Source organism: Latilactobacillus graminis DSM 20719 (assembly GCF_001436415.1).
GTDB classification, from domain to species: Bacteria; Bacillota; Bacilli; order Lactobacillales; family Lactobacillaceae; genus Latilactobacillus; species Latilactobacillus graminis.
In genome coordinates this window covers 1-56,801 of sequence record NZ_AYZB01000021.1, presented here as the reverse complement: position 1 = coordinate 56,801, position 56,801 = coordinate 1, and the positions used below count along the sequence as shown (strand labels likewise).

Annotated in this window: 69 protein-coding genes and 1 pseudogene (1 of these 70 running past the window's edge); 61 read left to right on the top strand and 9 right to left on the bottom strand. The window is 40.8% G+C overall.

The features are described from left to right. Positions 1-15 carry the start of a phosphate ABC transporter substrate-binding protein PstS family protein gene (locus FC90_RS04875; protein WP_057908170.1) on the bottom strand. The gene continues 861 nt to the left of window position 1, outside the view, so the window shows 15 of its 876 coding nt (coding positions 1-15); its start codon is at positions 13-15; the stop codon falls past the left edge of the window. A gap of 509 nt (positions 16-524) precedes the next feature. On the opposite strand from FC90_RS04875, the gene rpoB reads away from it, so the two are divergent. Beyond that, positions 525-4,130 (top strand): DNA-directed RNA polymerase subunit beta, encoded by a 3,606-nt coding sequence (gene rpoB / locus FC90_RS04870; protein WP_319016955.1) that lies wholly within the window; start codon positions 525-527, stop codon positions 4,128-4,130. A gap of 32 nt (positions 4,131-4,162) precedes the next feature. After that, complete coding sequence (gene rpoC, locus FC90_RS04865; RefSeq protein ID WP_057908168.1) at positions 4,163-7,807, top strand: DNA-directed RNA polymerase subunit beta'; 3,645 nt, start codon at positions 4,163-4,165, stop codon at positions 7,805-7,807. A 391-nt stretch (positions 7,808-8,198) separates the two neighbouring features. Here rpoC and FC90_RS04860 read toward each other — a convergent pair whose 3' ends face one another. Beyond that, the gene (locus tag FC90_RS04860) at positions 8,199-8,885 is read right to left on the bottom strand and encodes a prepilin peptidase (protein ID WP_057908167.1); all 687 of its coding nucleotides are present in this window, start codon (positions 8,883-8,885) and stop codon (positions 8,199-8,201) included. A gap of 282 nt (positions 8,886-9,167) precedes the next feature. Here FC90_RS04860 and rpsL point away from each other — a divergent pair, with 282 nt between their 5' ends. The 3 genes from rpsL (at position 9,168) to fusA (ending at position 12,320) form a co-directional block, all read left to right on the top strand. Next, positions 9,168-9,581 carry a 30S ribosomal protein S12 gene (rpsL, locus tag FC90_RS04855; RefSeq protein WP_004270179.1) on the top strand — a complete coding sequence of 138 codons (414 nt, stop codon included), beginning with the start codon at positions 9,168-9,170 and terminating at the stop codon, positions 9,579-9,581. Positions 9,582-9,670: 89 nt separating this feature from the next. Further along, the gene (gene rpsG, locus FC90_RS04850) at positions 9,671-10,141 is read left to right on the top strand and encodes a 30S ribosomal protein S7 (RefSeq protein WP_057908166.1); all 471 of its coding nucleotides are present in this window, start codon (positions 9,671-9,673) and stop codon (positions 10,139-10,141) included. 91 nt (positions 10,142-10,232) lie between these two features. After that, positions 10,233-12,320, top strand: coding sequence for an elongation factor G (gene fusA, locus FC90_RS04845; protein ID WP_057908165.1), 2,088 nt, complete (start codon positions 10,233-10,235; stop codon positions 12,318-12,320). Positions 12,321-12,963: 643 nt separating this feature from the next. Here fusA and rsgA read toward each other — a convergent pair. Together rsgA and FC90_RS04835 are read right to left on the bottom strand one after the other, a co-directional pair. Next, the gene (gene rsgA / locus FC90_RS04840; protein ID WP_057908164.1) at positions 12,964-13,968 is read right to left on the bottom strand and encodes a ribosome small subunit-dependent GTPase A; all 1,005 of its coding nucleotides are present in this window, start codon (positions 13,966-13,968) and stop codon (positions 12,964-12,966) included. 193 nt (positions 13,969-14,161) lie between these two features. Beyond that, positions 14,162-14,713, bottom strand: coding sequence for a cysteine hydrolase family protein (locus FC90_RS04835; RefSeq protein ID WP_057908163.1), 552 nt, complete (start codon positions 14,711-14,713; stop codon positions 14,162-14,164). A 331-nt stretch (positions 14,714-15,044) separates the two neighbouring features. On the opposite strand from FC90_RS04835, the gene rpsJ reads away from it, so the two are divergent. The 32 genes from rpsJ (at position 15,045) to FC90_RS04680 (ending at position 31,862) form a co-directional block, all read left to right on the top strand. Beyond that, positions 15,045-15,353: a 30S ribosomal protein S10 gene (gene rpsJ / locus FC90_RS04830; protein ID WP_004270220.1), complete on the top strand. Its 309-nt coding sequence runs from the start codon at positions 15,045-15,047 to the stop codon at positions 15,351-15,353. A gap of 43 nt (positions 15,354-15,396) precedes the next feature. Continuing rightward, the gene (gene rplC / locus FC90_RS04825; RefSeq protein ID WP_057908162.1) at positions 15,397-16,032 is read left to right on the top strand and encodes a 50S ribosomal protein L3; all 636 of its coding nucleotides are present in this window, start codon (positions 15,397-15,399) and stop codon (positions 16,030-16,032) included. Between the two features lie 23 nt (positions 16,033-16,055). After that, positions 16,056-16,679, top strand: a complete 624-nt coding sequence (gene rplD, locus FC90_RS04820) for a 50S ribosomal protein L4 (RefSeq protein ID WP_057908161.1) — start codon at positions 16,056-16,058, stop codon at positions 16,677-16,679. Next, positions 16,679-16,963 (top strand): 50S ribosomal protein L23, encoded by a 285-nt coding sequence (gene rplW / locus FC90_RS04815; RefSeq protein WP_004270217.1) that lies wholly within the window; start codon positions 16,679-16,681, stop codon positions 16,961-16,963. Before rplD ends, rplW begins: the two co-directional genes overlap by 1 nt. Before the next feature lie 44 nt (positions 16,964-17,007). Continuing rightward, positions 17,008-17,841, top strand: a complete 834-nt coding sequence (rplB, locus tag FC90_RS04810; RefSeq protein ID WP_057908160.1) for a 50S ribosomal protein L2 — start codon at positions 17,008-17,010, stop codon at positions 17,839-17,841. A 79-nt stretch (positions 17,842-17,920) separates the two neighbouring features. After that, positions 17,921-18,202 (top strand): 30S ribosomal protein S19, encoded by a 282-nt coding sequence (rpsS, locus tag FC90_RS04805; protein WP_057908159.1) that lies wholly within the window; start codon positions 17,921-17,923, stop codon positions 18,200-18,202. Positions 18,203-18,220: 18 nt separating this feature from the next. Further along, on the top strand, positions 18,221-18,574 hold the full coding sequence (rplV, locus tag FC90_RS04800; RefSeq protein ID WP_057908158.1) for a 50S ribosomal protein L22: 354 nt from the start codon (positions 18,221-18,223) through the stop codon (positions 18,572-18,574). A gap of 13 nt (positions 18,575-18,587) precedes the next feature. Continuing rightward, complete coding sequence (gene rpsC / locus FC90_RS04795; RefSeq protein ID WP_057908157.1) at positions 18,588-19,247, top strand: 30S ribosomal protein S3; 660 nt, start codon at positions 18,588-18,590, stop codon at positions 19,245-19,247. A gap of 2 nt (positions 19,248-19,249) precedes the next feature. Continuing rightward, positions 19,250-19,684, top strand: a complete 435-nt coding sequence (rplP, locus tag FC90_RS04790; protein WP_057908156.1) for a 50S ribosomal protein L16 — start codon at positions 19,250-19,252, stop codon at positions 19,682-19,684. Next, positions 19,674-19,868 (top strand): 50S ribosomal protein L29, encoded by a 195-nt coding sequence (gene rpmC / locus FC90_RS04785; RefSeq protein WP_004270191.1) that lies wholly within the window; start codon positions 19,674-19,676, stop codon positions 19,866-19,868. The genes rplP and rpmC overlap by 11 nt, the downstream gene beginning before the upstream one ends. 23 nt (positions 19,869-19,891) lie before the next feature. Further along, positions 19,892-20,161, top strand: a complete 270-nt coding sequence (rpsQ, locus tag FC90_RS04780) for a 30S ribosomal protein S17 (protein ID WP_011375442.1) — start codon at positions 19,892-19,894, stop codon at positions 20,159-20,161. A 41-nt stretch (positions 20,162-20,202) separates the two neighbouring features. Further along, positions 20,203-20,571 carry a 50S ribosomal protein L14 gene (gene rplN / locus FC90_RS04775; RefSeq protein ID WP_057908155.1) on the top strand — a complete coding sequence of 123 codons (369 nt, stop codon included), beginning with the start codon at positions 20,203-20,205 and terminating at the stop codon, positions 20,569-20,571. A 30-nt stretch (positions 20,572-20,601) separates the two neighbouring features. After that, positions 20,602-20,913, top strand: coding sequence for a 50S ribosomal protein L24 (gene rplX, locus FC90_RS04770; protein WP_057908154.1), 312 nt, complete (start codon positions 20,602-20,604; stop codon positions 20,911-20,913). A gap of 27 nt (positions 20,914-20,940) precedes the next feature. Then, a complete protein-coding gene (rplE, locus tag FC90_RS04765) occupies positions 20,941-21,483 on the top strand; it encodes a 50S ribosomal protein L5 (protein WP_004270214.1) in 543 nt (180 codons plus the stop codon). Between the two features lie 17 nt (positions 21,484-21,500). Beyond that, positions 21,501-21,686 (top strand): type Z 30S ribosomal protein S14, encoded by a 186-nt coding sequence (locus FC90_RS09095; protein WP_076786297.1) that lies wholly within the window; start codon positions 21,501-21,503, stop codon positions 21,684-21,686. 32 nt (positions 21,687-21,718) lie between these two features. Further along, positions 21,719-22,117 (top strand): 30S ribosomal protein S8, encoded by a 399-nt coding sequence (gene rpsH / locus FC90_RS04760; RefSeq protein WP_057908153.1) that lies wholly within the window; start codon positions 21,719-21,721, stop codon positions 22,115-22,117. Positions 22,118-22,147: 30 nt separating this feature from the next. Continuing rightward, positions 22,148-22,678 carry a 50S ribosomal protein L6 gene (gene rplF / locus FC90_RS04755; protein ID WP_057908152.1) on the top strand — a complete coding sequence of 177 codons (531 nt, stop codon included), beginning with the start codon at positions 22,148-22,150 and terminating at the stop codon, positions 22,676-22,678. 40 nt (positions 22,679-22,718) lie between these two features. Further along, complete coding sequence (gene rplR, locus FC90_RS04750; RefSeq protein ID WP_083482012.1) at positions 22,719-23,078, top strand: 50S ribosomal protein L18; 360 nt, start codon at positions 22,719-22,721, stop codon at positions 23,076-23,078. 18 nt (positions 23,079-23,096) lie between these two features. Further along, positions 23,097-23,597, top strand: a complete 501-nt coding sequence (rpsE, locus tag FC90_RS04745; protein WP_004270199.1) for a 30S ribosomal protein S5 — start codon at positions 23,097-23,099, stop codon at positions 23,595-23,597. 14 nt (positions 23,598-23,611) lie between these two features. Beyond that, positions 23,612-23,797, top strand: coding sequence for a 50S ribosomal protein L30 (gene rpmD / locus FC90_RS04740; protein ID WP_004270183.1), 186 nt, complete (start codon positions 23,612-23,614; stop codon positions 23,795-23,797). Positions 23,798-23,831: 34 nt separating this feature from the next. Further along, a complete protein-coding gene (gene rplO, locus FC90_RS04735) occupies positions 23,832-24,266 on the top strand; it encodes a 50S ribosomal protein L15 (RefSeq protein WP_057908150.1) in 435 nt (144 codons plus the stop codon). Beyond that, positions 24,267-25,562, top strand: coding sequence for a preprotein translocase subunit SecY (gene secY, locus FC90_RS04730; protein WP_057908149.1), 1,296 nt, complete (start codon positions 24,267-24,269; stop codon positions 25,560-25,562). 52 nt (positions 25,563-25,614) lie between these two features. After that, the gene (locus FC90_RS04725; protein ID WP_057908148.1) at positions 25,615-26,271 is read left to right on the top strand and encodes an adenylate kinase; all 657 of its coding nucleotides are present in this window, start codon (positions 25,615-25,617) and stop codon (positions 26,269-26,271) included. Positions 26,272-26,462: 191 nt separating this feature from the next. Continuing rightward, on the top strand, positions 26,463-26,681 hold the full coding sequence (gene infA, locus FC90_RS04720; protein ID WP_057908147.1) for a translation initiation factor IF-1: 219 nt from the start codon (positions 26,463-26,465) through the stop codon (positions 26,679-26,681). Between the two features lie 32 nt (positions 26,682-26,713). Continuing rightward, entirely contained in the window at positions 26,714-26,830 is a 117-nt protein-coding gene (rpmJ, locus tag FC90_RS04715) for a 50S ribosomal protein L36 (RefSeq protein WP_025083339.1), read from the top strand. A gap of 25 nt (positions 26,831-26,855) precedes the next feature. Then, a complete protein-coding gene (gene rpsM, locus FC90_RS04710) occupies positions 26,856-27,221 on the top strand; it encodes a 30S ribosomal protein S13 (RefSeq protein ID WP_057908146.1) in 366 nt (121 codons plus the stop codon). Positions 27,222-27,244: 23 nt separating this feature from the next. Then, positions 27,245-27,637 carry a 30S ribosomal protein S11 gene (gene rpsK / locus FC90_RS04705; protein WP_057908145.1) on the top strand — a complete coding sequence of 131 codons (393 nt, stop codon included), beginning with the start codon at positions 27,245-27,247 and terminating at the stop codon, positions 27,635-27,637. An 83-nt stretch (positions 27,638-27,720) separates the two neighbouring features. Then, positions 27,721-28,659, top strand: a complete 939-nt coding sequence (locus FC90_RS04700; protein WP_057908144.1) for a DNA-directed RNA polymerase subunit alpha — start codon at positions 27,721-27,723, stop codon at positions 28,657-28,659. Positions 28,660-28,685: 26 nt separating this feature from the next. Further along, the gene (gene rplQ / locus FC90_RS04695; RefSeq protein WP_004270204.1) at positions 28,686-29,066 is read left to right on the top strand and encodes a 50S ribosomal protein L17; all 381 of its coding nucleotides are present in this window, start codon (positions 28,686-28,688) and stop codon (positions 29,064-29,066) included. Between the two features lie 315 nt (positions 29,067-29,381). Then, complete coding sequence (locus tag FC90_RS04690) at positions 29,382-30,227, top strand: energy-coupling factor ABC transporter ATP-binding protein (protein ID WP_057908143.1); 846 nt, start codon at positions 29,382-29,384, stop codon at positions 30,225-30,227. Then, positions 30,203-31,078, top strand: a complete 876-nt coding sequence (locus tag FC90_RS04685; protein ID WP_057908142.1) for an energy-coupling factor ABC transporter ATP-binding protein — start codon at positions 30,203-30,205, stop codon at positions 31,076-31,078. The genes FC90_RS04690 and FC90_RS04685 overlap by 25 nt, the downstream gene beginning before the upstream one ends. Next, positions 31,071-31,862 (top strand): energy-coupling factor transporter transmembrane component T family protein, encoded by a 792-nt coding sequence (locus FC90_RS04680; RefSeq protein ID WP_057908141.1) that lies wholly within the window; start codon positions 31,071-31,073, stop codon positions 31,860-31,862. Before FC90_RS04685 ends, FC90_RS04680 begins: the two co-directional genes overlap by 8 nt. A 54-nt stretch (positions 31,863-31,916) precedes the next feature. Here the strand turns inward: FC90_RS04680 and FC90_RS04675 are convergent, their stop codons facing one another. Next, complete coding sequence (locus FC90_RS04675; RefSeq protein WP_057908140.1) at positions 31,917-32,471, bottom strand: recombinase family protein; 555 nt, start codon at positions 32,469-32,471, stop codon at positions 31,917-31,919. Between the two features lie 163 nt (positions 32,472-32,634). Here FC90_RS04675 and truA point away from each other — a divergent pair, with 163 nt between their 5' ends. The 4 genes from truA (at position 32,635) to FC90_RS04655 (ending at position 35,415) form a co-directional block, all read left to right on the top strand. After that, entirely contained in the window at positions 32,635-33,399 is a 765-nt protein-coding gene (gene truA / locus FC90_RS04670) for a tRNA pseudouridine(38-40) synthase TruA (protein WP_057908139.1), read from the top strand. A gap of 118 nt (positions 33,400-33,517) precedes the next feature. Next, complete coding sequence (rplM, locus tag FC90_RS04665) at positions 33,518-33,961, top strand: 50S ribosomal protein L13 (protein ID WP_057908138.1); 444 nt, start codon at positions 33,518-33,520, stop codon at positions 33,959-33,961. A gap of 13 nt (positions 33,962-33,974) precedes the next feature. After that, entirely contained in the window at positions 33,975-34,367 is a 393-nt protein-coding gene (gene rpsI, locus FC90_RS04660; protein ID WP_057908137.1) for a 30S ribosomal protein S9, read from the top strand. A 148-nt stretch (positions 34,368-34,515) separates the two neighbouring features. Next, entirely contained in the window at positions 34,516-35,415 is a 900-nt protein-coding gene (locus FC90_RS04655) for a diacylglycerol/lipid kinase family protein (protein ID WP_057908136.1), read from the top strand. Between the two features lie 81 nt (positions 35,416-35,496). On the opposite strand, the gene FC90_RS04650 is transcribed toward FC90_RS04655, so the two are convergent. Both FC90_RS04650 and FC90_RS04645 read right to left on the bottom strand, forming a co-directional pair. After that, positions 35,497-36,813 (bottom strand): PTS sugar transporter subunit IIC, encoded by a 1,317-nt coding sequence (locus tag FC90_RS04650; protein ID WP_057908135.1) that lies wholly within the window; start codon positions 36,811-36,813, stop codon positions 35,497-35,499. A gap of 135 nt (positions 36,814-36,948) precedes the next feature. After that, positions 36,949-38,322, bottom strand: coding sequence for a glycoside hydrolase family 1 protein (locus tag FC90_RS04645; protein WP_057908134.1), 1,374 nt, complete (start codon positions 38,320-38,322; stop codon positions 36,949-36,951). 138 nt (positions 38,323-38,460) lie between these two features. Between FC90_RS04645 and FC90_RS04640 the strand changes: the two genes are divergently transcribed. The 18 genes and pseudogenes from FC90_RS04640 (at position 38,461) to FC90_RS04575 (ending at position 52,051) form a co-directional block, all read left to right on the top strand. Beyond that, entirely contained in the window at positions 38,461-39,180 is a 720-nt protein-coding gene (locus FC90_RS04640) for a GntR family transcriptional regulator (RefSeq protein WP_057908133.1), read from the top strand. A 243-nt stretch (positions 39,181-39,423) separates the two neighbouring features. After that, positions 39,424-39,558: an ArsR/SmtB family transcription factor gene (locus tag FC90_RS09635; RefSeq protein ID WP_235804316.1), complete on the top strand. Its 135-nt coding sequence runs from the start codon at positions 39,424-39,426 to the stop codon at positions 39,556-39,558. 95 nt (positions 39,559-39,653) lie between these two features. After that, positions 39,654-40,175, top strand: a pseudogene (locus FC90_RS09085) (Rossmann-fold NAD(P)-binding domain-containing protein). Positions 40,176-40,272: 97 nt separating this feature from the next. Further along, positions 40,273-40,908 carry a YcjF family protein gene (locus FC90_RS04630; RefSeq protein ID WP_057908131.1) on the top strand — a complete coding sequence of 212 codons (636 nt, stop codon included), beginning with the start codon at positions 40,273-40,275 and terminating at the stop codon, positions 40,906-40,908. Between the two features lie 537 nt (positions 40,909-41,445). Next, positions 41,446-41,607 carry a hypothetical protein gene (locus tag FC90_RS09195; RefSeq protein ID WP_004270617.1) on the top strand — a complete coding sequence of 54 codons (162 nt, stop codon included), beginning with the start codon at positions 41,446-41,448 and terminating at the stop codon, positions 41,605-41,607. A gap of 298 nt (positions 41,608-41,905) precedes the next feature. Further along, a complete protein-coding gene (gene nfsA / locus FC90_RS04625) occupies positions 41,906-42,643 on the top strand; it encodes an oxygen-insensitive NADPH nitroreductase (RefSeq protein ID WP_057908130.1) in 738 nt (245 codons plus the stop codon). Between the two features lie 120 nt (positions 42,644-42,763). Beyond that, a complete protein-coding gene (locus FC90_RS04620; protein WP_057908129.1) occupies positions 42,764-42,964 on the top strand; it encodes a helix-turn-helix transcriptional regulator in 201 nt (66 codons plus the stop codon). Beyond that, complete coding sequence (locus FC90_RS04615; protein WP_057908128.1) at positions 42,957-43,469, top strand: hypothetical protein; 513 nt, start codon at positions 42,957-42,959, stop codon at positions 43,467-43,469. Before FC90_RS04620 ends, FC90_RS04615 begins: the two co-directional genes overlap by 8 nt. Before the next feature lie 105 nt (positions 43,470-43,574). Further along, positions 43,575-43,883, top strand: coding sequence for an ATP-binding cassette domain-containing protein (locus FC90_RS04610; protein ID WP_404804635.1), 309 nt, complete (start codon positions 43,575-43,577; stop codon positions 43,881-43,883). 9 nt (positions 43,884-43,892) lie between these two features. Next, on the top strand, positions 43,893-44,015 hold the full coding sequence (locus FC90_RS09565) for a hypothetical protein (RefSeq protein ID WP_264289313.1): 123 nt from the start codon (positions 43,893-43,895) through the stop codon (positions 44,013-44,015). Then, positions 44,009-44,185 carry an FtsX-like permease family protein gene (locus tag FC90_RS09595; protein ID WP_338043108.1) on the top strand — a complete coding sequence of 59 codons (177 nt, stop codon included), beginning with the start codon at positions 44,009-44,011 and terminating at the stop codon, positions 44,183-44,185. The genes FC90_RS09565 and FC90_RS09595 overlap by 7 nt, the downstream gene beginning before the upstream one ends. Before the next feature lie 247 nt (positions 44,186-44,432). Further along, positions 44,433-45,161 carry a MerR family transcriptional regulator gene (locus tag FC90_RS04605; protein WP_057908126.1) on the top strand — a complete coding sequence of 243 codons (729 nt, stop codon included), beginning with the start codon at positions 44,433-44,435 and terminating at the stop codon, positions 45,159-45,161. 217 nt (positions 45,162-45,378) lie between these two features. Continuing rightward, the gene (locus FC90_RS04600; protein WP_057908125.1) at positions 45,379-47,076 is read left to right on the top strand and encodes a DUF6792 domain-containing protein; all 1,698 of its coding nucleotides are present in this window, start codon (positions 45,379-45,381) and stop codon (positions 47,074-47,076) included. A 19-nt stretch (positions 47,077-47,095) separates the two neighbouring features. Next, positions 47,096-48,100: a nucleoid-associated protein gene (locus tag FC90_RS04595; RefSeq protein WP_057908124.1), complete on the top strand. Its 1,005-nt coding sequence runs from the start codon at positions 47,096-47,098 to the stop codon at positions 48,098-48,100. A 455-nt stretch (positions 48,101-48,555) separates the two neighbouring features. Further along, the gene (locus FC90_RS04590) at positions 48,556-49,719 is read left to right on the top strand and encodes a cation:proton antiporter (protein WP_057908173.1); all 1,164 of its coding nucleotides are present in this window, start codon (positions 48,556-48,558) and stop codon (positions 49,717-49,719) included. A gap of 128 nt (positions 49,720-49,847) precedes the next feature. Beyond that, entirely contained in the window at positions 49,848-50,384 is a 537-nt protein-coding gene (locus FC90_RS04585) for a phenolic acid decarboxylase (RefSeq protein ID WP_057908123.1), read from the top strand. A 119-nt stretch (positions 50,385-50,503) separates the two neighbouring features. Continuing rightward, on the top strand, positions 50,504-50,713 hold the full coding sequence (locus FC90_RS04580) for a hypothetical protein (RefSeq protein WP_057908122.1): 210 nt from the start codon (positions 50,504-50,506) through the stop codon (positions 50,711-50,713). 159 nt (positions 50,714-50,872) lie between these two features. Then, complete coding sequence (locus FC90_RS04575) at positions 50,873-52,051, top strand: GNAT family N-acetyltransferase (protein ID WP_057908121.1); 1,179 nt, start codon at positions 50,873-50,875, stop codon at positions 52,049-52,051. 59 nt (positions 52,052-52,110) lie between these two features. Here the strand turns inward: FC90_RS04575 and FC90_RS09590 are convergent, their stop codons facing one another. Then, positions 52,111-52,686, bottom strand: coding sequence for a hydrolase (locus FC90_RS09590; protein WP_151886716.1), 576 nt, complete (start codon positions 52,684-52,686; stop codon positions 52,111-52,113). Between the two features lie 308 nt (positions 52,687-52,994). Continuing rightward, the gene (locus tag FC90_RS04565; protein ID WP_057908119.1) at positions 52,995-54,104 is read right to left on the bottom strand and encodes an SLC13 family permease; all 1,110 of its coding nucleotides are present in this window, start codon (positions 54,102-54,104) and stop codon (positions 52,995-52,997) included. 275 nt (positions 54,105-54,379) lie between these two features. Between FC90_RS04565 and FC90_RS04560 the strand changes: the two genes are divergently transcribed. After that, positions 54,380-54,730 carry a hypothetical protein gene (locus FC90_RS04560; protein ID WP_057908118.1) on the top strand — a complete coding sequence of 117 codons (351 nt, stop codon included), beginning with the start codon at positions 54,380-54,382 and terminating at the stop codon, positions 54,728-54,730. A gap of 306 nt (positions 54,731-55,036) precedes the next feature. Further along, complete coding sequence (locus FC90_RS04555; RefSeq protein ID WP_057908117.1) at positions 55,037-56,581, top strand: ABC-F family ATP-binding cassette domain-containing protein; 1,545 nt, start codon at positions 55,037-55,039, stop codon at positions 56,579-56,581. The last annotated feature ends 220 nt before the right edge of the window (positions 56,582-56,801 follow it).

Genomic DNA, 56,801 nt, shown 5'->3' with positions numbered 1-56,801 from the left:
ACTGATTGGCTTCATAGAAATTCCTCCTAAAAACTGATTTAAAGGTACGTGTTTAGTATAGAGACGGTGTGTAAAGATTGACTGCTGATTCATGTAAAAAACGTAAATGATCAGTCACGAGTTTGTAAAAGATTGAATAAAGATAGTGTGAAAAGACTATGCGATTAATATGTAAATTACTGTGCTGAAGGGGTTGAATTATTTTAGAATAGAATAGAATAGAATAGAATGGGATTGAAGTGATTTCAATTATGAATCAGTTGTTTAAGACAAATAATTGACTTCTCTTAGTAAAAGAAGTATAGTATACATTAACTGCAAAAATCCGTAGAAAATTTATCGTATTGATCTATTGTCCAGTACGATATTCATGAAAAGCAAAAATAGTTAGCTTGATTTAATCAGCTTAAAATAACTGTTTTTGTTTTTTTTCTGCTCAAAATTACCTAAAAATGACGATGTAATATTTATTTAATATTTGTCACAATTTTGTAATATTAGGGCTGCGGTAAACTTATAGAGGGGTGAACAATTTGGCAGGACACTTAGTGAATTACGGTAAACATCGTACTCGTAGAAGCTACTCACGGATTAAAGAAGTGCTGGAACTACCAAACTTGATCGAGATTCAATCTAATTCCTATCAATGGTTTTTAGACGAAGGACTTCGAGAAATGTTTGATGATATTATGCCAATCGACGATTTTGCTGGTAACTTATCATTAGAATTTGTTGATTATCAACTTCTTGAACCTAAATATACGGTTGAAGAGGCGCGACAACACGATGCCAACTACTCAGCACCATTACACGTCACTTTGAAACTAACTAACCATGAAACTGGGGAAATTAAATCGCAAGATGTTTTCTTTGGGGATTTCCCATTGATGACTGATCAAGGGACTTTTATTATTAATGGTGCTGAACGAGTAATTGTTTCACAATTAGTTCGGTCACCGGGCGTTTATTTCAATAGCGCTATTGATAAGAATAGTCGCACAACTTATGGGACAACAGTGATTCCTAATCGGGGTGCCTGGTTAGAGTTTGAAACAGATGCCAAGGATATTGCATACGTCCGGATTGATCGGACCCGTAAGATCCCAATGTCCGTTTTAATCCGGGCTTTGGGCTATGGTTCTGATCAAGAGATTATTGATATCTTAGGTGACAATGATTCATTAATGTTGACACTAGAAAAAGATATTCATAAGAATACTGATGAATCAAGAACTGAAGAAGCGTTGAAGGATGTCTATGAAAGATTGCGCCCAGGCGAACCTAAGACAGCTGACAGCTCACGTTCTTTACTTTATGCTCGCTTTTTCGATGCCAAACGGTATGACTTAGCTGCCGTTGGCCGTTACAAGATTAATAAAAAGTTAAGTTTGAAGACGCGCTTATTAGGACAAACATTGGCTGAAACATTGGCTGATCCAGATACTGGTGAAGTGATCGCTGCTAAAGATACGGTTGTTGATCGTCAAGTAATGGATGCTTTGGCACCTTATTTAGACCAAGAAGACTTCAAGACGGTTACTTATCAACCATCCGATGAAGGTGTCTTACCAGAGCCAATGACCCTTCAAGTCATTAAAGTTTATTCACAAAAAACACCTGATAAAGAAATCAATTTGATTGGTAATGGCCATATTGATGCCAAAATTAAGCATGTGATTCCTGCTGATATCATCGCTTCGATGAACTATTTCTTTAACTTACAAGAGGGCCTTGGTTCAACGGATGACATTGATCATTTAGGAAATCGTCGAATTCGTTCAGTCGGTGAACTGTTACAAAACCAATTCCGAATTGGTTTATCACGGATGGAACGGGTAGTTCGTGAACGGATGTCAATCCAAGACACAAGCACTGTGACACCACAACAGTTGATTAACATTCGCCCAGTTGTGGCCTCAATTAAGGAATTCTTCGGTTCATCACAATTGTCTCAATTTATGGATCAAACCAATCCCCTTGGCGAATTGACGCATAAACGGCGTCTATCTGCTTTAGGACCTGGTGGTTTGACTCGTGATCGTGCCGGTTATGAAGTTCGAGATGTTCACTATACCCATTATGGACGGATGTGCCCAATTGAAACTCCGGAAGGTCCTAATATCGGTTTGATTAATAGTTTGGCGAGTTACGCTGTTGTTAACCGGTATGGCTTCATCGAAACACCATATCGCCGTGTTAGTTGGGATACTCATGATGTTACGGATAAGATCGACTATTTAACAGCTGACGAAGAAGATAATTATGTCATTGCGCAAGCCAACTCACCGTTAAACGATGACGGATCATTCGTTGACGATACAGTCTTGGCACGTTATAAGGACGAGAATATCGAGACGTCAATTGATAAGTTAGACTACATGGATGTTTCGCCTAAGCAAGTCGTTGCTGTCGCTACGGCCTGCATTCCTTTCTTGGAAAATGATGACTCAAACCGGGCTTTGATGGGTGCAAATATGCAACGTCAAGCGGTACCATTGGTTGATCCACATGCACCACTTGTTGGGACTGGGATGGAATATAAAGCAGCCCACGATTCGGGGATTGCTTTATTAGCTCAGCATGCGGGTACAGTTGAATATGTTGATGCAAAAGTCATTCGCGTTCGTCGTGAAGACAGCACGTTAGATAAGTACGAATTAATGAAATTCCGACGTTCAAATGCTGGTAAAAACTACAACCAACGACCAATCGTGGCTAAAGGTGATCACGTTGATGTTGACGAAATCATTGCTGATGGACCAGCTATGGAAAAAGGTGAATTAGCCTTAGGCCAAAATCCATTGATTGCTTTCATGACTTGGAATATGTATAACTATGAAGATGCGATTGTGCTTTCAGAACGTTTGGTAAAAGAAGATCTATATACTTCAATTCATATTGAAGAATACGAATCGGAAGCTCGTGACACTAAGCTTGGGCCTGAAGAAATCACGCGTGAAATTCCAAATGTCGGTGAAGATTCATTAAAAGATCTTGATGAATTTGGGATCGTGCGAATTGGTGCTGAAGTTAAAGATGGTGATATTTTAGTTGGTAAAGTAACGCCAAAAGGTGTCACTGAATTGTCAGCTGAAGAACGGCTATTACATGCTATTTTCGGTGAGAAAGCGCGTGAAGTTCGCGATACATCATTGAAAGTACCACATGGTGGTGGCGGGATTATCCAAAACGTTAAGATCTTTACACGCGAAGCTGGCGATGAATTATCACCAGGTGTTAATATGATGGTCCGTGTTTATATTACTCAGAAGCGTAAGATTCAAGTTGGCGATAAGATGGCTGGACGACATGGTAATAAAGGGACAGTTTCAATCGTAGTTCCTGAAGAAGACATGCCGTATATGCCAGATGGTACCCCAGTTGATATTTTATTAAGTCCGATGGGGGTTCCTTCGCGGATGAACATCGGTCAAGTACTTGAATTACATCTCGGAATGGCAGCAAGAAACTTAGGCATTCATGTTGCGTCACCGGTTTTTGATGGTGCCCGCGATAAAGATTTATGGGATGCTGTTCGTGAAGCCAATATGCCTTCAGATGGTAAGAGTATTCTATATGATGGTCGGACGGGTGAACCGTTTGATACACGGGTTTCAGTTGGCGTCATGTACTATATGAAATTAGCGCACATGGTCGATGATAAACTTCATGCCCGTTCAATCGGACCATATTCACTAGTTACACAACAACCATTAGGTGGTAAAGCACAATTTGGTGGTCAACGATTTGGTGAAATGGAAGTTTGGGCTCTTGAAGCCTATGGTGCTGCTTATACCTTACAAGAAATTTTAACCTATAAGTCAGATGACGTTGTGGGACGTGTCAAAACATATGAAGCAATCGTCAAGGGTGAACCAATTCCCAAACCAGGTGTACCGGAATCATTCCGCGTATTGGTTAAAGAATTACAATCATTGGGATTAGACATGAAGGTGCTCGATATTAACCACGAAGAAATTGAGCTACGTGATATGGACGACGATGATGATGTTGAAAACGTCGATGCACTGTCGAAATATGCTAAAGAGCAAGAAGTTAAAAAAGCACAAGAAGCAGCTGAAAAAGCCCAAGCAGCAAATATTGAGGCGGGAGATTCTTCTGCTGAATAAAACGTGCGATAAATTATGAGGAGGTCGGCCCTTTGATAGATGTCAATAAATTTGAAAGTATGCAAATTGGTTTAGCATCTTCAGATAAAATTCGTAGTTGGTCGTATGGTGAAGTTAAAAAGCCGGAGACAATCAACTACCGTACTTTAAAACCTGAACGTGATGGCCTTTTTGATGAACGAATCTTCGGACCCACAAAAGATTGGGAATGTGCTTGCGGTAAGTATAAACGAATTCGTTATAAGGGAATTGTCTGTGATCGTTGTGGCGTGGAAGTTACACGGTCAAAAGTGCGTCGTGAACGCATGGGACATATCGAACTTGCAGCGCCAGTAACCCATATCTGGTATTTTAAGGGAATTCCTAGCCGCATGGGACTTGTCTTAGACATGAGCCCACGTGCTTTGGAAGAAATTATTTACTTCGCATCATACGTTGTGATTGATCCAGGGGATACCGCCCTTGAGAAAAAACAATTGATGACCGAACGTGAATACCGTGAAAAATTAGATGAATATGGTAATCGTTTCAACGCTAAGATGGGCGCTGAAGCGATCAAAGAATTGTTACGTGATGTCGATCTTGAAGGCGAAGTTGCTGAATTAAAAGAAAATTTGAAGTCGGCACAAGGCCAAAAGAGAACCCGCGCAATTCGGCGTTTAGATATTTTAGATGCCTTCCGTAAATCGGGGAATAACCCTGAATGGATGGTTATGGATGCGATTCCCGTGATTCCACCAGATTTACGGCCAATGGTTCAATTAGAAGGTGGCCGATTTGCCACTTCTGATCTAAATGATTTGTACCGTCGGGTAATCAACCGCAACAACCGTTTGAAACGATTATTGGATTTGATGGCACCAAGTATTATCGTTCAAAATGAAAAGCGAATGTTACAAGAAGCCGTCGATGCTTTGATTGATAATGGTCGTCGTGGTCGTCCAGTTACTGGGCCTGGTAACCGCCCATTGAAGTCTCTTTCGCATATGTTGAAAGGAAAGCAAGGCCGCTTCCGGCAAAACTTACTTGGTAAGCGTGTTGATTATTCTGGCCGTTCCGTTATCGATGTTGGCCCAACATTGAAGTTCTATCAATGTGGCTTACCTCGTGAAATGGCCCTTGAATTGTTCAAACCATTCGTGATGCATGAATTAGTGAAACGCGAGATGGCTTCAAACATCAAAAATGCTAAACGTAAAATTGATCGGCAAGATGATGATGTTTGGGATGTTTTAGAAGATGTCATCAAGGAACGCCCAGTTCTATTGAACCGTGCACCTACTTTGCATCGACTTGGAATTCAAGCATTTGAACCAATCTTGGTTGATGGTAAATCAATTCGTCTCCATCCGCTAGCTTGTGAAGCTTATAATGCCGATTTTGATGGGGATCAAATGGCAATTCATGTACCTTTATCTGATGAAGCACAAGCAGAAGCAAGAATGTTAATGCTTGCTGCACATCATATTTTGGCACCGAAAGATGGTAAGCCAATTGTTACTCCTTCTCAAGATGTTGTTTTAGGAAACTATTACTTAACACTTGAACAAAAAGGGAGTCTTGGCGAAGGCATGATCTTCAAAGATACAAACGAAGTCTTAATGGCTTATCAAACCGGTCATGTGCATTTACACAGTCGGATTGGATTATCAATTGCAGATATGGACAATCGCCCATTCCCTGACGAACAACGTCACAAGATTATGGTAACGAGTGTTGGTAAGGTGATGTTCAACGAAATCATGCCAACTGGCTTCCCATATTTGAATGAACCGACAACCGATAACTTGATGAACGGTGTGCCAGACAAATACTTTATCGACAACGGTGAAGATATTCATGACTACCTCTCAAGTGCCCCAGTGATCTTACCATTTAAGAAAGGCTTCTTAAGTGATATCATCGCGCAAGTCTTCAAGGTATATAAGGTTCAACGGACATCTGACTTATTGGATGATATGAAGACCTTAGGTTACGTTCAAGCGACCCATGCTGGTTTAACAGTTGGGGTTGCAGACGTGCCACAATTACCTGAAAAACAAGAGATTGTTGATGAAGCCCATAAGAAGGTTACGACGGTTTCTAAACAATTCCGACGTGGTCTGATTACAGATGAAGAACGCCATGCACGAGTTATCGAAATCTGGAACGATGCTAAAGATGATATTCAACAACGACTCACAGATGCGTTTGATCCAACCAACCCAATTTCAATGATGTCTGATTCTGGTGCTCGTGGGAACATTTCTAACTTTACCCAACTTGCCGGGATGCGTGGATTGATGGCTGCTCCAAATGGTGGGATGATGGAAGTTCCAGTTACATCAAACTTCCGTGAAGGCCTTTCTGTTATGGAAATGTTCATGTCAACTCATGGTGCCCGTAAAGGGATGACTGATACGGCACTTAAGACAGCCGATTCTGGGTACTTAACGCGGCGTTTGGTGGATGTTGCTCAAGACGTTATTATTCGTGAAGAAGATTGTGGGACAGATCGTGGTCTTTTAATCCATTCAATTCGCGAAGGTAATGAATTAATTGAACCGTTATATGATCGTCTTGTTGGGCGGTGTGCAATGAAGACCGTTGTTAATCCAACGACAGGTGAAGTGATGGTTCAACGGAATCAATTAATGGATGAACAGCTTGCTCAAGCAGTTGTTGATGCTGGTGTCGAGGAAGTTACTATTCGCTCCGTCTTCACATGTAACACAAAACATGGTGTCTGCAAGAAATGTTACGGTCGTAACATGGCTACTGGTGAAGAAGTTGAAGTTGGAGAAGCAGTCGGAACTGTCGCGGCACAATCAATCGGTGAACCTGGTACGCAATTAACCATGCGTAACTTCCATACCGGTGGGGTTGCCGGCGGTGAAGATATCACACAAGGTTTACCTCGGATCCAAGAAATTTTTGAAGCGCGTAATCCTAAAGGTCTTGCAACCATCACTGAAGTAACTGGTGAAGTTGTTGCGGTGGAAGAAAACCCTGCCGAACATACGCGTGAGATCACTGTTCAAGGTGAAACAGATACACGTTCATATAGTGTGCCTTACACAGCCAACGTCATCGTCAACGAAGGTGATATGGTTCGTCGCGGTTCTAAGTTAACGGGTGGTTCTGTCGATCCTAAACAATTAATTAAAGTACGTGACGTTTTATCAACAGAAAATTATCTCTTGCATGAAGTTCAAAAGGTTTACCGCATGCAAGGGGTTGAAATTGGCGATAAACACGTTGAAGTTATGGTTCGTCAAATGTTGCGTAAAGTTCGAGTTATGGATCCAGGTGATACAGAAATCTTACCTGGTACATTAATGGATATTAGCGAATTTACGGATCGTAACCACGAAACATTAATTAGCGGTGGGGTGCCAGCTACATGTCGTCCTGTCTTGCTTGGGATTACTAAAGCATCATTGGAAACAAATAGTTTCTTATCAGCCGCATCATTCCAAGAAACAACGCGGGTCTTAACGGATGCATCAATTCGTGGTAAGAGTGATCCATTACTTGGTTTGAAAGAAAATGTAATCATCGGTAAGATTGTCCCAGCTGGTACTGGTATGGCGAAATATCGTCATATGGAACCTAAGACAGTCGGTGCTGTATCGGAGAATGTTTACTCAATCAGTGATATTGAAGCGCAGATGAAAGAAGCAGAAACAAAAGAATAGACGTGGTCATTAAAGTTACTGAAAAAGGAGCCCCTGCGGGGGCTCCTTTTTCATGCTTAAATTTTAGGGAGATAATAATTGTGATTAACGACCTTAGTAGGATTGATAACTCGGTATTGCAAGATCAGTGATACGACGGTGATTCAAAACATACAACGATTGATTACCTCATTTTGAAGCTAATCAGGATTTATAATGCGTCGGCGCAAAATTAAGATTACTGTATTATGCGGTATTTCAATCAAGGCAATTGACCACACGCAATAACGGTCGCTTCAGCGATTGAATATCAACACAGCTTGAAGTAAATTTTTTGTGGAATCAGTGTTAATAACTGAAAAAGTTTAAAAGTTAACTAAATGGAAGCCTGTAATATGGCTTTCTTTTTGTATTATGGACAAATACCGTGGCCTAATAGCATGACGACACCAGCTAAAATATATGGAATAAATGGAATCTGATAATTACAAGGTTTTGATAAGGTTCGGCGAATGCCATATAACAATAAGCAGCTTAAACAGGCAACTAACAAAACTTGTAGGATCGCCTCGAATCCCAACCAAAGGGTCAAAATGCTTATTAGTTCTGCATCACCTAAACCAAAGCCGGCCGACCAATTAGCGAAGGCGCAGAAAATAATCCCTGTTAAACAGGCGCTTAACCAGTAATTTTGTGACCAGTAATGATAAAAAAGAGGCGCCATTGCAATCAGCATTGGTATTGGATAGAGAATACGGTGGAACAGATCGACAAGACTCATTTCAAAAAGTAACACAAGTAAATAGATTGTTGCTAGTGACCAAGAATGGCTCCAACAAAAGCAGGCTAATAAGCCGCCGCTGAATTCGCTACCCCAAAAATAAAAATTAATCCATTTACCACATGTGCGGCACTTACCTTGTAAGATTAGGTAACTAATCAGCGGTAGTAAATCAAACCAGGCGAGTTGTTGATGACAATTGTCGCATTGCGAACGCGGTGCAACAATGGAACGTCCTTGTGGCAAGCGCCATGCGCAAACTGACAAAAATGATGCACAGCAAGCGCCAGCATAAAAGATGGTTAAATAAAGTAACATGCGCCAGTCCTCCTTACTATATTAAATTGCGGGAAAAAGGGCGCTTTTTTTCTGAAAAACTAACTTTTAACACATTGACTTTCTATCAGACGCATGCTATTCTAGTAGTTGTGCTTTTTACGGAAGTTTTCTGATATTCAGACATGCTGACTGACGTCTAAAAATGCATTACAATTCATGCAATTTAGGTTGCCATTTTTTTATCGTAAAAAAAGAACCACCTGGATGTGTGGACTTAAAATTTAAAAATAACTTTCAGATCAAGGAAGGAGGAACCTTCAAATGCCAACAATTAACCAATTGGTACGTAAGGGTCGTAAATCAAGAACTTCAAAGTCTGATGCACCTGCATTAAACTTTGGCTACAACAGTATGAAGAAAAAAGCTACAGATAATCCAGCACCACAAAAACGTGGGGTTGCTACGCGTGTCGGGACAATGACACCTAAAAAGCCTAACTCTGCTTTACGGAAGTATGCGCGTGTGCGTTTATCTAACTTAATCGAAGTCACAGCTTATATTCCTGGGATTGGTCATAACCTACAAGAACATAGTGTTGTACTTATCCGTGGGGGCCGTGTTAAGGATTTACCTGGGGTACGTTATCACGTTATCCGTGGCGCTTTAGATACAGCCGGTGTTGACGGTCGTATGCAAAGTCGTTCTAAATACGGTACTAAGAGACCTAAAAAATAACACACAAAAAAATTTGAAAAAGTCGATTGAAGTTTAAATGACACTGTGTGTTACTTCAAGGACTTAAATATCTTGAGGAGGTTATCAGGATGCCAAGAAAAGGCTATGTTGCAAAACGTGACGTTTTACCTGATCCAATGTACAATTCTAAATTGGTTTCACGCTTAATCAACCGCTTAATGGTTGACGGTAAACGTGGTACTGCGTCATCAATCTTATATGATGCATTTGATATTATTAAAGAAGAAACTGGTAATGAACCATTAGAAGTGTTCGAAGAAGCTATGAACAACATCATGCCAGTGCTTGAAGTTAAAGCGCGCCGAATCGGTGGCTCTAACTACCAAGTGCCAATTGAAGTTCGTCCAGAACGCCGGACAACTTTGGGGTTGCGTTGGTTAGTTAACTACGCTCGCTTACGTGGGGAACATACTATGGATCAACGTCTTGCGCGTGAAATCATGGATGCTGCCAATAACACGGGAGCTGCAGTTAAAAAACGTGAAGATACACACAAAATGGCTGATGCCAACCGCGCATTTGCACATTATCGCTGGTAAGATTAACAAGGTTGGCTGTTATATGTATTCAAATCATATAATGGCCTCTTGTTGTATATAGCTTAATATTCGAGAGGAGTAATATTCACTTATGGCAAATAAACGTGAATTTCCGTTAGACAAAACGCGTAATATCGGTATCATGGCCCATATTGATGCTGGTAAGACAACTACCACAGAACGTATCTTATACTATACTGGTAAAATTCATAAAATCGGTGAAACCCATGAAGGGGCTTCGCAAATGGATTGGATGGAACAAGAACAAGAACGTGGGATTACAATTACATCAGCTGCTACAACCGCTGAATGGAAAGGTAATCGAGTTAATATCATTGATACACCTGGACACGTTGATTTCACAATTGAAGTTGAACGTTCACTGCGTGTTTTAGATGGTGCCATCACTGTTCTAGATGCACAATCAGGGGTTGAACCTCAAACTGAAAATGTTTGGCGTCAGGCAACTACTTATGGTGTGCCACGGATTGTCTTTGTTAACAAGATGGATAAACTTGGTGCGGATTTTGATTATTCAATGACCACATTGGAAGATCGGCTACAAGCTAATGCACATGCTGTTCAAATGCCAATTGGCGCTGAAGATGAATTCGAAGGCGTTATTGATTTGATTGAAATGCAAGCCGATATTTATGATGAAGATGAATTAGGTGCTAAGTGGGATACAGTTGATGTACCTGCTGATTATCTTGAACAAGCTACAAAACGGCGCGCTGATTTAGTTGAAGCGGTTGCTGATGTTGATGATGATATCATGAACAAGTATTTAGAAGGCGAAGAAATTACTAAGGAAGAATTGAAAGCTGCTATTCGTCAAGCAACAATTGATTTGAAATTCTTCCCAGTTTTCGCTGGTTCAGCTTTCAAAAATAAAGGTGTTCAAATGTTAATGGATGGCGTTGTGGATTACCTACCATCTCCGTTAGACGTACGTCCATATAACGCTAAAAACCCAGCTGATGATTCAGAAGTTGAATTGATGGCCGGCGATGATAAACCATTTGCTGGTTTAGCATTTAAAATTGCTACTGACCCATTCGTTGGTCGTTTAACATTCTTCCGTGTTTATACGGGTACATTGCAATCTGGTTCATATATCTTGAATGCTACAAAAGATAAGCGTGAACGTGTTGGTCGTTTATTACAGATGCATTCAAATCACCGTAATGAAATTCCCGAAGTATTCTCAGGGGATATCGCTGCTGCAATCGGTTTGAAGAACACGACAACTGGTGATTCCTTAACTGATGTTGATCATCCACTAATCTTGGAATCAATGGAATTCCCTGATCCAGTTATTCAAGTTTCGATTGAACCAGATTCGAAAGAAGACCGTGATAAGTTAGATCTTGCTTTACAAAAACTTGCTGAAGAAGATCCTACATTCAAGGCTGAAACTAATCCTGAAACCGGTGAAACACTTATTTCTGGGATGGGTGAATTACATTTGGATATCATGGTAGACCGGATGAAACGTGAATTTAAAGTGGTTGCTAAAGTTGGTGAACCGCAAGTTGCTTATCGTGAAACATTCACGAAACAAGCATCTGCACAAGGTAAATTCGTTCGTCAATCCGGTGGTAAAGGACAATATGGTGATGTTTGGGTTGAATTTACACCTAATGAAGAAGGTAAAGGCTTCGAATTCGAAGACGCTATCGTCGGTGGTGTTGTTCCCCGTGAATACATTCCATCAGTTGAACAAGGCTTAAAGGAATCAATGGCAAACGGTGTCTTAGCTGGTTACCCATTGATCGACGTTAAAGCTAAGTTATATGATGGTAGTTATCATGATGTCGATTCAAATGAATCAGCATTTAAGATTGCTGCATCAATGGCATTGAAGAATGCTGCTAAACAAGCTGGCGCTGAAATTCTGGAACCAATCATGAAAGTTGAAGTAATTGCCCCTGAAGAATATCTTGGTGATATCATGGGTCAAGTTACTGCACGTCGTGGTCGCGTTGAAGGGATGGAAGCACGTGGTAATGCACAACTTGTTAATGCAATGGTGCCATTATCAGAAATGTTCGGTTATGCAACAACATTACGTTCAGCTACACAAGGCCGTGGGACGTTTACAATGACATTTGATCATTATTCAGCTGTTCCTAAGAGCATCCAAGAAGAAATCATCAAGAAGAACGGTGGCCAATAAGCCGCTAATCTTAACGGATTGTTTCAATTGGGAAAGGACTCGTCATTTTGATGAGTCCTTTTTTGGTGCGCAAAACACGATTTTAAAGTTTCGTAAATGAAAGTTCATATTTAATTCATAACTGGTTGGTATTCTGTATACATCAGATGAATTCCTCTCAAGAAATAATCTGAAAAAGTAAAAATGCTTTTCAAGGTGGTTAGCTTTTGAGCATAACATAGCGAGGATAATGAGCGACGAAGGTGATCGTTGTCCTCGCGTAGTTAGGCGGAAAAAGTTACCTTGAAAAGCAAGATTAAATGGATTTTCATTAGACAATTCCTCCCTAAAGAATCCGTCTAACTAAAGCATCGCCAATGAGTTATAGTTTAATGGTAAAACGAGCCAGCCCATTTGAAATTCCTCCCAAGAACAGCGAATGGTTCTCTGGTCATTGGCAAAGACTTATTTTTGAAGGCATAAGTCTCTGCTAGTTACTAATACTGGTTCATGCGGGTTCAATCCCCGCTAACTCGATTTGCCACCGCCCTGGCAAAAACTCAAACTCTTTTTCATATCTGCTGCTCCAAAAAAAGGGAGTTACGACAAAAAAATCACTTTTGTCGTAACTCCCTTTTTGTGTTTCTAGGCACAGCTTACTGAGTTAGTTTTGTTTTGTAGGACGTGTTTTCAAACTGCCCATCAGACGTTTAACCTTTGCTTGTTCGACTTCGCGGGCGGATAGTTGACTATAGTCCGCCTCGATAGCCAGTTTATTGAAATCAGCTAGCCGTTCAGGCATTAATGAACCTGCATCGATTGCGGCTCGTACGGCGCAACCGGGTTCGCTTTGATGCTGGCAATCCTTGAATCGACAGTCCTGTGCGAGCGTCTCAATATCAGTAAAGACTGTCTTGAGTGCCTTAGACATGCTACTTGTCATGCCGAGTTCGCGCATGCCAGGAGTATCGACGATGAAGGCCCCGCTAGCAGTTTGATAGGCTTGTCGATTGGTGGTTGTGTGGCGCCCCTTATCATCGTCAGCGCGAATGCCGCTCGTTAAAATGGAAGGCTCTTTAATGAGCTGGTTGATCAAGGTTGATTTACCAACGCCGGATGAGCCGACAAATGTCACCCATTGATCAGCTATTAAATATGATTTAAAAGCCGCTACAACATTCGAGGTCGTCTGGTCAGTTGTGATGACGGGAACGCTGTCGAATGTCACGCGTGCAATGGCGTCAAGAAAGGTTGTTAGCTCAGAGTGGCTGACTAAATCGGTTTTACTCAAAACAATCACCGGTGTTGCGCCGCTATCCCAAGCCATCGTCAAATAGCGTTGTAAGCGCGCTTCGCTGAACTCTTGATTGGCGGATGTTACGATGAAAATCGTTGCAACATTGGCCGCTAAAGTTTGAATCCGTTGTTGCTTATTACTGTTGTGTCGTTGAATAAGCGTGTGCCGGGGATGATGTCCTTGGATTTGGAAATAATCCGTATCATAGATCACGCCGGTCACTTGATCGCCGACAACGGGCAGGTCGTTAGTACTTTCTGCCAAGTGGCGGTACCGACCGCTGATTGTTGCGGTTAATTCTTGATGATTGAGTAGGACTTTGTAATGGTCTTGGCTTTGAAAAATTAAAAAAGCTGTTTGTTGTGTTTGCATGATGATGCGCCTCCAGTGTGTTATTTCATGATGATCTAAATGAAATAATGGCGGCACTGGCTATCTAAGCAGCGAATACCGCCATTGATAGCACAATTGCTGTGTTTGTTTTTAACATAAAAAGAATCTCCTCTATATGGAATGGGTATATTGTCCCGTTAATTACGATAGCAGATGATCGTTAAAAGTCAAATTAGATAATTGTAGCTCCGAGGCTGTTTTTAAAATGCGCGAGTGCCCATTCTTGCCCGTTCGGTGTAAAAGTTGCGACGGCAGCAGCTGGAATCGTTAGTGGATAATTTAAATTATACGCCGAGACTGCAGTGTGGAGCACACAAATGTCGGTACAAACGCCAGTCAGTGTTAACGCGCTAATCTCGCGCTCGCGTAAGAAATTATCTAGATTTGTGTTAGCGAAGGCTGAATAGCGATTCTTTGCAAATGCGTAGACGTGAGGATTGGTTTGGTGTTCGGTGTACCAGCTAGCTAGTGGTCCGTAAAACTCACGGCCCCAAGTATTAGCTAGATTATGTGGTGGGAATAGGGTGCCCTCTGGATGAAATGAATCATCTTTGCCGTGTAAGTCAGTCGGTAAGATGACGTAATCACCGGCTACTAGGAACTGGTTAGCTAATTCGATAATTACAGGAGCGATTTGCTGGGCGGGTTTGCCGGCTGTCAGAGCACCGTTTGGGTCAACGAAGTCATTTGTGTAGTCAATAATTAAAAGTGCACGATGGGACATGGTAGTGGCCTCCTATAAGAGATTTAAGTTGCTCTTAGTGTATCAAAAGAAGCGCTAAATGCCACGTATAATGTTCGGTATGACGATTATACAAACGCCGGAGAAAACTTTGATAAAACAGCAAAAAAAGGTTGCGTTATGTGGCTGTTTCTTGTAAGATAGATAAAGTGCTATTTCTATAGTAGGAGTGTGCACTATGATAATCAAAAGATTATCGAGTAGCTAAGATGTGAGAGGTTGCGACACACCCGGCCGCTTTGCCATGGGCGGGCGTGCCGGAAAATTTTCACGGAGCTAGTCTACTTTTAAAATAGACGAAGGAGGGAAAAACATGGCAAAACAAAAGATTCGTATTCGTTTAAAAGCATTCGAACACCGTATTTTGGATCAATCAGCTGATAAGATTGTGGAGACAGCAAAGAGAACAGGTGCTACTATCTCTGGCCCAATCCCATTACCAACTGAAAGAACCCTTTATACAGTACTTCGTTCACCACATAAACATAAAGATTCGCGTGAACAATTCGAAATGCGGACACACAAACGTTTAATCGATATTGTTAACCCTACACCTAAGACAGTTGATTCATTGATGAAACTTGACTTACCAAGTGGTGTCGATATCGAAATCAAGCTTTAATTCGTACCAACCAATTTAAAAATACTAGAAAAGAGGTGTTACCATGACCACAAAAGGAATCTTAGGTAGAAAAGTAGGTATGACACAGGTTTTCACTGAAAATGGTGAATTAATTCCCGTAACAGTTATCAAAGCAACACCAAACGTTGTTTTACAAGTTAAAACAAATGAAACAGACGGCTATGAAGCCATCCAAGTTGGCTTTGAAGACAAACGTGAAGTCTTGTCAAACAAACCTGCTAAAGGTCATGTAGCAAAAGCAAACACTACTCCTAAGCGCTTCATTAGAGAATTCAGAGATGTCGCATTAGGAGATTACGAAGTAGGAACAGAAATCAAAGTTGATACTTTCGCAGCCGGCGACGTCGTTGACGTTACTGGTGTAACGAAAGGTCATGGTTTCCAAGGTAACATTAAAAAAGACGGACAATCACGTGGGCCTATGGGTCACGGTTCTCGTTATCACCGTCGTCCTGGTTCAATGGGTGCGATTATCAACCGTGTCTTCAAGGGTAAATTATTACCTGGGCGCATGGGTAACAACCAACGTACTGTTCAAAACCTTGTGGTTGTAAGCACAGACGTTGAAAAGAACGTTATCCTTGTTAAAGGTAACGTGCCAGGTGCTAAAAACTCAATGATTACAATTAAAACAGCGGTTAAAGCTCGTAACAAATAATCTGAGAAGGGAGGATTTTACCAATGGCAAACGTAACATTATTTAAACAAGATGGTAGCCAAAATGGGAACGTTGAATTAAACGACTCAATCTGGGCTATCGAACCGAACGAAAACGTTGTGTTTGATGCAATCATCATGCAACGGGCTTCATTAAGACAAGGAACACATGCTGTTAAGAACAGATCAGCTGTTCGCGGTGGTGGACGTAAACCTTGGCGTCAAAAGGGTACTGGTCGTGCTCGTCAAGGCTCAATCCGTTCACCTCAATGGCGTGGTGGTGGTACCGTATTTGGCCCTACACCTCGTTCATACAGCTACAAATTACCTCGTAAAGTACGTCGTCTTGCAATCAAGTCAGTACTTTCACAAAAGGTTATCGACAATGATTTAGTTGTTGTAGATGCATTCAACTTTGACGCACCTAAAACTAAAGAATTTGCTGAAGTACTTAACAAGTTAGACGTTAATACTAAAGCACTGGTAGTACTTGAAGATGGAAATGATTTTGCTGCATTATCAGCGCGCAACTTACCTAACGTAACTGTTGTTCCTGCTGATGGTATCAACGTATTAGACGTTGTTGGCAACCAAAAATTAATCCTTACTCAAGCTGCTCTTTCTAAAATTGAGGAGGTGCTTGCATAATGGAAGCACGCGATGTTATTTTACGCCCCGTAGTTACTGAAAATTCAATGGCTGCAATGGACGACAAGAAATACACATTTGATGTTGATGTTCGTGCCAATAAAACACAAGTGCGTTATGCAATCGAAGAAATCTTTGGTGTCAACGTTAAAAACGTCAACATCATGAATGTTCGTGGTAAGTTAAAACGTCAAGGTCGCTATGCCGGTTATACTAAGAAACGCCGTAAAGCAATCGTTACTTTAACTGCTGATTCAAAAGAAATTAAGATTTTTGAAGATTAAGCAATATTTAAATAGAATAAGAATAATTATAGGAGGGTATACACGTGGGAATTATTAAGTACAAACCAACCACAAATGGTCGTCGTAATATGACCGGCTCAGATTTTGCTGAGATCACAAAGACAACCCCTGAAAAGACGTTGTTGGAATCCCAAAGCCATACTGCTGGTCGTAATGCACATGGTCATATCACCGTTCGTCATCGTGGCGGCGGTCATAAGCAAAAATACCGTGTTATCGACTTCAAACGTATCAAAGATGGTATCAAAGCGACTGTTAAGTCAATTGAATACGATCCAAACAGAACTTCAAACATTGCGTTAATCCAATATCCAGACGGTATCAAATCATATATCATTGCGCCTAAGGGCCTTGAAGTTGGCATGGTCGTTGAATCTGGTGTGGACGCTGATATTAAAGTTGGGAATGCTTTACCATTAGCTAACATTCCTGATGGTACACTGATTCACAACATCGAATTAAAACCTGGTAAAGGTGGCCAATTGGTTCGTTCAGCTGGCACATCAGCTCAATTATTAGGTAAAGAAGGTAAGTACGCAATTGTCCGGTTAACTTCTGGTGAAACACGTATGATCCTAGTTACATGTCGTGCAACGATTGGTACCGTTGGTAACGGTCAACACGAATTAATCAAGATTGGTAAAGCTGGCCGTAAACGTTGGATGGGTATTCGTCCTACAGTTCGTGGGTCTGTAATGAACCCTAACGATCATCCACATGGTGGTGGTGAAGGTAAAGCACCAATCGGACGTCCTTCTCCTATGTCTCCATGGGGTAAGAAGACGCTTGGTAAGAAGACTCGTAGTAGTAAGGCTCGTTCAGAGAAACTTATTATTCGTCATCGTAAATCAAGATAATCAATTCCAATTGAACAGGTCTAAAGCCGATGCGGCTTAAACAGTCACATTGAACTTTTTATTCGAAGGAGGTTTCATAATGAGTCGTAGTTTGAAAAAAGGGCCATTCGCAGATGCACATTTGCTCAACAAGATTGAAGCACAAGCTGACAGCGAAAAGAAACAAGTCATCAAGACTTGGTCCCGTCGCTCGACAATTTTCCCTAGCTTTATTGGCTACACAATCGCTGTTTATGATGGACGGAAACACGTCCCAGTTTACATTTCAGACGATATGGTAGGCCACAAATTAGGTGAATTTGTACCAACCAGAACTTTCCATGGTCATGGAAATGACGATAAGAAAACAAAAGCACGCTAGAAAGGAGGATGAATCTCAATGGCAGATCAAATTACTAGTGCAACAGCTAGTGCTAAATCAGTTCGCATGGCAGCCCGTAAAGTACGGATGGTAGTCGACTTGATCAGAGGCAAAAGTGTTGCAGAAGCAATTGCAATCTTAGAATTTACACCGAGAGCTGCTTCACCAGTCGTAATTAAAGTTTTGAAATCAGCTATCGCTAATGCAGAACACAATTATGACTTAGATGCAGAAAACTTGGTCGTTACAGAAGCTTATGTTAACGAAGGACCAACATTGAAACGTTTTCGTCCTCGCGCTAAAGGCTCAGCATCACCAATCAACAAACGTACAAGTCACATCACTGTAGTTGTATCAGAAAAAGAAGCATAAGGAGGGATATCGCGTGGGTCAAAAGATTAATCCAACCGGTTTTCGTGTTGGCGTCATCCGTGAATGGGACGCTAAATGGTATGCAGAAAAAGATTTCGCAACATTCTTACACGAAGATCTTAAGATTCGTAAATATATCAACACAAAATTAGCTGACGCATCTGTCTCTACTATTGAAATCGAACGTGCTGCAAATCGCGTTAACGTTTCAATCCATACTGCTAAACCTGGTATGGTCATCGGTAAAGGCGGTTCTGAAGTAGAAAATCTACGTAAAGAATTAAATAACTTAACAGGTAAGAAAGTACACATCAACATTGTGGAAATTAAGAAACCTGATTTAGACGCTCACTTAGTAGGTGAAGGCATTGCTCGTCAATTGGAAGCACGTGTTGCTTTCCGTCGCGCTCAACGCCAAGCTATGCAACGAACAATGCGCGCTGGGGCTAAAGGAATTAAAACCCAAGTTGCCGGTCGTTTGAATGGTGCTGACATGTCACGTGTCGAAACTCATGCACAAGGAACTGTTCCTTTGCATACGTTACGTGCTGACATCGATTATTCATGGGATGAAGCCATGACTACTTACGGTAAATTAGGAGTTAAGACTTGGATTTATCGGGGCGAAATTTTACCTGATAAAGCCAACAATAATACGAAAGGAGGGAAATAAACATGTTAGTACCTAAACGTGTAAAACATCGTCGTGAATTCCGTGGGAAGATGCGCGGTGCTGCAAAAGGCGGTAAAGAAGTCACTTTTGGTGAATTTGGGCTACAAGCTTTAGAGTCAAGTTGGATTACCAACCGCCAAATCGAAGCTGCTCGTGTTGCCATGACTCGTTACATGAAACGTGGTGGGAAAGTATGGATTAAAATTTTCCCTCACAAATCATACACCGCAAAAGGTGTCGGCGTTCGAATGGGTTCAGGTAAGGGTGCTCCTGCTGGATGGGTTGCTGTTGTAAAACGTGAAAAGATCATGTTTGAAGTCGGTGGCGTATCTGAAGAAGTTGCTCGTGAAGCATTGCGCTTGGCATCACATAAATTGCCAATTAAAACTAAGATCGTAAAACGCGAGGAAGTAGGTGGCGAGTCAAATGAAGGCTAAAGATATTATTGAATTAACCACTGCTGAAATGCTTGAAAAAGAACACCAATACAAAGAAGAGTTATTTAATCTTCGTTTCCAACAAGCTACCGGTCAATTAGAAAATACCGCCCGCTTAAAGCAAGTTCGTCAGAACATTGCTCGGATTAAAACTGTATTACGTCAACAAGAACTTAACAAATAATAAATGGAAAGGAGCTATTTACTTTGAGCGAAGAAAGTCGTAACCATCGTAAAGTGTACCAAGGCCGTGTTGTTTCTGACAAAATGGATAAAACAATTACTGTCATGGTTGAAACTTATAAAACACATCCTGAATATGGTAAACGTGTTAAATATTCGAAGAAATATTATGCACAAGATGACAACAACGAAGCAAAAGTTGGCGATGTTGTGCGTGTTATGGAAACTCGTCCTTTGTCACGTACCAAACGGTTCCGTTTATTAGATGTCGTTGAAAAAGCAGTTATTATCTAAATCGTTACTCAATATATAAGTGACGGAAGGAGGACCTATAAGTGATTCAAACAGAAAGTCGTCTTAAGGTTGCTGATAACTCCGGTGCCCGCGAAATTTTAACTATTAAAGTTTTAGGTGGTTCAGGTCGCAAGACTGCTAACATCGGTGATGTTATCGTTGCAACAATTAAACAGGCAACACCAGGTGGCGTTGTCAAAAAAGGTGAAGTTGTCAAGGCTGTTATCGTTCGTACTAAGTCAGGAGCTCGTCGTGTAGACGGTTCTTACATCAAGTTCGACGAAAACGCTGCTGTTATCATCAATGATGACAAGACTCCAAAAGGAACTCGGATCTTTGGACCAGTTGCACGTGAATTACGTGACAATGATTTCATGAAGATCGTTTCCTTAGCGCCTGAAGTTCTATAATTACAGACAACCAAGGAGGTGCGTATATCAATGTTCGTTAAAACTGGTGATAAAGTTAAAGTAATCAGTGGTAAAGATAAAGGTAAAGAAGGTACAATCATCAAAGCAATGCCCAAAGAAGGGCGGGTTTTTGTTGAAGGTATCAATACCGTTAAAAAGCACGTTAAGCCAAACGCTCAAAATCCTAATGGTGGGATTGTTGATACAGAGGCAAGTATCGATGCTTCAAACGTCATGCTAATTGATCCATCAAACAACGAAGCTACTCGTGTAGGTTACAAAGTTGTCGATGGAAAAAAAGTACGCGTGTCAAAGAAAACTGGAGAATCAATCGATAAATAATTTTTGGGGAAAGGAGGCACTTTTTACATGACTAACCGTTTAAAAGAAAAATATGTTAAAGAAATGACACCAGCATTGATCGAAAAATTCAACTATACATCAAGCATGCAAGTTCCTAAGATTGAAAAAATCGTACTTAATATGGGTGTTGGTGATGCTGTTTCAAACGCTAAGAACTTGGACAAAGCTGTTGAAGAATTAGGCTTGATTGCTGGTCAAAAACCATTAATCACTAAGGCTAAGAAATCAATTGCTGGTTTCCGTTTACGTGAAGGGATGCCAATTGGCGCCAAAGTAACCTTACGTGGCGAAAGAATGTACGATTTCTTAGATAAATTAGTTAACGTATCTTTACCTCGTGTTCGTGATTTTCACGGTGTTAGTGCAAAGTCATTCGATGGTCGCGGTAATTATACATTAGGTGTACGCGAACAATTGATCTTCCCTGAAATCGATTATGATAAGGTAGATCGCGTTCGTGGCTTAGATGTTGTTATTGTAACAACTTCAAATACTGACGAAGAAGCACGCGAATTGTTAACACAATTTGGCATGCCATTTGCTAAATAAAAAGGGAGGTCAATTTCTTGGCTAAAAAGTCTTTAGTTGTAAAGAATCATCGTCCAGCAAAATTTTCAACACAAGAATATTCACGTTGCGAACGTTGTGGACGTCCACATTCTGTATATCGTAAGTTTAAGCTTTGCCGGGTTTGCCTCCGTGAATTAGCTCATAAGGGCCAAATTCCAGGCATGAAAAAAGCAAGCTGGTAATTATAAAGAGTCAATAAGGAGGTTAATTCCACATGGTCATGACAGATCCAATCGCAGACTATCTAACACGTATTCGGAATGCCAATATGGTACATCACGAATCATTAGAAGTCCCTGCTTCACGTATGAAAAAAGAAATTTCTGAAATTTTGAAACGCGAAGGCTTTATCCGCGATTACGAAGTGATTGAAGACGACAAACAAGGTATCATCCGTGTATTCTTGAAATATGGCAAGAATAACGAACGTGTTATCTCTGGTTTGAAACGGATTTCAAAACCTGGTTTACGTAATTACGTTAAAGCTAATGATGTTCCTAAGGTATTAAACGGTTTGGGCATCGCAATTATCTCAACAAGTAATGGTGTCTTAACAGACAAAGAAGCACGTGAAAAGGCTGCCGGCGGCGAAGTACTCGCATACGTTTGGTAATCTAAACTTAAAATAAGGAGGTGTCATAACGTGAGTCGTATCGGATTAAAAGTAATCGAAGTTCCTGCAGGTGTTACCGTTACTAAAGACGGTGAAAACATCACAGTTAAGGGACCTAAAGGGGAACTAACACGTCATTTCAGTCCTGTGATTGAAATGCACGAAGAAGGTAACCTTATTAATTTCACACGTAATAGCGAAAGTGATCGTGCAATGCACGGTACTATGCGTGCTAACTTAAACAATATGATTTTGGGCGTAACGGAAGGTTTTAAGAAAACATTAGATCTTATCGGTGTTGGTTACCGTGCTCAATTGAAAGGCAAAACTTTAGTATTGAACGTTGGCTATTCACATCCAGTTGAAATGGAAGCGCCAGAAGGTATTACAGTTGAAGTCCCATCAAATACAAACATCATTATTAGCGGTATTAGCAAACAAAAAGTTGGCCAATTCGCAGCTGAAATTCGTGATGTCCGTCCTCCAGAACCTTATAAAGGTAAAGGTATTCGTTATACTGATGAATATGTTCGCCGTAAAGAAGGTAAAACTGGTAAATAAAGCAGCTTAGGCTGTTAAATGATATTAAGAGGTGAAAATTGTGATTACAAAACCAGACAAGAATAAGACACGTCAAAAGCGCCATACTCGCGTTCGTGGCAAGATCTCTGGTACTGCTGACTGCCCACGCTTGAACGTTTTCCGTTCTAACAAAAACATCTACGCTCAACTTTTTGATGACGTAGCGGGTGTGACGCTAGCAAGTGCCTCAACATTAGATAAAGAAGTAAAAGTAGAGGGTACTAAAGTTGAACAAGCACAACAAGTTGGTGCATTGGTTGCACAACGTGCGGTCAAAGCCGGCCATAAAGTTGTTGTTTTTGATCGTGGCGGTTACTTATACCACGGTCGTATCGAAGCTTTAGCTACAGCTGCCCGTGAAAACGGACTAGAATTCTAATAAGGAGGAAAACCATTTATGACTTACATTGATCCAACTCATTTAGATTTAGAAGATCGCGTTGTTTCAATCAACCGAGTTACAAAAGTTGTTAAAGGTGGACGTCGTCTACGTTTCGCAGCAATTGTAATCGTTGGTGATAAAGACGGTCACGTTGGTTTCGGGACAGGTAAAGCACAAGAAGTTCCTGAAGCAATCCGTAAAGCCGTTGAAGACGCTAAAAAGAATCTTATCAATGTTCCTAAGGTCGGAACAACATTACCTCATGAAATTATTGGTCGCTTCGGCGCTGGCCGTGTTCTATTAAAACCAGCTGTTGAAGGTTCTGGTATTGCTGCCGGTGGTGCCGTTCGTGCCGTTATGGAATTAGCAGGAATCGATGATGTGACAAGTAAAACATTAGGTAGCAAAACAGCTATCAATGTTATCCGGGCCACAATTGACGGTTTAACTCGTATGAAGACTGCTGAAGAAATTGCAGAATTACGTAATGTATCTGTAGAAAGCTTACAAAACTAGGAGGATAACTGAACATGGCTAAATTAAAGATTACTTTAAGAAAAAGTGCTGCTCATCGTCTTCCAGAACAACGTAAAATGGTCAAAGAATTTGGCTTGAACCGAGTAAATAGTTCTGTAATCAAACCAGATGATGCTGCAACTCGTGGCGTGATTTTTAAACTCGCACATTTAGTAACAGTCGAAGAAATTAAAGATTAATTTCAACATATATTGCAAGGAGGTGCGCACAATAATGAAATTACATGAAATGAAACCTAATGAAGGTGCTCGTGACGTTCGCAAACGTGTCGGCCGTGGGACTTCTTCAGGTACTGGTAAGACTGCAGGTCGTGGTCAAAAAGGCCAAAAAGCCCGTAGTAAGGTTCGTTTAGGCTTTGAAGGTGGGCAAATGCCTTTATTCCGACGGATGCCAAAACGTGGATTCAAAAATATCAACCGTAAAGAATATGCAGTTGTTAATTTGAATGATTTAAATCGTTTTGAAGACGGTGCAGAAATTACTGCAACTGTTCTAATTGAAGCAGGCGTTGTTAAAAATGAATTATCAGGTGTTAAATTATTAGCGAATGGTGAATTAAACAAAAAATTGAACATTAAGGTAAGCAAGTATTCTGAAGCTGCAAAAGCTGCTGTAGAAGCTGCTGGCGGTTCAATTGAGGTGATTTAATTGCTAAAGACACTCAAAAACGCATTTAAAGTAAAAGAAATTCGTAGTAAAATTTTGTTTACTTTAGGCGTTTTGATCGTTTATCGTTTAGGCGCGCAAATTACGGTACCAGGAGTGAATGCCGGAGCATTGACTAAGTTGGGATCGACCGGGTTGATCCCATTACTTGATACAGTTAGTGGGGGCGGCTTGGCAAACTATTCAATCTTCTCAATGGGAGTTTCGCCATTCATTACTGCTCAAATTGTGGTGCAATTGCTGCAAATGGACATTGTGCCTAAATTTGTTGAATGGAGCAAGCAAGGTGAAGTTGGACGACGTAAACTGAACCAGGTGACACGTTACTTAACCATCGCTTTGGCATTTATTCAATCGATTGGGATTACCGCTGGTTTTAACTCACTCAGTCAAATGGGTTTGGTTAAAGATCCAGGGGTTAAGACCTTTGTTAGCATTGGAATTATCTTAACCGGTGGTACGATGTTAATTACTTGGTTGGGTGAACAAATAACCGATAAAGGCTTGGGTAACGGCGTATCAATGATCATCTTTGCGGGGATTATTGCGCGCCTTCCAAGCGGCCTTTATCAGATCTTCCGTGAGCAAGTCTTGAATGCTTCAAAAGGTGATATGTGGAAAGGAATTTTATTCATCATCGGTTTAATTATTGTGATTCTAATAATTGTCACTTTTGTAACCTGGGTTCAACAGGCAAATCGAAAGATTCCGATTCAATACACACGTCGTGAAGCTGGTGCAGGTGAAAATAGTTACCTACCACTGAAAGTTAATGTTGCAGGTGTGATTCCGGTTATTTTTGCTAGTTCATTTATTATGACACCTCAAACGATCTTAATGGCCTTCCAGTCTAGTCATAGTACAGATACTTGGTTTAAAGTATTATCAAATATCTTTAGTATGCAGACTGTGACGGGCTCGATTGTTTATACGGTGCTCATTGTTCTCTTTACCTTCTTCTACGCCTTTGTTCAGGTCAACCCTGAAAAAGTGGCAGAGAATCTGACCAAACAGGGGAGTTATATTCCAGGCGTTTGGCCGGGTAAAGGGACAGAGAAGTATCTGTCTAGCGTATTGATGCGACTTTCAACTGTTGGAGCGTTGTTCCTTGGGGTAATTGCATTATTACCACAACTAGCGGCAAACCTCGGTGGCTTACCTCAATCAATTGGTTTAGGTGGGACGAGTTTACTAATCGTGGTTGGTGTTGCTTTAGAAAGTACACGTCAACTTGAAGGGTTACTTATGAAGCGTAAATACGTTGGATTTATTCGATAAATAATTATCGGGTTAAAAGATTGAATCCTGGTTTTAAATAGGAGGCAAAGACATGAATCTCATGTTAATGGGACTTCCCGGCGCTGGTAAGGGAACGCAAGCTGAAAAGATTGTTGACGCTTATCATATTCCACATATTTCAACTGGTGATATGTTTCGTGCTGCGATGGCAGATCAAACTGAACTTGGGGTAAAAGCTAAGACTTTCATCGATAAAGGTGAATTGGTACCAGATGATGTGACAAACGGAATTGTTGAGGAACGTCTTGCACAAGCAGACACTAGTGTAGGTTATCTTCTTGATGGTTTTCCACGGACTCTTGATCAGGCGGATGCTTTAGCGACTATTACTGATAAATTAAGTAAGCCTTTAGATGGAGTGATCAACATTGATGTTGATCCTGAAATCTTAGCTGATCGTTTATCAGGACGCTTTATTTGTAAAAATTGTGGTGCAACGTATCACAAACTTTATCATCCAACTAAAGTGGAAGGCACATGTGATCGTTGTGGCGGACATGTTTTCTTCCAACGAGAAGACGATAAACCTGAAACGGTTAAGAATCGTTTAAAGGTCAATATTGAAATGAATACACCTTTACTAGATTATTATGCAAAACGAAACCTACTTTATACGGTAGATGGAAATCAAGAAATTGATGCTGTGTTCTCTGCCGTTCAAAAAGTACTTGATACTATTAAAGACTAGTCATCAACTCAAGTGATCTTATGGTCATTGTTCACGTAAAAGCCTGACTAGTTATTAATGACAGAAATTTCAGTGCTTTTAAAAATTTAATACTTGTGATATAATATCTCGGTATGACCACTAACGGTGAGGCGGAGAGCGCTCACCATTTTTCTGTATGAATTTTCACAACCACAAGGGGGTACTTTTGCGTGGCAAAAGATGACGTCATTGAAATTGAAGGTAAAGTAACTGATACTTTACCAAATGCAATGTTTAAAGTAGAACTTGAAAATGGGGCCATTATTCTGGCACATGTTTCTGGTAAAATTCGTAAGAATTATATTAAAATTTTACCTGGTGATCGTGTGACAGTTGAATTGTCACCCTATGATTTGACTAAGGGACGAATTACGTATCGTTTTAAATAGACGTAAGGATCATATCAAGGAGGTCAGTCGATATGAAAGTAAGACCATCAGTAAAACCAATGTGTGAACATTGTAAAGTTGTCAAACGAAAAGGCCGCGTTATGATTATCTGCGCAGCTAATCCAAAACATAAACAACGTCAAGGTTAATATTAATTAAGCAGGAGGTGCAAGAATGGCACGTATCGCAGGTGTGGATTTACCACGTGATAAACAAATTGTGATTGCTTTAACTTATATTTTCGGTATCGGAAATACAACTGCCGTTAAAGTCTTGGCTGATGCTGGCGTCGCAGAAGACGTCCGTACTCGTGATTTAACGCCGGATCAAGAAGATAAGATCCGTGCAGCAATCGATAAGGTTAAAGTTGAAGGCGATCTTCGTCGTGAAGTTAGCTTGAACATCAAACGTCTACAAGAAATCGGTTCTTATCGTGGCATGCGTCATCGTCGTGGATTACCAGTTCGTGGTCAAAACACGAAGAATAACGCACGGACTCGTAAAGGCAAGAAAGTTACAATGGCAGGCAAGAAGAAATAATCAGTAAAAGGAGGTTATAATTTATGGCAAACAAGAAAAATGCCCCACGTAAGCGTCGTGTGAAGAAAAATATCGAAGCCGGTGTTGCGCATATTCATTCAACATTTAACAACACTCTTGTGATGGTTACTGATCCCAATGGGAATGCTGTTGCATGGTCATCTGCTGGTTCATTAGGCTTCAAAGGTAGTCGTAAGTCAACACCTTTTGCTGCTCAAATGGCTGCAGAAGCTGCTGGTAAAGAAGCCATGGAACATGGTATGAAATCTGTTGAAGTTGCTGTTAAGGGACCAGGTTCTGGCCGTGAAGCTGCAATTCGCTCATTACAAGCAACTGGTTTAGAAGTTACTGCTATTCGTGACGTTACACCAGTTCCTCATAATGGATCTCGTCCTCCAAAACGCCGTCGTGTTTAGTCTGGGCTACGCTTCATTTTGAGACAAACTGAAACGTGTTCACGTATAAACACTTCTCGTTTTGAAAGGGGTAAAAGATAAGAATGATCGAATTTGAAAAACCAAACATTACAAAGGTTGATGAAAGTACTAACTACGGTAAATTCGTTGTGGAACCACTTGAACGTGGCTATGGTACGACTTTAGGTAACTCCTTACGCCGTATTCTACTCGCTTCTTTGCCAGGTACTGCTGTCACAGATATTCAAATTGATGGTGTTTTACATGAATTTTCAACGATTGATGGCGTTTTAGAAGACGTAACACAAATCATTTTGAATATTAAAAAATTAGCACTTAAATTGCATGTTGAAGAAGACAAAACAATTGAAATCGACGTTAAAGGTCCGGCAACAGTTACTGCTGCTGATATCATTTCGGATGATGATGTTGAAGTCTTAAATACTGATCAATATATTTGTACAGTAGCTGAAGGCGGCAATTTTCACGTGCGAATGACAGTTAAAAAAGGCCGTGGTTATGTTGCTGCTGATCAAAACAAGTCAGACGATATGCCAATTGGTGTTTTGCCAATCGACTCAATTTATACCCCAATCAGTCGTGTCAACTATCAAGTAGAAAGTACACGTGTTGGTCGTCGTAACGATTTCGACAAGTTAACACTTGATGTTTGGACAAACGGTTCCATCAGTCCTAGAGAAGCTATTAGCTTAGCTGCGAAGATTATGACAGAGCATTTGGCAATCTTTGTAGATCTTACTGATGAAGCAAAAAATGCTGAAATCATGGTCGAAAAAGAAGAGACACATAAAGAGAAAATGCTTGAAATGACAATTGAAGAGTTGGATTTATCAGTTCGTTCATACAACTGTTTGAAACGAGCTGGCATCAACACTGTTCAAGAGTTAACTGACAAATCAGAAGCAGATATGATGAAAGTTAGAAATCTTGGGCGCAAGTCGTTGGAAGAAGTTAAGAACAAGTTATCTGATCTTGGCTTAGGCTTACGCACAGAAGAATAAACTGATAAGAAGGAGGGACTCCATTCATGAGTTATCGTAAATTAGGTCGCACTAGCTCACAACGTAAGGCAATGTTACGTGATTTGACAACAGATTTAATTATCAATGAACGTATTATTACTACTGAAGCTCGTGCCAAAGAAATTCGTAAAACAACTGAAAAAATGATCACTTTAGGTAAACGCGGTGATTTACATGCTCGTCGTCAAGCTGCAGCATTCGTTCGTAATGAAGTAGCTGATATTCGTGAAGAAGACGATGCTGTAATCGTTCAATCTGCATTACAAAAATTATTTAGTGACATTGCTCCACGTTATGCTGAAAGAAATGGTGGCTACACACGTATTCTTAAAACAGCCCCTCGTCGTGGTGACGGTGCATTAATGGTGATTATTGAACTTGTATAATCACAAAATAATTTAGGTCATTTGATCGATGAGACAGGGCGCTATGATGGTGGAGACATTCCGAGTCTAGTCCTAAAGTCATGCTAGCACCAGAGGATGGCTTTCATCGATTAATGATTTACATAATAACGTCTAATTCTGGATTTAAGCGGAGTTAGACGTTTTTTTGTTATTTTCGTTTTGCGATAAAGAATAACTAACAAAGGCGTTATGTTTCAATATATGATAAAATGGGAATAGGTTTTTAATTTTTAAATGTGTACTGATACGATTATCAATAGGCATTTATTCCAAGGAAAATACGGGTTACTAAACATGGATGAGCAAAAAATAATTCAAGTTGAACAGTTAAAATATGAATATCCACAATCTGATGGGCATTTAGCTTTGAACAATCTTTCTGTTAGTATCAACGCTGGTGAATGGGTCGCGATTATTGGTCATAATGGCAGTGGCAAGAGTACTTTTGCCAAATCACTGAATGGCCTGTTAGATTTACAGTCAGGGTCAGTAATGATTGATGACTTACCGTTGGCATTAGATACGGTCTGGTCGATTCGGAAAAAAATTGGAATGGTTTTTCAAAATCCGGATAACCAATTTGTGGGTGCTACAGTTGAAGACGATGTTGCTTTTGGTCTGGAAAACCAAGGAGTGCCACGACCAGAAATGATTGAACGTGTCCAGGAGGCTGTGAAGCGGGTTGGCATGCTTGACTACTTAAAACGGGAACCAAGTCGGTTGTCAGGTGGTCAGAAACAGCGAGTCGCCTTAGCCGGGATTATTGCGCAACAACCGGAGATTTTGATTCTCGATGAAGCAACAAGCATGCTAGATCCTAAAGGGCGTGAAGAAGTCCTGGCAACGATTCATAAATTGAAACAAGAAACGAATATGACGGTTTTATCAATTACGCATGATATTGACGAGGCTGCCAGTGCGGATCGAATTATTATATTAGATAATGGGCAAGTTTACGATCAAGGGACACCGGCTGATATTTTTGCGTATGGCCAACGTTTACTGGATTTAGGATTAGATGTTCCATATCCAGAGAAGTTAAAAGCAGCATTGAATAAACTGCAGATTGAAATGCCTACAGATTACCTGACAACGGAAAGGATGGTTGATTATTTATGGACATTACATTCCAAAATGTAAGCTACACTTATCAGCCAGGTACGCCTTTTCAAGGAGTGGGGCTACAAGACATCAATGTCACAATTCCCAGTGGCTCATACACGGCCTTGATTGGTCATACGGGTAGCGGTAAATCGACGCTGTTACAACATCTTAATGCGCTTTTAAAGCCAACGAGTGGTGTTGTTAAAATTGGAACACGGGAAATTACGCCTGAGACGAATAATAAACATTTAAAGGCGATACGCCAAAAGGTCGGGATGGTTTTTCAATTTCCAGAAAGCCAGTTATTTGAGTCAACGGTGCAAAAAGATATTGCTTTTGGTCCACAGAATTTTGGCGTGCCTATAGACGAAGCACTTGCACGTGCAAAAGAGATGATTGAACTCGTCGGTTTACCCGCTAATGTGATTGACAAATCACCTTTTGATTTATCGGGCGGTCAAATGCGCCGCGTGGCAATTGCCGGCGTATTAGCGATGCAGCCAGAAGTGTTGGTCTTGGATGAACCAACAGCGGGTCTCGATCCAGTTGGTCGGCGTGAAATGATGGGTCTTTTTGAGAAACTTCATATTGAACAAGGCATGACGATTGTCATGGTGACGCATCAAATGGATGATGTCGCCAACTATGCTGATAATGTGATTGTTTTGGAACATGGGCGGCTTGCTAAAACGGGTTCACCACGCGAAATTTTTGCTGATCCGGATTGGTTAACAGAAAAACAACTAGGATTACCGACTACCACGCAATTTGCACAAGCGTTAAGTCGCCGCGGTTTTATCTTTGATCAAGTGCCACTGACGGAACACGAATTGGCAGCTTTACTAGCTGAACAATTACCGAAGAAGGCGGGGCGGGCACATGAATAAACTCATTCTTGGACGGTATATTCCTGGAGATTCAATTTTGCATCGCATGGATCCACGGGCCAAGTTATTGGCTAGTTTTTACTATATTGGAATTATCTTCTTAGCGAGAACGTGGCAGGCCTATGCTTTGTTGCTAGTCTTTACACTGGTTCTAATTGGCATCTCAAAAATTAAACTTGATTTCTTTATTAAGGGGGTTAAACCGCTGCTATGGCTGATCCTCTTTACCGTCTTATTACAGATTTTTTTCACACGAGGCGGGCATGTCTATTGGCAGTGGGGCTTTTTGTCACTTACGCAATATGGGTTGATAAATGGCGCCTATATCTTTATGCGCTTTGTGTTGATTATCTTCATGTCTACTTTATTGACACTAACGACGCCGCCGCTTTCCTTGGCAGATGCGATTGAATCAATTCTTAAACCGCTAAAAGTCGTTCATTTTCCCGTTTATGAAGTGGCGTTAATGCTTTCGATTGCGCTACGTTTTGTGCCGACGTTGATGGACGAAACAACTAAAATCATGGATGCTCAACGAGCACGCGGGGTTGATTTTGGTGAGGGGAATTTATTCCAACAAATGAAAGCTATTGTGCCGATTTTAATTCCGCTATTTGTTAGCAGCTTTAATCGAGCTGATGATTTAGCAACTGCGATGGAAGCGCGCGGGTATCAAGGCGGCGAAGGTCGCAGCAAGTATCGGATTTTAAAATGGCGGACAAAAGATACTGTTGCGTTTATTCTGATGGGTTTGTTGACAATTGCACTGATTTTCTTAAGATAATACAAAAAGGGGTAATCAAACCAGTCTGGTTGATTATCCCTTATTTTTTGGGTACTAATTTTTCTTGAAGCGTCGTTTCAACGTTGACGCACTGATACCAGTCTGGTAACTGATTTGATCGTATGTAAGCCCAGCTTCACGCATATTAAAAGCAGCTTGAATGTCAGCGTCGCTGTAGGTTAATTTACGTCCCTCGCTGTAACTAGGATTGGTGATCCGTGCATTGTGCTTACCTTCTTGTGTTCTTGTGATAATCATATCACGTTCAAATTGTGCAAAGGCACTGAATAGGGTAAAAATGAGCCGGCCAGAAGGAGTATCTTCGATAATTCCCATATTTAGAATATGGATTTTTATGCGTGCTTCAAAGAGTTCCTGAATGATTTCAAGTGCCTCTTTGGTATTTCTAGCGAAACGGTCAAGCTTAGTGACAACGATTGTATCACCGGATGTCACGCGTTTTAAAAGTGCATTGAACTTTGGACGATCGACAGTTGTTCCGGTAAATTTTTCACTATAAATAGCATCACAGCTTTCTGCTTTTAATTGATTAATCTGGGTTGCTAGACTTTGCCCGGCAGATGAAACACGCGCATATCCGAACTTCATTGAACAACTCTCCTTATTTATATATCTAACAACAATTATACAGTATTTAGAGCACTTTCATATTAAAATTATTTTTTAAGCCTCGGCGGTCATAAAAAGATTGCTACTTTTTAAAAAGTTATTTAGAATAGAAGTACTACATTTTAGCTATAAGAGGGATAAGATGACACAACGGTATCGAGTGACAATTGCTTATGATGGGACTGATTTTGCTGGTTTTCAAGTGCAACCGAACCAGCGAACGGTACAGGGCACATTAGAAAAGGCACTGACCAAGATGAGTAAGGGAGCCAGTATTCAGGTATATGGTTCTGGTCGAACGGATGCTGGCGTCCACGCAACAGGGCAAGTTGTCCATTTCGATTATCCGAATGAATTACCCGCCATTAGCATGTTGCGTGCTTTAAATAGTCTTTTACCCCTTGATATGGAGGTTATGGATAGCCAACTAGTAGATGCCGATTTTCATGCTCGGTTTTCAGTAATTGGCAAGCGCTACTTATATCGGGTTGATCTTGGTCATTATACAAATCCATTCAAACGACGGTACACCGGGCATTATCCCTATCCGATTGATATTGAACGGATTAAAGCGGCCTTACCAGATGTTATTGGCACGCATGATTATACTAGCTTTGCGGCCTCTGGCGGGGTGATTAAGGATAAAGTACGCACTATTTATGATGCAACTGTTATGCATGACTCGGTTGAAAATGAACTTGTTTTTGAATTTTACGGTAATGGCTTTTTATATAATATGGTGCGTATCTTAGTTGGGACCCTTTTAGAAATTGGTAATGGTCGGCGCGATGTTCATGATTTTTTACGACTATATGCAGTTAAGGACCGCCAACAAGCGCGATCAACTGCACCAGCTAGCGGTTTGTATCTTAAAAAAGTTTATTACAAAACCGATGGAAATAATTGAGATTCAATTGACTTAATTGGGGAATTACGATACTATAGTAATTGGTATTGTTTGCCCCACGATAGGCCCCGGAACTTATTGAGTGTCAAACAAACACAGAATATTGGAGGAATAAATCGTGCGTACAACTTACATGGCTAAACCAGGCGAAGTAGAGCGTAAATGGTATGTGATCGATGCAACAGATATTGCATTAGGTCGTTTATCAACTGTAGTTGCTTCTATCTTACGCGGTAAAAATAAACCAACATTTACACCTAACGTTGATACCGGTGACAACATCATCGTCATTAACGCTGAAAAAATTAAATTAACAGGTCATAAAGCAACTGACAAGTTATATCACCATCATAGTAACCATCCTGGTGGTTTGAAGACGCGAACAGCTGGCGAAATGCGTGAAAACAATCCAGAACGTTTAATTGAATTATCAGTTAAAGGGATGTTACCTAAGAATTCATTGGGTCACAATCAATTCTTGAAGTTACACGTTTACGCTGGTGGCGAACACAAACACCAAGCACAAAATCCAGAAGTCTTAGACATTACGGATATTATTTAAGGAGGAAACTATAGTGGCTCAAGTAACTTATAACGGTACAGGCCGTCGTAAAAACTCAGTAGCACGTGTACGTTTAGTACCGGGTACTGGTAAAATCACTATCAACAACAAAGATGTTGCTGATTATATTCCATTTGCTAACTTGATTTTAGATATGAAACAACCTTTAACAATTACTGAAACGACAGATAGCTATGATATCTTGGTAAACGTTAAAGGTGGTGGATTCTCAGGCCAAGCTGGTGCAATCCGTCACGGTATTTCACGTGCCCTATTGACAGTTGACCCTGACTTCCGTCCAGCTCTTAAGAGCGCTGGCATGTTAACACGTGACCCTCGTATGAAGGAACGTAAGAAACCAGGTCTTAAGAAAGCTCGTAAAGCTTCACAATTCTCAAAACGTTAATATCAATTCGATATTATTCGGTTTTGCGAAACACCCCACAACCAAAAGTTGTGGGGTGTTTTTTTTGATTTGAGCTTCTCTAATACACTATTAATGTATATTAGAGGGATTTTTGCTATGCTGAGAGTAATCGAAGGAGGCTTTTCTTATGGATCGGTATGCCGTTATTTATAATCCCCACTCTGGTCAGAACAATGGTGAGTCGGTTGGTCAAAAAATTGAGCAAGCACTCATCAAGAATCATCACGAGGTTAAACTGATGCCGACTGAAGGACCGCAAGATGCGACGCACTTAGCTAAAAAAGCGGCGCGGGCAGACTTTGATGTGGTGGTAGCTGTCGGCGGGGATGGGACCATTAACGAAGTCGTTAGTGGGCTTGCAGCGTTAGATCAGCCGCCGTATTTAGGCATTGTGCCTGCTGGGACCGTTAATAATTTGGCGCGGGTTTTACAAATCCCGTTGGATATTGATCAAGCGATTGAAAATCTGCAGCAGGTTCATATGCGCCCACTCGATGTCGGGCAAGTGAACGATGATTACTTGATTAGTACAATGACACTGGGGATTTTGGCGGATGCGGCTTTAAACGTCACCCAGAGTGAAAAGCAAAAGTGGGGGCTGTTCGCTTTTTTAAGCAAAGGGATCCATGCATTGGCCAAGCATCAACATTATCCGTTAACGATTGAAACGCCTAATCGGCACTGGCAAAAAGACACGCAATTCTTGCTGGTGACCCTCACGAATTCCGTTGGGGGATTTACCAACTTCAATCCTGAAGCAAAACCCGATGATGGTTATTTCCACGTCTTCGTTGCGCCGAAAATGTCGCTAGCACGGTCAGTAATGTTTCTCCCTTATTTCTTAACGGGCAATTTTAAAAAGATTCCCGGGATGACCTACTTTAAAGCCAATGAAATCACGATTACTACTGATAATCAGGAGCGGGTGCAAACTCGCATCGATGGTGATCCGAGCGCCAAGTCACCATTGAAGATGCAACTCTTAGAACGTAAGTTACAAGTGATTACGCCTGCTCCGGCTATATAAGACCAAGGAAGGGCTAAAGTCATCGTTTAAACAAAAAAGAATTCAAAATTTTCGTCAGAAAATTCTGAATTCTTTTTTTAATTATTGCGTTAATTCAGCTTGTTTTGCCGCAACCCGTTCACTAATCTTCAGGAATGGCCAATAGATTAAAACGCCGAGGATTAAAGTGAAACCTTGAATGACTGGGGCGCGCCAATCGCCGCCGGTTGCTAAATATGAGTTGAGTAATGGTGGTGTGGTCCAAGGTACCATGACGACTACCCGATTCATCCAGCCAATTGCGGTGAAGAAGTAGGCAATACTGATGCCAAGTCCTGGCATTAGGACAAATGGAATGATGAGCGCAAAGTTGAAGACAATTGGATAACCGAAAATAACAGGTTCGTTAATGTTAAATAAACTTGGGACGAATGATAGCTTTGTAATATCACGACTAGCGCGTGATTTCGAGAAGAGCAAGGTTGCAATCAATAAACAAATAGTACTACCGGTACCACCAAGCATCCCAAATGTATCGCGGAATACGTTATTGATGATATAAGGAATGTGTTGACCAGCTGCATAAGCAGCCATATTTTTGTTCATGTTGATCAGTAAGACTGGATCCAATAAAGTACCGTTAATGACAGCTTGATGAATTCCAAATGAGAAGAGGAGATTACCAGTCCCGTAAATCAGAAGGAGACCCGGTAAACTTGTGTTAACACGCCGGAGTGGTTCTTGAATCACATTTGTAATTAAAGTGATGAGATCAGTGTGGAAACCAGCCGTTAAAATCGCAGCAAGTGCCGCAAACAGACTCATTGTAATAAGGGCAGGAATCATTGTGTTGAAAGAACCAGCAACAGCTGATGGGACGGCATCACTCAAGTTAATTTGTAACTTTTTAAGTTTTGAGAGGGTCATAAAGAGTTCTGTTGCGACTAAACCAATAATAATGCCGGCGAACATCCCGGTTGTTCCGACGTTTTGGAAAGTTAAGACGCCGGAAACTTCGACGGCTTTCTTGGCAGCTAGTGGTGTGACAGGGACGGTGTTAGGCATCATGATGATTAAAGTCCCCAGTGCCATGACAGCCGCGGAAATTTTGTTGACGTAATTCTTATTACGCGCTAAACAGTAGCCGATTGTGGGTGCGAGTAATAGCCCAGCAACGTTCAAAGTCCCATTGGTAATGTAAGTGCCGAAGTATTGAAAGTTGGTTAGCATTTGGCCGTGGAGGACCCATGGGAATACAACGTTATTCACAAGCACCCCAATTCCTGCGAGGATAAATAGTGGCATGATAATCGCGAAGGCATCACGTAATGAACGCAAATGCACTTGATTCCCGATCTTAAAGGCGATATTTGTAAACTGATCAATAAATCTTTGTCGCCGACTTCCTTGTTTAAGCATAGAAAAAACTCCTTTTAACGTGCTTTTCAAGCTAACTTTCCGTGCTTAGCTACGCGAGCTAAACAACCGACTGAGTCGCTTATTCGCCTCACTAGGCTAATGCTCAAAAGTTGACCAAGCTTGTACGCACTTTTTTTAGTCTAATTGTTCACCATTAGATTGAATTACTTTCTGCAGCCAATAAAAACTAGCCTTTGGAATTCTAGCAAGGTCTTTGAGGTCGTGATTGGTTCGATTGACATAAATGACGCCGTAGCGTTTATTCATATCACCTTTTGAACTTGGGATGTCGATTAACCCCCAACCAAGATAGCCCATAACGTGAGCGCCGTCTTCATCAACTGCGTCTTTTAGAGCTTGGATATGGTCGCGGTGATAGGCAATCCGTTCGTCATCTTGGATCATTTCATGATTCAGCGATTCTTCGCGAATGCCAATCCCGTTTTCGATGGGGAAGATGGGGAGACCAGTTTCGTTAGAAAGTTTTGTTAAGACGTTTCTAAAACCGAGGGCATCAATCTGCCAGCCCCATTCGCTACTTTCTAAATAAGGATTAGGGACACTCGCATCGCGCATGTAATAATTAGGTGGTGTGTCGGGTGTTAATTTCGTGTGATCGAGTGCGACAGTGTAGTAGTAACTGAACGCTAAGAAGTCATTATGGTGACTTGCAATTAACGCCAAATCACCAGGCTGAATACTGCTCATTAAGTCATGGTTTTGCATATATTGCAGTACTTCGGCTGAATAGTGACCTTTTGTAAAGGCGTCGACGAAATGTTGGTTGATAAATTCTGATGCTTTTCTAGCAGCGAAGACATCTTGGGGATGACTGGTTGCAGGATAGAATTCTTGATAGGCTAACATCCCACCAATTTGGTCATTAGGGTAGTGGGCGTGTAAGTAATTGGCGATTTCAGCATGCGCGACCATCGTATTATTAGCGATCGTATAAAGGGTTAATAAGTCGCGTTCACCATTGATAAAGCCAGTATTATCAAAGCCAGGTTCAAAGAAAAAACCATTTTGTTCATTAAAGCTTAACCAATATTTGACTTGCCCAGCATAACGGTCAATGACAGCCTTAGCGAACTTAGTGAATGCTTGTGTGACATACCGACTTGAGAAACCATTATATTTTTCAGCAAGATGCAAAGGCATGTCAAAATGGTACAGGCAAATCATGGGTTCAATGCCGGCTTTGAGCAAAGCTGATATCAATCGATCGTAGTAATCGAAACCCGCTAAATTAATTTCACCATCACCATTTGGGAAAATGCGCGTCCATGAAATTTGGAAACGATAGCAGTTCATGCCCATCTGTTGCATTAAATCGATATCTTCTTGATAACGGTGGAATTCATCAATTCCCACTTTCCAATCCGATAAATCAGCTGTCTCAGGTTTAACATCATAGACTGATAGCCCTTTGCCATCAGTATCCCAGGCACCTTCGCTTTGCATACTTGATACAGAATTACCCCATAAAAAATGCTTGTCTAATGTCATTGTGGTACCTCCATCACTTGAATGATTTTATGATAGCGCTTTTAATGTAACTTGTAAAGTCATATTTTATAATTTGAACATCTAATATTCAGAATCTGGATATGCTATAATAACCATATCAAATGGTAGGTGGTTACTATGGCAAAGTATAAGGATATTGCGGCAACGATTCGCAACCGAATTTTAGAAGGACAATATTCAGCTGATGGCCCGCTTCCTGAACAGAAGAAGTTAGCCCAAGAATTCGAAACATCGAGAATGACCATTCAAAAAGCACTCGAAATGCTAACTTATGAAGGCCTCATTTATAGTGAACAAGGACGGGGCACGTTTATCAAATCAAACGTCTCCGCGCTATCACAATTAGATGCGACTGTAAATCAATATGTGGGGACGACTAAGCTGTTTGCTGGGAAGGCCACTGTGAAGAGCGACATTCTAAAGAATGAATTGCGATTACCGAATGCAGAAGAACAAGAAAAGCTTCAGTTGGCTAAAACAGAAGCGGTCTATGACGTTGTTCGACTACGTTTTTTAAACGAAGTACCGTATAGCATTGAGCATTCGATTATGCCAGCTAAGATTTTAGGGGAACTAACAGACACGGTGCTAAAAAAATCAATCTATGAATATTTAGGGCAAACATTGAATCTAAAAATTGGTGTGGCTTACCGGCGAATTAGTGCAGATCAACCGAATCAAATGGATCAAGAGTACCTGCACTGCAAACCAATCGAGCCTGTCTTGCAAGTTACCCAGACAGTCTTTCTACAAAACGGGATGCCTTTTGAATACTCAACCACACGACATCGATATGATATGGGGAGTATTACAACCATTACACAAGGGAATCATTAAAAGCAAGGCCTCACTTAGTAATGAGTGGGGCTTTTTTGTTGCTTTGATTTGAAGTTGTTGACAAAAAATTCAAATCAATGGTTTAATAGTTCAAATTTATGAACCATTAAAACGAAACCGGAGATTAATCTATGGATGAAATGAAGGCTATTAAAAAGAGATTTGCTGAGTTGATCCCTTTTGACGGTACTTGGGAATGAGAGACGGCAGAGTATTATTTTAGAGTTAATGGCGGCATCGGATTTGTCACGTCCGGCAGTGTCGTACCATTTAAAAGTGTTGAAGGAAGCCAATCTGGTCAATTTTAGACGTGAAGACACGAAGAACTATTATTACTTGCAACATAAACTCGGCGAAATCAATCAATCAATCAATTAAAAACACTGTTGGAAAAGATTATGGCAGTCATCGAAAAACAACGGTAAAAAGACTTTGCAACGGACATTCGCTTGGTCAATCGGAATCCGAAAAAAGTGAATGTAGACGATCAATTATTTCCGGAAAACTTACTCGCCGCCGCCCAAACTGATCATGCGATTGAAGGCAGTGAGATTGTTTATTTTACCGCTGGCTTACCGATGAATTCAGAGATGTGGGAAGTATAATTTTACATTATGATGACCAACGTCACTAACGCGTGCATCGCACATCAGACGAAACTCGTCTTTTTCGGTAATACGTATATGTATGCGAAAAATAGTACGCTCCAGACAGAAACAAGTCCTTTTGAACCCGTTGGGGGCAAAGCTGTTATACGGGCGGAGATGGTGCAGCGGTTGCTTGATAAGATGGCGTTAATCGGCAACACGCCGGATACTTTTGGTCAAACGTGACAGTCCAACTTCGGTAGTTGTTTCAGCAAACCGCTAAAGGAATTGAAAGAACTCCTACCTAGATATGAAGTAGATAATCTGTTCAGTTCAGACAAGTTTAAGGAACGGTTCCCAGAATTTAAGGTGACGACGTTTGAAGAAGGGATTTGGGAGATTCTTTAAAAAGTCAGTCTTTCGTTCGATAGACTAACCGTTGTTCAATATTATATAATCGCTTTAAAGTAGCGATGGTAGTCAATCAGATGAGGAGCGTGGCATGATGAAGAGACGGTTTGATAAGCAACAAGTGAATGGTGAACGAAATCCAGAATTTGATTCTTTTTTTGCAGAAGTCTTGCAGAAGTTGCCCCCAAAATCGGCAGCGGTGATCGCGAAGTCTTTTAACCAGTCCAAAGCCTTGGCGGAAAAGACGATGGCCAAGAGTCGCACCCAGTTTGATGGGGTCTTCGAAAACTTCTTAGTCGGTGTGGATGCTAAGATGCGCAAAAAGGCACACAACATCATTCATGCCGCATCAGTCACAGCCGCAATTATTGGCTGTTCACCAATTCCGTTTTCCGATGCATTCTTGTTGGTGCCGGTTCAATTAATGATGATGGCGCGCTTGCACAAGCTATTCGGCCAATCTTGGTCGGCCAGTTTGGGCAAGAGCCTGTCGAAAGAGTTGGTGCTCGTTGGCTTAGGGCGGAGTGCGGTCGGCAATATTCTAAAATTAGTGCCAGTTGTTGGAACCGTCAGTGGGGCCGCGGTGAATGCGACTGTTGCAATGTCGATTACCGAAGCGCTTGGCTGGTTAACGGTGAAGATGTTAAACGATGGCGAAGACATCTTCAATGATGTGGTTTCGTTCAAAAACCAATTCAGAACGCTGTTTGGATTGTTACGGCGTAAGTAGTTATTTTTCAATTGACAGAATAAGGACCAAATGAATTAATAAAACCACATCACTAATTTTTGAGAGGCTAATCAACTGCTCAAAGTACTAATTGCCGTTATCAAGGGACCACCGATCTAGTCGGATTATGTGCAACGCTTTAAGCCAAGCGATATCAATCCAGCTGATTATGCAGCGATTTACTAAAATGGTGTTCATTGTGTGATGTGACATCTTCCTGATAAACCAGAATGACAAACAATTGCCCGGGAAATTTATAATCACGGTGGCTATCTTGCGTCAGTTTGTCACGGGATTGTGGGGAAAAATTATCTCATTTTTAGACCAAGAAGTGGTAACTCAAAAAGGCACGTAATTTGTGCAAAAACGATTCTACAAATCATTTGCTGTCCATGATGGTCAGTTGATTACGGAAAAAACCATTTTCTGTACGTAAAGTGCTAAAGCGCTTGATTCCGGCACTATCCAAATAACGGTTAGGCATTTTTTGAATTCTATGCTAATCTTATAGGATGTAGAAAATTGAGGAGTCAGAAGATGAGTGAAAAACAAACACCAAAATTGACGCAAAAAGAAAAAATGCAAGCACTAATTGATCAGAAAAAAGGCGGCGGTAGATCAAAACAAACCGACGTTGCTAAAAATGATCGCACAAAGATGCGTAAAGGACCCAAGATTTTTAATGAAATCCACTGGTAAAAAACAGAGTGCGTCAAAAGCGGTTATACTGTGAGGATTCGCCTTGTGTAGCTAAACGCAGCAGTATGCTTTTGAAAAGCACGTTTCAGAGCAGAGTGCGTTTGGTTGCGGGTAGCAACTGAGCGTTAAGACAAAATCCGCAGTAATCCAGGTTTTAGGATGACTCCGGATTTTAGCTTAAGCGGGAGTTGTTGCAACAAAAAGCACGTTTTCGGGCTAGGGCAAATTTGTCCTAGCCCTTTTTGATGTGGCGCGCTATGATATAGACAACTTATTTTAAAGCGATTGGAGTTTCAATATGTCATCCTTAATAGATCAAATGCAACACCATGTTTCAGTTCGCGATTTCGAGGCAACCCCCCTTAGCATGACAGTGAAGCAGCAACTCATTGTAGCAGCTCAAAGTGGGTCTTCTTCGAATTTCGTTCAGGCATTTTCAATCATTGAAGTGACTGATGCTGCGATTCGTGATGAAATTGCGACGATTTCTCAAAGCGCGGCGTACGTTAAGCAGACGGGGGCCTTCTATGTTTTTGTCGCGGACTTATACCGGCAAGCCACACTCTTAGAAAAAGCGGGCCATTCATTAGCTGGCATTCAAAATATGGAAGCCTTATTAGTCGCAACGGTCGACACAGCTATTGCAGCAGAGGATATGGCAGTCGCTGCCGAATCGTTAGACTTAGGCATCTGTTATATCGGTGGGATTCGCAACGACATTGCGCGTGTCGCTGAACTACTGGGGTTGCCCGCCTATACCGTCCCACTATTTGGGTTAACGGTCGGGATCCCAAAGACTAAAAATCTAGTTAAACCACGATTGCCGCAAGTTAATCAAGTCGCTCAAAATCAATATGATGTGCATCAGGCAACCAACCTAGTGCAATACGATCAACAAATGCAAAATTATTATGCTAATCGTGGGCGTAATCAACAGCAAACTGATTGGTCGACCAAGAATACGGCCTTCTTTAGTGAAGTACGGCGACCAGCAGTGGCTAGCTTTTTGAAAAAACAAGGGTTTACTCTAAATTAGATATACGAAACGGCAGACGCTGCTTTTTTTTGCATTGAATTGTCATATATAATTGACAATTGTTCGAAAACGTTTTAAACTAAGAATAGACATATATATGTGACAAAGAAGAGGTTCGTGATGAATAGTATTCGCCAGTATCGTCAGGCCATCGGAATTTCCCAAACTGAATTGGCTAAGCGTACAAAGGTTGCACGACAAACGATTAACTTAATTGAAAATGGCAAGTACAACCCTTCATTAGACTTGTGTATCAGATTAGCGCAAGTCTTAGGAACGGATTTAAATACGCTCTTTTGGAAGGTGGTCGACGATGATTAAGCGGTTGGAAGAATGGTTAGTAAAACAACAGATTGGATATCTCGGCGCGCGTGACGAGCGGCAGGAAGCAACCATCAGCCAGATTTTAGTGAAGGCAAATATATTAACGTATAGTCTACTTTCGGTATTGATGATGATTAGTTTGGTGTGGGACTTCTATCAAGGACGGCAAGTTACATTGGGGACGATTTTTTTAATTGTCGTGCAATGTTTTAATACAATATATACGACCTATCAGATTAGAAAAACAACAGTTGATGAGACTGAATTCTATGATCGAAAAGCTTATCAAGTAGCAATTCGGCAATTAAAGCAGCGCTCTATTGTTCGGGGTGTGACATGGGCTGTTGGCATGTTTATTTGGCTAACTGTACTGATCCCCTTTTTAAAACATGAACCGATGACTGCGAATTTATTCCTGGCCATCTGGTTTTCTGCTATTGGGATAGTAGTCGGTGTCGGCGGGTACTTTAGGCAGAAGCGCCGGTTACACCTTTATCTTTAATGAGGACAAAAGACAATCAGTTTACTGATTGTCTTTTTGTGTCGTGTAAGCTCGGATATGCGATAATAAAACTAGTAAAATGGAACCGGTTAAATGGATAGAGGAATGATCGCAGTGAGTTTAATTGATGTGCGCCGTGTCGCCAAGCGTTATCAGATGGGTGAGACGACTATCGTGGCCAAGCGCGATATTAATTTTACAGTCAATGCAGGTGAGTTAGCGGTGATTCTTGGGCCAAGTGGTGCAGGAAAATCGACAGTGCTGACCATCTTAGGGATCGCTGGATTTTGCTTAAAGACGTCAATTGGTGAAGTTGCCGATCAAGCCAAAATTGCACTAAGAACCCCTCACGAACAGCAGCAACATTACCGAAAAACTGTGCGATGGGGGCCCGCCAAGCAGGAAAAACAGTAGGCGACACGTTTGCAACAGACAGCGGAAGTGGGTGCAGCGATGTTTATGAGTGATCAAGCGACTAAGCGGACAACGACTAGTGTTAATTTAGACCCAATTAGTTTTATTGTCATCGGTTATCGGATATTCTAGCGTTTGTCATCGTATTTAACTTTACTAGCATCAACGTTTCAGCGAGGAGACGTGAACTAGCAACGATTAAAGTGCCAGGCTTTTTCGACAAAGAGGTGACTGACTCTATTGTGCGAGAAAATGTGATTTGTTGGTATTGTAGTTGGCTTGGGGGATTGGTAAATTACTGACCTCGCGGCGTTATTGGACTAAGCGGCCTTTCCACTCATTATTCCAGCTAGTGGCTACCTGGTTGCAGCGGCTATGACGATTCTATTTTCAATAATTGTTATGAGGATGACGCACCACAATCTAAAAAGGATTGATATGATTGGGCGCATTAAAGGGGAGTAAATAAAAGTTTAAGCAAATAATGTTTTGATACTTGCTTGTGACGTTACGTCATCAGCTAGTATCAAAGCATGGAGGTGATATTCTATGGCGCAATATACAACAGGTGAACTCGCTAAATTATGTAATGTTTCGGTGCGGACGGTGCAATACTACGATCAGGCCGATTTGTTGAAGCCGGCAAGCTTAACTGAAAATGGCCGGCGGCTGTATGGGGATGCGCAAGTGCAGACGTTAAAAGTGATTCTAGGCTACAAGCAGTTGGGCTTTTCACTGAAGGCGATTCAAAAAGTGATGGCCAGTCAAGCTTCAACGGATACACTAGCATTATTGGTCGAACAACAACTGAATCAGTTGTTACAAAAAGAAACGGACTTAGCTAACCAGAAAGTGGCATTGCAATTTGTGCTGCAATCGATTCAAACCACTAGCGCGGTACCTGTTGAAATAACGATCGGCGCCATAGAAGACGCAATGGCTAAAGCAACGCAATTGAAAAGATTGCACCGGCGAATGCTGATATGGGGCTTATTGATTGATGGGGTGGAAATCGGGTTATTAGTTCTCGGCTTTCTAAGCAGAATTTGGTGGCCAATGTGGTTTGGCGTGCCAGGCATCATTGGGATGGTCATTTATGTGACGACATTCTACTATCAAGAAACAGTCTATCTATGCCCCAATTGCAAGACCGTCTTCAAACCTCGTTTACGCAAAATGCTCTTTGCCCGCCACACGCCAAAGACAAGACAGCTCGTGTGTCCAAGCTGTGGTCAAAAGAATTACTGCATAGAACAGAGTGTATTTGAAGCTGGTTGATTTTAAGTATTCGCCTAAATCCGTGAATGAGTGACGTAGCCGATTCTTTGTGGAGGATAGCGAAGTGCAGAAATAAGTGCAAAAAAGTGCTTTCGCAGCAGGATACCTAAGCAGTAATGACAGCTAAAGAAGCATTTAAGCTGAGACGATTTTGTCTCAGCTTTTTTGAGTAAGATACTTTATAATAGAAGTATCATAAACATAAGGAGTGAGGCAAATGGGAACGACAGCAATCATCGCAGCGCTCTTTCGTTTGGTTAAGGTCTATGATGATTTGGGCAGGTTATTATTCAAAGCCCATCTAGACGTGCCGTTAACGTTTGACCGGGAGCAATCCCAGGCCTTATTACGGCGCAATAATCGTTTAGAGTTTAGTTATCAACAATTAAAGGCAAGCAAAACCAAACTATTAAATCAGTTATTAGCAACCGCCAGATCTGATTCATATTTATGGGGTAAGTTGCGACGTCTAAAAGCGTTAGATGCAGCCAGTTTGACAGCTATTCAGACCAGTCCGCAGTTTAAGCGCCGGCGTAAAATTAATCGGTTGAAACAGCTGATTGTCAATTTGCAAAATGAAAAAATTAATGAGAGTAGTGTGCTAACGAAACAAATACTGGCCTATTTATACCATCGCGCGCCAGAAAAGGTGGCAGCGATTAGTAAACCTGGTCCAGTTTATGATGATCCATTTACAAGTCGGGCATTTAGGATGGATATGATGGCGCTCAATTATTTGGATCAATATTTTAACGTACAAGAATTGCAATACTATGTGCAGTATCTGGTGTTTATCCATGCGCATCAACAGGCCGAAGCGGTCATTCATTATGATGCCCGGACGATTTTACCCAATGCGGGGCAAACCGGATTTTCAGCGGTTGCCTACTATATCACAATTAATCAGCAAGCTTATACCTATATTTCGTATAAAGGGACGGAAGGGACAATGGATGATCCACGCATTAAGTCGTTTACCCAACGGCTTGATCATTACGTGCGTGAAAGTTATCAGGATTGGAAGTATAATATCGACGCCATGTTGATTGGTAATACCGACAATGATGAACAACTACAACTTGCACGTCGGTTTACCCGTTATGTTGTGCGGCGTGTACGTCGCATTAATCCAGCAACCGTGATTTATGGGTTAGGTCATTCATTGGGCGGCCATTTTGTACAGACAATCCAGCTGCTTGATGAACCTTTTGATGGCGGATATACGCTGAACGCTGCGCCAGTTCAGCTTAAACAGATTAAGCATTATCGACCAGATTTATTGACAGATTCAGCGTGGCAGCAATTATTTATGTTAACAAAACAAAATAATACACAAGACCCGACCGTGGTTATGCAAGTCCAGGCGATTTTAGGCCAGCGCTATGATACGATTGAAAATGAATGGTTTATTAAAGATTTAACGCGCATCTATTTCAACTTTCCTTACACATTTTATATCGGGACTGCGCAATATTTGAACGCGAAAAATTGGCAGTATCCATTTGTAGTTGATGTGGCGCCCTATCTTCAAAAAGATGAAATTCATGCCTACAATCAGTTCTGGGATAATTTAATTCACCACTTACAACGTGTTGAAATGAAAAATGGTTCATTGATGTTAGCCAGTCTAATGACTTATGGCCTACAAACACTGCGCGAACTTTATGGCGCGATTAAAACTGATCAGGCACAACAGATTTTTACGGCGTATGCGCGGTATTTGTATGATGCGCATATTTTTAAAGATACACCGGTTCAAATTCAAGCCAATTTTGAACGTGAATTATCCCGACCAAAGACCGCACTGCGGGTTTTGCGTGGAGAATGGCCATTTTTAAAGAGTATTAATCATGAGATGGTGGAAGCAGTTATATTCTTTCATACAATTGAAGGTGCACAATATTTTACACGCTAAATAGATGGGATGTTAAACAATGGATATTTATTTGAAGCAAGCAATTCTACAAGTAGTTGATCGTGATTTAGGTGAACCGGTTTATTCGCAACAAGGGTTAGATCTGACTAACGGTAATACGCGCGATTATTTAACCAACAAAATTAAGAAGCTATCATCAGCCCAGAGTAAAACGGGTGTATTGCGACACGATGCTGAATTAGCAACATTTTTGCAGGCAGTAACGAGTGATTTTGTTGGTGCTAGTCAACAATTAGTGGAGAAGTGGTATGCAGTCTATCAAAAAAGTGATGATGCTCCGAGTGCGGATGCTTTTGTCGTGTTATACGAACAAGATGCGCAAGCTTACTTAGCTTTTTTAAAAATCGATTATCATCAAGCGTTCACCCACTATGTGAACGCTGAAGAAGGGCCACTCATGAATCAGCTCATTATTCACCAATCAATCTTGTCGAATAAGACACAAAAGGTAGATGAAGGATTCACAATAAATCTTCAAACATATAGTTTTGAACTCGTGGAGAAAAAGTATCTTTTTTCTGGTGAAAAGATGGTGTATATGTCGACGCATGTAATTGAAAGTGAACCAGCACCATCGCTAGAAGAAAATGTAAAAGTTGTTAAAAAAACTGCCGAAAAAATCGGGAAAAAGTTTGAAGTTGCTAAACACGATGTGGTCGCCAATGTTAAAGAGGCAATTTATGAAACGCTTGAAACGAGTGGTGAAATCGATACTAATCAGATGGCAGCTAAGATTTTTAAGGGTAATATCTCGGCACAAAGTGAATTTAAAGCTGAAATGACAGCGAGTGTGCCAGCCGAAGTAGCACCTATTTCACCCGTTGTTCGGGAAATTGCCGAGAAAAAATATAGCAAACAAAAACTCAAACTTTCCAATGGAATTGAACTAAGTGTACCAATTGATGTTTATCAGAATCCAGATTTATTTGCATTTATCAACCACCCCGATGGGACCATGTCGGTGGAAATTAAGAATGTTGAAGAAATAATCAGTCGACTATAATGGGTGTTAATCCAAGAACGTGTTACGCTTAAATTTTGAAAGCAACACGTTTTTGTTCGATTTTTAGAGCTGCTATTTGGCCCATAGGATACGAATGATTTTATCACATTCAGTAATGATCAGGATTTAAAAAGCCGGCGCCAATCGAAACGCCCGATTCGAATAAAGTGAGTGGTTCGGTTGCCAAGGCCTTTTTTTAGTGAAAAAGGCTTTCGAAAGGACGAGTTTTGTAGTGTGAATATTAAACAAGTAAAAAAATTTTGCTAAGTACAATGGATCGCACAGGGGTTTTAAAAAAGCGTTTAATGTTCTTGATTGTCTGTTTATTCTTTGTATGATACTATGAGGAAATAAATTTAAAAATTCGGTTGAAGCATTGCGCATTCAAGATTTCCTTCTTTAGGGTGGTAGAAGGGGATTTTGGTGTGCTTTTTTTATTGAAAGGAAATGAATCAATGGCAACTTTAGCAATTATCTTAATTAGCACTATATTAGCAGGTCATATTAGTAAACGGATTGGAATGCCAGCCGTGATTGGGCAATTACTCGTCGGGATTGCTCTTGGACCTGCCTTACTTGGGATTTTACATGCGAACAGTTTTATTCATACGTTTTCCGAGATAGGGGTCGTCTTATTGATGTTTATCGCCGGATTAGAGAGTAATCTAACATTATTAAAGAAGTATTTTACACCCAGTTTGGTCGTCGCAGTGCTAGGGGTGGTTGTACCGGTAATGAGTATCTATGGAATGAGCTTAGCATTTGGGATTAACCAATTGGAAAGTTTATTTATAGGAGTGATTTTTGCAGCAACTTCGGTATCCATTTCAGTCGAAGTCTTACGCGAATTGAATGTTTTGGAGAGTAAGGCAGGCACAATTATTCTTGGAGCTGCAGTGGTCGATGATCTATTAGCCGTGATTATTCTGAGTGTTTTAACCAGTTTGTTTGGTGCGCAACTCGCAACGCATAGTGCGCCACAGATGAGTTTAGGCTTGAGTCTATTGTTGCAAGCACTATTTATGGTAGCTGTTTACTTTAGTGTGAAATGGGTTGTGCCCTTTGTAATGCATTTAAGTCAGCGGCTACTGATGCCATATGCAAGTGCGACGACGGCTTTAATTATTTGTTTTAGTTTTGTCTGGCTTGCCGAAACTGTTGACCTAAGTGCCGTTGTGGGGGCATTTTTTGCCGGCATTGCGATTTCACAGACTCCGTATAAGACTGAAATTAATCAACATATCGAACCAATTGGCTATACTGTATTTATTCCAGTATTTTTTGTCAGCATTGGTTTGTCGATGGACTTGAAGAATTTGAATCAACATATTTTATTTATTACGATTTTGACGCTATTAGCTGTGCTCTCGAAATTAATCGGAAGCGGTCTTGGAGCACGTTGGATGAAAAATTCATGGCAGGATGCCTATATAATTGGTGCAGCGATGGTTTCTCGGGGTGAGATGGCGTTGATTATTGCTCAAATCGGGTATAGTGCAAAGCTGTTAAGCGCAGCTTACTACTCAGAAATTATTTTCGTAATTATCATCACCACGATTTTAGCGCCATTTATTTTGAAAAGCGCGGTAAAACATCAATTATCAGCTAAATTAGAATAACCAAAAACAGCCAGCTTTTGCTGGCTGTTTTTTTTGTGGGTTTAAAGTTGACAAAAAATAATGAATGCAGTACACTTATCAAGTAAATAAAAACATGTAATTAATTACATGATATGGAGGTTTTTAGAATGGCAAAACAATTTAAAGAATTAGAAGATTTTTTAGGGACACACTTTATTTACACTTACGATAATGGTTGGAAATATGAATGGTATGCAAAAAATGATCATACTGTTGATTATCGAATTCATGGTGGGATGGTTGCTGGCCGTTGGGTACGTGATCAAGAAGCTAATATTGTTAAATTAACTGATGGGGTCTTCAAGATTACTTGGACAGAACCCACAGGGACAGATGTCGCTTTAGACTTTGTACCAAACGAAAATAAGTTACACGGAATGATTTTCTTCCCTAAGTGGGTCGAAGAACATCCAGAAATTACAGTTACTTATCAAAATGACCATATTGCATTGATGGAAGAATCACGTGAAAAGTATGAAACATATCCTAAGATGTTGGTCCCTGAATTTGCTACCATTACCTACATGGGTGATGCTGGTCAAAATAATGAAGATGTTATTAGCGAAGCACCATATGATGGTATGATTGAAGATATTCAAGCAGGTCGTTATTATGATGCTGACTATCGTAAAATTAAAAAATAAGTAAGTTACGGAAGATTTATAAAGCGTGGATAATTAAGTTAATAAGTTATCGTTTGATTTTATTAAGCGGTTTCGTTATACTATAACCATGGTTAATAATTTGACGAGGTGAATAGTATATGACGATTAAAGTTGGTGATCTAGTACGTGGTCAGTCAAACGAAATTATGTCGGCGACGTATATTGGTAAGGTAATTGAGAAGTGTGAGGAAACTGTGCATATCTTGATCTTGAACTATGCGCCAACTGATCGTTTTACGGTTCATGAATTAATGCGGCGGATTTTAGTGAATTCGCAACAACTTCGGACAATTTCATTAACAAAGTAATCCTCCCTAATAATCTGTAGTTTCACCATAAAAAAACGGCTGCTTTCAAAGTGGCCGTTTTTTTTATGGTTTAAACGCTATTTTATCAAGTAGATGGCGCTTGCATCTTACTGCATGCTCACTTATAGTGAAAGGTAAGTACGGTAGGAGGAATGAGTAGTGGTTGAAAAACGAAAGTTAATGAAAACAGATGAACAAGCGTTTTATGCATTAGCACAATACGCCTTTAATAAAGTTGATAGTGTCCAACGTCAACATTTTTTTAAACAATTGTATACACATAGTACTGGTTTTGGCGTATTTGAAGATAATCGCTTAGTCAGCGGTTTACTGGCGACGCCCTTTGATGTACGGCTTAACGGGCAAACATTTAAAATGAGCGGTATTGGGTATGTGGCTAGTTATCCCGAATTTGCTGGCAAAGGAAGCATTGCGAGCTTAATGCAATTAGCATTTGAAGATATGCAAACAACAGGAATTACGCTTTCTTATTTGGCGCCGTTTGCATATGGATTTTATCGGCGGTTTGGTTATGAACAAGTTTTTGAACAGACCATTTTTGAGATTCAAACGGCAGATTTACCACGGTTAAAATTCGCGCCGAGTGTTGGTCGCGTGGTTCGGATGTCGCTAGCACAAGCCATTCCGTTAATTAGTGCATTTTTTAATCATCATCCGAACAATCAGGCTGGTGGTATTCAACGTGCTGATTGGTGGTGGCAATACGATGCCATGAAACACAGTGATTGGGAAGTTGCGGTTGATTTAGATGGTAAAAAAGCGGTTGCCGGTTATCTGATTTATTCGCGACAAGTCGGTACGTTTGTAATTCAAGAGCTGATGACTTCGACTGTTGCGAGCCAAACACAACTCATAAACTTCATTTTGAAACATCAATCAGCTTATGCGACGATTCAGTATGAGAGTGCACTGACTGAGTCGCTAGCTGATTTACTGCCAAATCCGACAATTGTGAAAACCACGACCGTTCCGTATATGATGGCTCGAATTGTTTCGTTGCCTGACTTTTTGGCACAGTATGCTTATCAAGTGCAGGAATTGCCAGTAACGACGATTGCCATCCAAGATGATTTTTTGCCTGCGAATGCCGGTTTGTGGCAGTTGAGTATTCATGCAGGCCAAGCCACGGTGATAAAGTTGGCAACGGGGACCGCAGACATCACCGTTACGATTCAAAATTTAACTAAGGCGATGTTGGGGTATCGTTCACTTGAGAGTCAAGCCCATTATGGTCATGTGCAAGGGGCTCAGCCGAAAATTGCCCAACTCAGTGCCGCGTTTAGTCATACGAAACCGATGTTATGGGATTATTTCTAAATTGAACATCAAAAAAGCCAATCATCCAAGTAATATCTGAATGGTTGGCTTTTTTTAAATTAAGCAGGTTGGACAATCTGCACGTTGGCATTTAAGACACCGGCAGAGGGGATGTCACAATTTGGCATTGCGACGTCTAATTGTTGTGAGTTAGAAGCGGCGAAGGTTCCGGTGTCGTTGACAACACGGTACCATACTTCACCGGTACTTAATGTGATCTTGATTTGTGAGCCGCGGGGGATAACGCCCAAGTGCGCAGCGACTCCGGCGTACATTCCGCCGGGCATGCTTGTTGCGCCAAGGACTGCGGGATCATAAAAGGTTAATTTGAAGGTCCCTTTATCGATTAAGGTTGGTTCGGCAGGTGCTGGGGCCACAACTGGTTCTGGCTCAGGGGCGGGCGTTGGTTCCTTAATTTCTGCGGCATCGGGATCCGGATGAATCGGACAGTTAACCGGTTTATCTGTTGGTAGAATAGTTGCGTGTTTGACCAACGATGTTTCAGCTGCTTGGGCAGGGTGCCCTGTGAATTGCTCAATGGCTTTCGATGACATGACCCTTTGGACAGGATGGTTCGTTTCTGGTGCTGTTTCATTAGTTAATGCAGCACGTGCGATATTCGTTGTAATTAGCATCAACCATATAAGGCCGATAGTTAACAAGAATGGTTTTTTATTGGTAATAAAGCGTCACTCCTAGGTAAGATTTGGAACTAGGAGAGTATAGCAATGCTGTATGTCAATTAAGTAGCAGTTGCATTACAGAAATGGGGTAGTTTGTCATGTTAGTCATATATTTGTAAAAGTTAGTGGTTTAATTAAAGGCCATCACGATTGCGTTGGTTGTTGCTAAGGCGCCGATGGGAATGCTACCATTCATTATTTTATCAAAATAGAAAAAAACAGGGCAACGACCGTTAAGATCGTTGCCCTGTTTTTAAGAATTAGATGAGGAAATAGCCGAATACCCCTAATATGATTAAGAATAAGAAGTTCATGCCAGTGAAAACGACGAGGAACTTACCAAGGTCTTTGCCCCAGCCTTTCTTGAAACGTTTGTAAGCAATCAAGTTGGCTAACGAGGCAAACATCGTGCCGACCCCACCGATATTAATAGCTAAGAACATTGCGTGACTGTGGTTGGTAAAACTTGAGAGTAGAATTTCAGTTGGGACATTGGCAATCAATTGACAACTGATCAATCCAGTAATGTACGTTTGTTTAGCAGTGCCCACAATTGAACGCATAAATGTGGCAATTGTCGGGATATGGCTCAAATTCCCAACAGCAATGAAGAAACAGAAGAATGTCAGTAACAAGCCATAATCGACTGTTTTGAATAATTTCGGATCAAACGCTAAAATGGCAATGATGACCAGAATGGGTGTCACCCATAATGGAATTAGTGAGAATACTGCGAGAAAAACGACAACCGTTAATGGTACGAAATACCAAAGCGGACCTTTCTCAACTTCAACAGGATGTAATCCATGAAGCTTAATTGGTTCCTTTGGAAAAAGGAAGGTCATAGCAGTCAGCATAATGACGCTGACAATTAAGACGGGAATTGAATATGCGAAGAAATGTTTAATCGTCATATGGTAAAACGAAACGAGGAAAATATTATGTGGACTGCCAAATGGAGTCAAAGAAGAACCAAGGTTGGCTGAAATAGTGATTAAAGTCACTGGTAAAATTGGTGAAAATTCAAGTTGTCGTGCAATTAAGATGAATAATGGAACAAAGGTTAGGACCGTCATATCATTGGTCAGGAACATTGCACCGACAAATGTTAGGGCTAATAACATCTGCATTAATGCCCGTTTTGAATGACTTTTGATGATTAATTCGCGGGCGAAGTAATCCAACACGTGTAGACGTTGATAGACCTGAACAAGTGTCATAATACAAAAGACACTGACGATTACGTGGAAATTAACGTAACTAAGTTGTGGTCGATTGAAAAATGAGGTGACGATGGCCGCTAAAGTTGCAGCTAAAAGTAGTTTGTCATCTAAGAAAAAATCTCGAATGTTCAAAACAATGTTTTTCATATAAATTCAATTATCCTTCTTAATATTGTTATATATTTTCAAAAAGCACTACTTCAATTTTAGACTGTTTACGGAGATAAAAACAGAAGAAGTTACAATATATACACAATTTTTACAATCGCGTGGATCCCTTTTTTAGTAAACTGGGTTGACTGTTTGGTGATTTTTATTGGCTTTTAGCGGCAAGCGAGGTGATTTTAGTGCGTATCCTGGACGGTATTAGGTATAATATAGGTAGTTCATAAGCACTTATTAAGATTAAGAAGGTGAAACAGATGAAAGATGCGCCAAGACATACAGTTATCTTAGGATTTGTGGCAATGGTGATTGCATTTATCTGTGGAATGTTAGTGTTGAATCCGATTTTGAAACTCAATTTATGGGTTTCAATTCTGATCAGTTTCTTTTTAGGCGGGTACGTGGGATTTAATGCTTTCTATAGTACGTATTTGACAGAGATGATTAAAGCCGAAGTAGCAAAACAAGGGCTCACAAGTCAGAATTTAGCAATACTGATGGAAGGGCGTGCTAAGGACTACCCAATAGTCCGTGGCGAATTACGGCTAATCATTCCTCGCCGTAAACGGGCGCAGTTGTTGGCTAAGTTGCGTGAGCGGGTTAGTTAAGGTTTTTGCATGAACGAGTGTTCTGTGTTAGGATAAGACTAACTTACTGAAAGGTGCGATTACATGTTAATTGAACGACCACTGATTATGAAGCTTCGCTCTGTACATTTGAAGATGACGCATCGTGCAGAGCCTAATATTGATTAAAAGTCATCTATAGGGCACTGCTAGATTTAACGCCTGGTGACAGTGGTTTATTTGGGTAGTGACCATAGATGAAGTGGTCGATAGTCAATGATTGTAATCATGACAGAGGTAGCGGATGCTACCTCTGTTTTTTATTTGGAAAGAAAGTAGGAATCAACAATGAGTATTTTAAAAGTCGAAGGCTTAACGCAGCAGTTTTTAGATAAACAACTGTATGACGACGCAGGGTTTCAAGTTAATAAGGGTGAGCATATGGGAATTACTGGTCAAAACGGGGTTGGTAAGAGTACCTTAATTAACATTTTAACGGGGGCCATTCTACCAGATGCGGGTAAGGTGACGTGGCAAAAGAACCTCAAGATTGGTTACCTCGATCAGTATGCACAGTTAGCCCCAGGGTTATCAATCTTCGAATTTTTGAAGACGGCGTTTGCTGATTTATATGCTAAGGAACAATTAATGAGCCAGTACTATGCTGACTACGCGGAGCGTCTAGATGACCAATTACTTGAAAAAGCCGGTGTGATTCAAGAACTCCTTGAAGCTAAAAACTTCTATGATATTGATACGCGCGTGATGCAAGTAGCAACTGGTTTGGGGATTGATGCATTAGGGATGGACCATGATGTAGCGCAACTAAGTGGGGGCCAACGTTCGAAGATTATTTTAGCGAAACTACTATTAGAAGAACCCGATATGTTATTACTAGATGAACCAACTAACTATTTAGATACGAACCATATTGATTGGCTAAGTGATTATCTTAACCATTTCGAAGGTGCCTTTATCACAATCTCCCATGATTATGATTTCTTGGAACGCGTGACAACCTGCATTGCCGATATCGAGTTCGGTAAGATTACCAAGTATACAGGAACTTTGCAACAAGCCTTCCGGCAAAAAGAAGAGAATAAGGCAAGTTATCTAAAGGCCTATGAGAATCAACAAAAGAAGATTGAAAAAACGAAGGCCTATATCCGCAAGTATAAAGCCGGTTCGCGCTCAACAATTGCCAAGAGTCGTGAGAAGCAATTGGCGCATATGGATGTTTTGACTCCACCAAGTAATCGGGTGAAAGCCAACTTCCGCTTTCCGTATCATGCAACAGCTAGTCAGATTCTATTGACGACCAATGATTTGGAGATTGGTTATGATCGCGCGTTACTACCGGCATTGAATTTCTCAATCGGTCGTGAACAAAAGGTAGTTTTGAAAGGCTTTAATGGGATTGGAAAATCAACGCTGATTAAAACCATCATTAAAGAAATTCCGGCCATCAGTGGCGATTTTGAAGTTGCAAGTACGGTGCGGTTTGGTTATTTTAAGCAAGATTTGAAGTGGCCGAATAATATGGCAACACCATTACAATATCTGCAAGGCGAATACCCCGATCAAAAGCAAAAAGAACTACGCCAAGTTTTATCGCGAACAGGATTAACAGCTGAAGAGGCGATGAAGCCTTTAAAACAACTCAGCGGTGGTGAACAATCGAAAGTGAAGATTGCAGAACTACTATTAACATCAAGCAACTTTCTTCTATTAGATGAACCAACGAACCATTTGGATGATGATACGAAGAGTGCGCTCAGAAAAGCAATTCAGGAATTTGAGGGCGGGGTTCTGCTAGTAACCCATGAAGAGGACTTCTATCAAGGCGACTGGATTGACAAGATTTTGGATGTTGAATCACTCATTAAACAATAGGAATCGCTAGAAGCTTTGGGGGTTATTGATAACGACGGAACGTTATTGATAACTTTTCAAAGCTTTTTAAATAAAATGCTTGACCGTACCTGTTAATCTTGGTAATATATAAAAGTTGTCGCGACAAGAAATGAATGGCTGATTACCTAGCAATTCAAAATAATAAAGTTTAAAAAAGGCTTGTTATTTAATTCTGTGCATGATAACATATAATACGTTG

What these genes read in the sequence shown, in the direction of transcription:
- FC90_RS04860 (WP_057908167.1), bottom strand. Translation starts at nt 8,885, where the DNA reads ATGTTACTTTATTTAACCATCTTTTATGCTGGCGCTTGCTGTGCATCA.
- rpsL (WP_004270179.1), top strand. Translation starts at nt 9,168, where the DNA reads ATGCCAACAATTAACCAATTGGTACGTAAGGGTCGTAAATCAAGAACT.
- rpsG (WP_057908166.1), top strand. Translation starts at nt 9,671, where the DNA reads ATGCCAAGAAAAGGCTATGTTGCAAAACGTGACGTTTTACCTGATCCA.
- fusA (WP_057908165.1), top strand. Translation starts at nt 10,233, where the DNA reads ATGGCAAATAAACGTGAATTTCCGTTAGACAAAACGCGTAATATCGGT.
- rsgA (WP_057908164.1), bottom strand. Translation starts at nt 13,968, where the DNA reads ATGCAAACACAACAAACAGCTTTTTTAATTTTTCAAAGCCAAGACCAT.
- FC90_RS04835 (WP_057908163.1), bottom strand. Translation starts at nt 14,713, where the DNA reads ATGTCCCATCGTGCACTTTTAATTATTGACTACACAAATGACTTCGTT.
- rpsJ (WP_004270220.1), top strand. Translation starts at nt 15,045, where the DNA reads ATGGCAAAACAAAAGATTCGTATTCGTTTAAAAGCATTCGAACACCGT.
- rplC (WP_057908162.1), top strand. Translation starts at nt 15,397, where the DNA reads ATGACCACAAAAGGAATCTTAGGTAGAAAAGTAGGTATGACACAGGTT.
- rplD (WP_057908161.1), top strand. Translation starts at nt 16,056, where the DNA reads ATGGCAAACGTAACATTATTTAAACAAGATGGTAGCCAAAATGGGAAC.
- rplW (WP_004270217.1), top strand. Translation starts at nt 16,679, where the DNA reads ATGGAAGCACGCGATGTTATTTTACGCCCCGTAGTTACTGAAAATTCA.
- rpsS (WP_057908159.1), top strand. Translation starts at nt 17,921, where the DNA reads ATGAGTCGTAGTTTGAAAAAAGGGCCATTCGCAGATGCACATTTGCTC.
- rplV (WP_057908158.1), top strand. Translation starts at nt 18,221, where the DNA reads ATGGCAGATCAAATTACTAGTGCAACAGCTAGTGCTAAATCAGTTCGC.
- rplP (WP_057908156.1), top strand. Translation starts at nt 19,250, where the DNA reads ATGTTAGTACCTAAACGTGTAAAACATCGTCGTGAATTCCGTGGGAAG.
- rpmC (WP_004270191.1), top strand. Translation starts at nt 19,674, where the DNA reads ATGAAGGCTAAAGATATTATTGAATTAACCACTGCTGAAATGCTTGAA.
- rplX (WP_057908154.1), top strand. Translation starts at nt 20,602, where the DNA reads ATGTTCGTTAAAACTGGTGATAAAGTTAAAGTAATCAGTGGTAAAGAT.
- rplE (WP_004270214.1), top strand. Translation starts at nt 20,941, where the DNA reads ATGACTAACCGTTTAAAAGAAAAATATGTTAAAGAAATGACACCAGCA.
- rpsH (WP_057908153.1), top strand. Translation starts at nt 21,719, where the DNA reads ATGGTCATGACAGATCCAATCGCAGACTATCTAACACGTATTCGGAAT.
- rpsE (WP_004270199.1), top strand. Translation starts at nt 23,097, where the DNA reads ATGACTTACATTGATCCAACTCATTTAGATTTAGAAGATCGCGTTGTT.
- rpmD (WP_004270183.1), top strand. Translation starts at nt 23,612, where the DNA reads ATGGCTAAATTAAAGATTACTTTAAGAAAAAGTGCTGCTCATCGTCTT.
- rplO (WP_057908150.1), top strand. Translation starts at nt 23,832, where the DNA reads ATGAAATTACATGAAATGAAACCTAATGAAGGTGCTCGTGACGTTCGC.
- FC90_RS04725 (WP_057908148.1), top strand. Translation starts at nt 25,615, where the DNA reads ATGAATCTCATGTTAATGGGACTTCCCGGCGCTGGTAAGGGAACGCAA.
- rpmJ (WP_025083339.1), top strand. Translation starts at nt 26,714, where the DNA reads ATGAAAGTAAGACCATCAGTAAAACCAATGTGTGAACATTGTAAAGTT.
- rpsM (WP_057908146.1), top strand. Translation starts at nt 26,856, where the DNA reads ATGGCACGTATCGCAGGTGTGGATTTACCACGTGATAAACAAATTGTG.
- rpsK (WP_057908145.1), top strand. Translation starts at nt 27,245, where the DNA reads ATGGCAAACAAGAAAAATGCCCCACGTAAGCGTCGTGTGAAGAAAAAT.
- FC90_RS04700 (WP_057908144.1), top strand. Translation starts at nt 27,721, where the DNA reads ATGATCGAATTTGAAAAACCAAACATTACAAAGGTTGATGAAAGTACT.
- rplQ (WP_004270204.1), top strand. Translation starts at nt 28,686, where the DNA reads ATGAGTTATCGTAAATTAGGTCGCACTAGCTCACAACGTAAGGCAATG.
- FC90_RS04690 (WP_057908143.1), top strand. Translation starts at nt 29,382, where the DNA reads ATGGATGAGCAAAAAATAATTCAAGTTGAACAGTTAAAATATGAATAT.
- FC90_RS04685 (WP_057908142.1), top strand. Translation starts at nt 30,203, where the DNA reads ATGGACATTACATTCCAAAATGTAAGCTACACTTATCAGCCAGGTACG.
- FC90_RS04680 (WP_057908141.1), top strand. Translation starts at nt 31,071, where the DNA reads ATGAATAAACTCATTCTTGGACGGTATATTCCTGGAGATTCAATTTTG.
- FC90_RS04675 (WP_057908140.1), bottom strand. Translation starts at nt 32,471, where the DNA reads ATGAAGTTCGGATATGCGCGTGTTTCATCTGCCGGGCAAAGTCTAGCA.
- truA (WP_057908139.1), top strand. Translation starts at nt 32,635, where the DNA reads ATGACACAACGGTATCGAGTGACAATTGCTTATGATGGGACTGATTTT.
- FC90_RS04655 (WP_057908136.1), top strand. Translation starts at nt 34,516, where the DNA reads ATGGATCGGTATGCCGTTATTTATAATCCCCACTCTGGTCAGAACAAT.
- FC90_RS04650 (WP_057908135.1), bottom strand. Translation starts at nt 36,813, where the DNA reads ATGCTTAAACAAGGAAGTCGGCGACAAAGATTTATTGATCAGTTTACA.
- FC90_RS04645 (WP_057908134.1), bottom strand. Translation starts at nt 38,322, where the DNA reads ATGACATTAGACAAGCATTTTTTATGGGGTAATTCTGTATCAAGTATG.
- FC90_RS04640 (WP_057908133.1), top strand. Translation starts at nt 38,461, where the DNA reads ATGGCAAAGTATAAGGATATTGCGGCAACGATTCGCAACCGAATTTTA.
- FC90_RS04630 (WP_057908131.1), top strand. Translation starts at nt 40,273, where the DNA reads ATGAAGAGACGGTTTGATAAGCAACAAGTGAATGGTGAACGAAATCCA.
- FC90_RS09195 (WP_004270617.1), top strand. Translation starts at nt 41,446, where the DNA reads ATGAGTGAAAAACAAACACCAAAATTGACGCAAAAAGAAAAAATGCAA.
- nfsA (WP_057908130.1), top strand. Translation starts at nt 41,906, where the DNA reads ATGTCATCCTTAATAGATCAAATGCAACACCATGTTTCAGTTCGCGAT.
- FC90_RS04620 (WP_057908129.1), top strand. Translation starts at nt 42,764, where the DNA reads ATGAATAGTATTCGCCAGTATCGTCAGGCCATCGGAATTTCCCAAACT.
- FC90_RS04615 (WP_057908128.1), top strand. Translation starts at nt 42,957, where the DNA reads ATGATTAAGCGGTTGGAAGAATGGTTAGTAAAACAACAGATTGGATAT.
- FC90_RS04610 (WP_404804635.1), top strand. Translation starts at nt 43,575, where the DNA reads ATGATCGCAGTGAGTTTAATTGATGTGCGCCGTGTCGCCAAGCGTTAT.
- FC90_RS04605 (WP_057908126.1), top strand. Translation starts at nt 44,433, where the DNA reads ATGGCGCAATATACAACAGGTGAACTCGCTAAATTATGTAATGTTTCG.
- FC90_RS04600 (WP_057908125.1), top strand. Translation starts at nt 45,379, where the DNA reads ATGGGAACGACAGCAATCATCGCAGCGCTCTTTCGTTTGGTTAAGGTC.
- FC90_RS04595 (WP_057908124.1), top strand. Translation starts at nt 47,096, where the DNA reads ATGGATATTTATTTGAAGCAAGCAATTCTACAAGTAGTTGATCGTGAT.
- FC90_RS04590 (WP_057908173.1), top strand. Translation starts at nt 48,556, where the DNA reads ATGGCAACTTTAGCAATTATCTTAATTAGCACTATATTAGCAGGTCAT.
- FC90_RS04585 (WP_057908123.1), top strand. Translation starts at nt 49,848, where the DNA reads ATGGCAAAACAATTTAAAGAATTAGAAGATTTTTTAGGGACACACTTT.
- FC90_RS04580 (WP_057908122.1), top strand. Translation starts at nt 50,504, where the DNA reads ATGACGATTAAAGTTGGTGATCTAGTACGTGGTCAGTCAAACGAAATT.
- FC90_RS09590 (WP_151886716.1), bottom strand. Translation starts at nt 52,686, where the DNA reads ATGCTAATTACAACGAATATCGCACGTGCTGCATTAACTAATGAAACA.
- FC90_RS04565 (WP_057908119.1), bottom strand. Translation starts at nt 54,104, where the DNA reads ATGAAAAACATTGTTTTGAACATTCGAGATTTTTTCTTAGATGACAAA.
- FC90_RS04560 (WP_057908118.1), top strand. Translation starts at nt 54,380, where the DNA reads ATGAAAGATGCGCCAAGACATACAGTTATCTTAGGATTTGTGGCAATG.
- FC90_RS04555 (WP_057908117.1), top strand. Translation starts at nt 55,037, where the DNA reads ATGAGTATTTTAAAAGTCGAAGGCTTAACGCAGCAGTTTTTAGATAAA.